56 protein-coding genes and 4 pseudogenes (1 of these 60 only partly in view) are annotated in these 56,934 nt (G+C 57.1%); 27 read left to right on the top strand and 33 right to left on the bottom strand.

What is annotated here, in order from left to right; all coding sequences use genetic code 11:
• The 6 genes from FHT86_RS34090 to FHT86_RS34065 all read left to right on the top strand — a co-directional run.
• A protein-coding gene (locus FHT86_RS34090; RefSeq protein WP_133704322.1) for a dihydroxyacetone kinase family protein crosses the window boundary here: on the top strand, positions 1-1,223 show its 3' portion. 493 nt of this gene lie to the left of the window's left edge; the window shows 1,223 of its 1,716 coding nt (coding positions 494-1,716); its start codon lies beyond the left edge, outside the window; it ends in the stop codon at positions 1,221-1,223.
• 195 nt (positions 1,224-1,418) lie between these two features.
• Positions 1,419-3,308: a TRAP transporter large permease subunit gene (locus FHT86_RS34085; protein WP_166656669.1), complete on the top strand. Its 1,890-nt coding sequence runs from the start codon at positions 1,419-1,421 to the stop codon at positions 3,306-3,308.
• Positions 3,309-3,338: 30 nt separating this feature from the next.
• Positions 3,339-4,373 (top strand): TRAP transporter substrate-binding protein, encoded by a 1,035-nt coding sequence (locus tag FHT86_RS34080; RefSeq protein ID WP_133704324.1) that lies wholly within the window; start codon positions 3,339-3,341, stop codon positions 4,371-4,373.
• 34 nt (positions 4,374-4,407) lie between these two features.
• On the top strand, positions 4,408-5,067 hold the full coding sequence (locus FHT86_RS34075) for an HDIG domain-containing metalloprotein (RefSeq protein WP_183869021.1): 660 nt from the start codon (positions 4,408-4,410) through the stop codon (positions 5,065-5,067).
• Between the two features lie 199 nt (positions 5,068-5,266).
• Positions 5,267-6,163: a fructose bisphosphate aldolase gene (locus tag FHT86_RS34070; protein ID WP_133704326.1), complete on the top strand. Its 897-nt coding sequence runs from the start codon at positions 5,267-5,269 to the stop codon at positions 6,161-6,163.
• 92 nt (positions 6,164-6,255) lie between these two features.
• The gene (locus FHT86_RS34065; protein WP_312862632.1) at positions 6,256-6,720 is read left to right on the top strand and encodes a transposase; all 465 of its coding nucleotides are present in this window, start codon (positions 6,256-6,258) and stop codon (positions 6,718-6,720) included.
• Positions 6,721-6,744: 24 nt separating this feature from the next.
• On the opposite strand, the gene FHT86_RS34060 is transcribed toward FHT86_RS34065, so the two are convergent.
• From FHT86_RS34060 to FHT86_RS34045, 4 genes are all read right to left on the bottom strand, one after another.
• The gene (locus tag FHT86_RS34060) at positions 6,745-8,103 is read right to left on the bottom strand and encodes a hypothetical protein (protein WP_133704328.1); all 1,359 of its coding nucleotides are present in this window, start codon (positions 8,101-8,103) and stop codon (positions 6,745-6,747) included.
• Complete coding sequence (locus tag FHT86_RS34055) at positions 8,072-9,091, bottom strand: nucleoid-associated protein (RefSeq protein ID WP_210298168.1); 1,020 nt, start codon at positions 9,089-9,091, stop codon at positions 8,072-8,074. Before FHT86_RS34055 ends, FHT86_RS34060 begins: the two co-directional genes overlap by 32 nt.
• Positions 9,092-9,530: 439 nt before the next feature.
• Positions 9,531-10,178: a hypothetical protein gene (locus FHT86_RS34050; RefSeq protein WP_133704329.1), complete on the bottom strand. Its 648-nt coding sequence runs from the start codon at positions 10,176-10,178 to the stop codon at positions 9,531-9,533.
• 453 nt (positions 10,179-10,631) lie between these two features.
• A complete protein-coding gene (locus tag FHT86_RS34045) occupies positions 10,632-14,210 on the bottom strand; it encodes an ATP-binding protein (protein ID WP_133704330.1) in 3,579 nt (1,192 codons plus the stop codon).
• Positions 14,211-14,649: 439 nt separating this feature from the next.
• On the opposite strand from FHT86_RS34045, the gene FHT86_RS34040 reads away from it, so the two are divergent.
• On the top strand, positions 14,650-15,021 hold the full coding sequence (locus tag FHT86_RS34040) for a hypothetical protein (RefSeq protein WP_133704331.1): 372 nt from the start codon (positions 14,650-14,652) through the stop codon (positions 15,019-15,021).
• Positions 15,022-15,199: 178 nt separating this feature from the next.
• Here the strand turns inward: FHT86_RS34040 and FHT86_RS34035 are convergent, their stop codons facing one another.
• Positions 15,200-16,429, bottom strand: a complete 1,230-nt coding sequence (locus tag FHT86_RS34035; RefSeq protein ID WP_133704332.1) for a hypothetical protein — start codon at positions 16,427-16,429, stop codon at positions 15,200-15,202.
• A 175-nt stretch (positions 16,430-16,604) separates the two neighbouring features.
• On the opposite strand from FHT86_RS34035, the gene FHT86_RS34030 reads away from it, so the two are divergent.
• Positions 16,605-16,907: a hypothetical protein gene (locus tag FHT86_RS34030; protein ID WP_183869019.1), complete on the top strand. Its 303-nt coding sequence runs from the start codon at positions 16,605-16,607 to the stop codon at positions 16,905-16,907.
• Between the two features lie 353 nt (positions 16,908-17,260).
• A pseudogene (locus FHT86_RS34025) lies at positions 17,261-17,443 on the top strand (ISNCY family transposase); the annotation flags it as partial.
• Between the two features lie 99 nt (positions 17,444-17,542).
• Here the strand turns inward: FHT86_RS34025 and FHT86_RS34020 are convergent.
• From FHT86_RS34020 to dnaE2, 5 genes and pseudogenes are all read right to left on the bottom strand, one after another.
• Positions 17,543-19,063, bottom strand: coding sequence for an FAD-dependent oxidoreductase (locus FHT86_RS34020; RefSeq protein WP_133704333.1), 1,521 nt, complete (start codon positions 19,061-19,063; stop codon positions 17,543-17,545).
• Between the two features lie 594 nt (positions 19,064-19,657).
• Complete coding sequence (locus FHT86_RS34015; protein ID WP_133704334.1) at positions 19,658-21,280, bottom strand: DUF1254 domain-containing protein; 1,623 nt, start codon at positions 21,278-21,280, stop codon at positions 19,658-19,660.
• Between the two features lie 1,034 nt (positions 21,281-22,314).
• Positions 22,315-22,581: a hypothetical protein gene (locus FHT86_RS34010; protein WP_246779796.1), complete on the bottom strand. Its 267-nt coding sequence runs from the start codon at positions 22,579-22,581 to the stop codon at positions 22,315-22,317.
• A gap of 597 nt (positions 22,582-23,178) precedes the next feature.
• On the bottom strand, positions 23,179-23,793 hold the full coding sequence (locus FHT86_RS34005; RefSeq protein WP_133704335.1) for a hypothetical protein: 615 nt from the start codon (positions 23,791-23,793) through the stop codon (positions 23,179-23,181).
• 191 nt (positions 23,794-23,984) lie between these two features.
• Positions 23,985-24,581: pseudogene (gene dnaE2, locus FHT86_RS38330) on the bottom strand (error-prone DNA polymerase); the annotation flags it as partial.
• Between the two features lie 129 nt (positions 24,582-24,710).
• Between dnaE2 and FHT86_RS34000 the strand changes: the two are divergent.
• Together FHT86_RS34000 and FHT86_RS33995 are read left to right on the top strand one after the other, a co-directional pair.
• A complete protein-coding gene (locus FHT86_RS34000) occupies positions 24,711-25,616 on the top strand; it encodes a PhnA-like protein (RefSeq protein ID WP_133704336.1) in 906 nt (301 codons plus the stop codon).
• A 58-nt stretch (positions 25,617-25,674) separates the two neighbouring features.
• Entirely contained in the window at positions 25,675-26,085 is a 411-nt protein-coding gene (locus FHT86_RS33995; RefSeq protein WP_312862631.1) for a low affinity iron permease family protein, read from the top strand.
• A gap of 5 nt (positions 26,086-26,090) precedes the next feature.
• Here the strand turns inward: FHT86_RS33995 and FHT86_RS33990 are convergent, their stop codons facing one another.
• Positions 26,091-26,480, bottom strand: coding sequence for a low affinity iron permease family protein (locus FHT86_RS33990; protein ID WP_133704337.1), 390 nt, complete (start codon positions 26,478-26,480; stop codon positions 26,091-26,093).
• 395 nt (positions 26,481-26,875) lie between these two features.
• On the opposite strand from FHT86_RS33990, the gene FHT86_RS33985 reads away from it, so the two are divergent.
• Positions 26,876-27,376: a ferritin-like domain-containing protein gene (locus FHT86_RS33985; RefSeq protein WP_133704338.1), complete on the top strand. Its 501-nt coding sequence runs from the start codon at positions 26,876-26,878 to the stop codon at positions 27,374-27,376.
• An 86-nt stretch (positions 27,377-27,462) separates the two neighbouring features.
• Positions 27,463-29,601 carry a catalase C gene (gene catE / locus FHT86_RS33980; RefSeq protein ID WP_133704339.1) on the top strand — a complete coding sequence of 713 codons (2,139 nt, stop codon included), beginning with the start codon at positions 27,463-27,465 and terminating at the stop codon, positions 29,599-29,601.
• 121 nt (positions 29,602-29,722) lie between these two features.
• On the opposite strand, the gene FHT86_RS33975 is transcribed toward catE, so the two are convergent.
• Entirely contained in the window at positions 29,723-29,959 is a 237-nt protein-coding gene (locus FHT86_RS33975; RefSeq protein ID WP_133704340.1) for a hypothetical protein, read from the bottom strand.
• A 352-nt stretch (positions 29,960-30,311) separates the two neighbouring features.
• A complete protein-coding gene (locus tag FHT86_RS33970; RefSeq protein WP_133704341.1) occupies positions 30,312-30,494 on the bottom strand; it encodes a hypothetical protein in 183 nt (60 codons plus the stop codon).
• Positions 30,495-30,670: 176 nt separating this feature from the next.
• Here FHT86_RS33970 and FHT86_RS33965 point away from each other — a divergent pair.
• Positions 30,671-30,879, top strand: a pseudogene (locus tag FHT86_RS33965) (cold-shock protein).
• Positions 30,880-31,037: 158 nt separating this feature from the next.
• Here FHT86_RS33965 and FHT86_RS33960 read toward each other — a convergent pair.
• Positions 31,038-31,241: a CsbD family protein gene (locus tag FHT86_RS33960; RefSeq protein WP_133704342.1), complete on the bottom strand. Its 204-nt coding sequence runs from the start codon at positions 31,239-31,241 to the stop codon at positions 31,038-31,040.
• 171 nt (positions 31,242-31,412) lie between these two features.
• Between FHT86_RS33960 and FHT86_RS33955 the strand changes: the two genes are divergently transcribed.
• Complete coding sequence (locus FHT86_RS33955) at positions 31,413-31,652, top strand: hypothetical protein (RefSeq protein ID WP_133704343.1); 240 nt, start codon at positions 31,413-31,415, stop codon at positions 31,650-31,652.
• A 235-nt stretch (positions 31,653-31,887) separates the two neighbouring features.
• Here the strand turns inward: FHT86_RS33955 and FHT86_RS33950 are convergent, their stop codons facing one another.
• Positions 31,888-32,136 carry a DUF6894 family protein gene (locus FHT86_RS33950; protein ID WP_133704344.1) on the bottom strand — a complete coding sequence of 83 codons (249 nt, stop codon included), beginning with the start codon at positions 32,134-32,136 and terminating at the stop codon, positions 31,888-31,890.
• Between the two features lie 178 nt (positions 32,137-32,314).
• Between FHT86_RS33950 and FHT86_RS33945 the strand changes: the two genes are divergently transcribed.
• Complete coding sequence (locus tag FHT86_RS33945) at positions 32,315-32,629, top strand: hypothetical protein (RefSeq protein ID WP_246779795.1); 315 nt, start codon at positions 32,315-32,317, stop codon at positions 32,627-32,629.
• 253 nt (positions 32,630-32,882) lie between these two features.
• Here FHT86_RS33945 and FHT86_RS33940 read toward each other — a convergent pair whose 3' ends face one another.
• On the bottom strand, positions 32,883-33,101 hold the full coding sequence (locus FHT86_RS33940; RefSeq protein ID WP_133704345.1) for a hypothetical protein: 219 nt from the start codon (positions 33,099-33,101) through the stop codon (positions 32,883-32,885).
• A 1,070-nt stretch (positions 33,102-34,171) separates the two neighbouring features.
• Here FHT86_RS33940 and FHT86_RS33935 point away from each other — a divergent pair.
• The gene (locus FHT86_RS33935; RefSeq protein ID WP_246779794.1) at positions 34,172-34,510 is read left to right on the top strand and encodes a response regulator; all 339 of its coding nucleotides are present in this window, start codon (positions 34,172-34,174) and stop codon (positions 34,508-34,510) included.
• 41 nt (positions 34,511-34,551) lie between these two features.
• Here FHT86_RS33935 and FHT86_RS33930 read toward each other — a convergent pair whose 3' ends face one another.
• The 5 genes from FHT86_RS33930 to FHT86_RS33910 all read right to left on the bottom strand — a co-directional run bounded on the left by FHT86_RS33930 (position 34,552) and on the right by FHT86_RS33910 (position 39,577).
• Complete coding sequence (locus FHT86_RS33930) at positions 34,552-35,046, bottom strand: sigma-70 family RNA polymerase sigma factor (RefSeq protein WP_166656673.1); 495 nt, start codon at positions 35,044-35,046, stop codon at positions 34,552-34,554.
• Positions 35,047-35,845: 799 nt separating this feature from the next.
• Entirely contained in the window at positions 35,846-36,007 is a 162-nt protein-coding gene (locus tag FHT86_RS33925) for a hypothetical protein (protein ID WP_166656670.1), read from the bottom strand.
• A 25-nt stretch (positions 36,008-36,032) separates the two neighbouring features.
• Complete coding sequence (locus FHT86_RS33920; protein ID WP_183869017.1) at positions 36,033-36,920, bottom strand: Crp/Fnr family transcriptional regulator; 888 nt, start codon at positions 36,918-36,920, stop codon at positions 36,033-36,035.
• A 168-nt stretch (positions 36,921-37,088) separates the two neighbouring features.
• Positions 37,089-39,041, bottom strand: a complete 1,953-nt coding sequence (locus FHT86_RS33915) for an ABC transporter ATP-binding protein/permease (protein ID WP_133704348.1) — start codon at positions 39,039-39,041, stop codon at positions 37,089-37,091.
• Between the two features lie 347 nt (positions 39,042-39,388).
• Positions 39,389-39,577, bottom strand: coding sequence for a hypothetical protein (locus FHT86_RS33910; protein ID WP_133704349.1), 189 nt, complete (start codon positions 39,575-39,577; stop codon positions 39,389-39,391).
• A gap of 118 nt (positions 39,578-39,695) precedes the next feature.
• Between FHT86_RS33910 and FHT86_RS38545 the strand changes: the two genes are divergently transcribed.
• The 3 genes from FHT86_RS38545 (at position 39,696) to FHT86_RS33900 (ending at position 41,435) form a co-directional block, all read left to right on the top strand.
• The gene (locus tag FHT86_RS38545) at positions 39,696-39,821 is read left to right on the top strand and encodes a hypothetical protein (protein WP_281413754.1); all 126 of its coding nucleotides are present in this window, start codon (positions 39,696-39,698) and stop codon (positions 39,819-39,821) included.
• 487 nt (positions 39,822-40,308) lie between these two features.
• Complete coding sequence (locus FHT86_RS33905; RefSeq protein ID WP_133704350.1) at positions 40,309-40,470, top strand: entericidin A/B family lipoprotein; 162 nt, start codon at positions 40,309-40,311, stop codon at positions 40,468-40,470.
• A 44-nt stretch (positions 40,471-40,514) separates the two neighbouring features.
• On the top strand, positions 40,515-41,435 hold the full coding sequence (locus FHT86_RS33900) for an adenylate/guanylate cyclase domain-containing protein (protein WP_133704351.1): 921 nt from the start codon (positions 40,515-40,517) through the stop codon (positions 41,433-41,435).
• 479 nt (positions 41,436-41,914) lie between these two features.
• Here FHT86_RS33900 and FHT86_RS33895 read toward each other — a convergent pair whose 3' ends face one another.
• The 5 genes and pseudogenes from FHT86_RS33895 to FHT86_RS38325 form a co-directional block, all read right to left on the bottom strand.
• Positions 41,915-42,184, bottom strand: a complete 270-nt coding sequence (locus FHT86_RS33895; protein ID WP_133704352.1) for a hypothetical protein — start codon at positions 42,182-42,184, stop codon at positions 41,915-41,917.
• Positions 42,185-42,314: 130 nt separating this feature from the next.
• Complete coding sequence (locus tag FHT86_RS33890; RefSeq protein ID WP_409527645.1) at positions 42,315-43,331, bottom strand: YihY/virulence factor BrkB family protein; 1,017 nt, start codon at positions 43,329-43,331, stop codon at positions 42,315-42,317.
• A 347-nt stretch (positions 43,332-43,678) separates the two neighbouring features.
• Positions 43,679-44,097, bottom strand: a pseudogene (locus FHT86_RS33885) (metal-dependent phosphohydrolase).
• 29 nt (positions 44,098-44,126) lie between these two features.
• The gene (locus FHT86_RS33880; protein WP_133704353.1) at positions 44,127-44,423 is read right to left on the bottom strand and encodes a DUF2934 domain-containing protein; all 297 of its coding nucleotides are present in this window, start codon (positions 44,421-44,423) and stop codon (positions 44,127-44,129) included.
• 42 nt (positions 44,424-44,465) lie between these two features.
• On the bottom strand, positions 44,466-44,666 hold the full coding sequence (locus FHT86_RS38325; protein WP_133704354.1) for a hypothetical protein: 201 nt from the start codon (positions 44,664-44,666) through the stop codon (positions 44,466-44,468).
• A gap of 202 nt (positions 44,667-44,868) precedes the next feature.
• Here FHT86_RS38325 and FHT86_RS33875 point away from each other — a divergent pair, with 202 nt between their 5' ends.
• The 7 genes from FHT86_RS33875 to FHT86_RS33845 all read left to right on the top strand — a co-directional run bounded on the left by FHT86_RS33875 (position 44,869) and on the right by FHT86_RS33845 (position 51,528).
• Positions 44,869-45,135 (top strand): hypothetical protein, encoded by a 267-nt coding sequence (locus tag FHT86_RS33875; protein ID WP_133704355.1) that lies wholly within the window; start codon positions 44,869-44,871, stop codon positions 45,133-45,135.
• A 949-nt stretch (positions 45,136-46,084) separates the two neighbouring features.
• On the top strand, positions 46,085-46,402 hold the full coding sequence (locus tag FHT86_RS33870) for a PepSY domain-containing protein (protein WP_133704357.1): 318 nt from the start codon (positions 46,085-46,087) through the stop codon (positions 46,400-46,402).
• Between the two features lie 39 nt (positions 46,403-46,441).
• A complete protein-coding gene (locus FHT86_RS33865) occupies positions 46,442-47,050 on the top strand; it encodes a general stress protein (RefSeq protein WP_133704358.1) in 609 nt (202 codons plus the stop codon).
• A gap of 56 nt (positions 47,051-47,106) precedes the next feature.
• Entirely contained in the window at positions 47,107-47,610 is a 504-nt protein-coding gene (locus FHT86_RS33860) for a ferritin-like domain-containing protein (protein ID WP_133704359.1), read from the top strand.
• Between the two features lie 642 nt (positions 47,611-48,252).
• Positions 48,253-49,068, top strand: a complete 816-nt coding sequence (locus FHT86_RS33855; RefSeq protein WP_133704360.1) for a sulfurtransferase/chromate resistance protein — start codon at positions 48,253-48,255, stop codon at positions 49,066-49,068.
• Position 49,069: 1 nt separating this feature from the next.
• Positions 49,070-50,479 (top strand): chromate efflux transporter, encoded by a 1,410-nt coding sequence (gene chrA / locus FHT86_RS33850; protein WP_133704361.1) that lies wholly within the window; start codon positions 49,070-49,072, stop codon positions 50,477-50,479.
• Positions 50,476-51,528: a Cj0069 family protein gene (locus FHT86_RS33845; RefSeq protein WP_133704362.1), complete on the top strand. Its 1,053-nt coding sequence runs from the start codon at positions 50,476-50,478 to the stop codon at positions 51,526-51,528. Before chrA ends, FHT86_RS33845 begins: the two co-directional genes overlap by 4 nt.
• A gap of 999 nt (positions 51,529-52,527) precedes the next feature.
• Here the strand turns inward: FHT86_RS33845 and FHT86_RS33840 are convergent.
• From FHT86_RS33840 to FHT86_RS33810, 7 genes are all read right to left on the bottom strand, one after another.
• Positions 52,528-52,722 (bottom strand): hypothetical protein, encoded by a 195-nt coding sequence (locus FHT86_RS33840; protein ID WP_133704364.1) that lies wholly within the window; start codon positions 52,720-52,722, stop codon positions 52,528-52,530.
• Positions 52,723-52,795: 73 nt separating this feature from the next.
• Complete coding sequence (locus FHT86_RS33835) at positions 52,796-53,053, bottom strand: DUF982 domain-containing protein (RefSeq protein ID WP_133704365.1); 258 nt, start codon at positions 53,051-53,053, stop codon at positions 52,796-52,798.
• A gap of 123 nt (positions 53,054-53,176) precedes the next feature.
• Positions 53,177-53,425 (bottom strand): hypothetical protein, encoded by a 249-nt coding sequence (locus tag FHT86_RS33830; protein WP_246779792.1) that lies wholly within the window; start codon positions 53,423-53,425, stop codon positions 53,177-53,179.
• Positions 53,426-53,624: 199 nt separating this feature from the next.
• A complete protein-coding gene (locus FHT86_RS33825) occupies positions 53,625-54,644 on the bottom strand; it encodes a DUF1254 domain-containing protein (protein WP_409527644.1) in 1,020 nt (339 codons plus the stop codon).
• Between the two features lie 221 nt (positions 54,645-54,865).
• The gene (locus FHT86_RS33820) at positions 54,866-55,150 is read right to left on the bottom strand and encodes a hypothetical protein (protein ID WP_133704366.1); all 285 of its coding nucleotides are present in this window, start codon (positions 55,148-55,150) and stop codon (positions 54,866-54,868) included.
• A gap of 168 nt (positions 55,151-55,318) precedes the next feature.
• Positions 55,319-55,810, bottom strand: coding sequence for an SRPBCC family protein (locus tag FHT86_RS33815; RefSeq protein WP_133704367.1), 492 nt, complete (start codon positions 55,808-55,810; stop codon positions 55,319-55,321).
• On the bottom strand, positions 55,791-56,153 hold the full coding sequence (locus tag FHT86_RS33810; protein WP_133704368.1) for an ArsR/SmtB family transcription factor: 363 nt from the start codon (positions 56,151-56,153) through the stop codon (positions 55,791-55,793). The genes FHT86_RS33815 and FHT86_RS33810 overlap by 20 nt, the downstream gene beginning before the upstream one ends.
• Positions 56,154-56,934 lie beyond the last annotated feature (781 nt).

Genomic DNA, 56,934 nt, shown 5'->3' with positions numbered 1-56,934 from the left:
CTGCAAATGCGCGTTTGCCGCTGGTAAAAATCGCGGCGATCGCGAGACAAGCGGCAAAAGATGTCCGAACGATGGGTGTCGGTCTCGGGACCTGCATCGTTCCAGCCGTCGGCCATGCCGGCTTCGATCTCGGCGAAAACGAAATCGAGTATGGGCTCGGCATCCATGGCGAGAAAGGCATTCAGCGCATGCCGATGAAACCGGTCAATCACATCGTCGACGATGTTCTCGAGGTCATTTTATCGGATTTTGGCACCTCTGCGCCGTCTGCGTGCGCGCTGCTTGTCAACGGGCTCGGCGCAACGCCGCAGATGGAGCTCGCGATCGCTTTGCGCCACTGCCTTGAGGGGCTGGGAAACCGGGGGATCAACGTCGAGCGAGCTTGGTGCGGAAATTTCATGACGGCTTTGGAAATGCCGGGGTTTTCGCTGTCGGTCCTGCCCCTGGACAGCGAGCGTCTTAATCTGCTCGATGCCAAGGCTGACGCCGCCGGCTGGGTCGGAAGAGGCGCGGTTCGGCATCCAGCTTTTGTCGTCGATGACGCAGCCCCGCAGTCCGGTTCAAGACGCGAGGCACAGGCGGGGCCGCTGTCGGCAAAGCTGAGGTCGGTCGCGCAGCTGATCGCTCAGGCTTTGGACGAAGCCGAGGTGGAGCTGAGCGACCTTGATGGAAAGGCCGGCGATGGTGATCTCGGTGCGAGCATGGTCCGTGGGGCGGACGCGTTGCGGTCGCTTGATGCCGCGAGCTTCGCAACGCCGTCGCAGTTTCTTACTGATCTCGGAACGGCCGTGCGTCGGGCCATTGCCGGCAGCTCCGGTCCTTTCTATGCAACGGGACTTGTTCGAGCGGGGACGTTTCTCAAAGGGAACGACAATCCAACGGAAATGGATTGGCTCAAAGCCTTTGCAGCCGCGATCCAGGCTATCTCGGACCTCGGAGGCGCCAAGCGCGGCGATCGAACAATGCTCGACGCCCTTTATCCAGCCCTTGATGCCTGGGCGAACGCGACATCCTCCGCGCATGCTCCCGCCGACGGCTTCGCCGCGGCGGCCCATGCGGCCGGTCGCGGCGCTGCGGAAACAGCAAATCTGACGGCGCGCGTCGGACGGGCGAGCTACCTTGGTGAGCGAGCATTGGGTTTTGTCGATGGCGGTGCGTGCGCCGTTGCGATCTGGATGAAGGCAATCGAAAGGACGTTGCATGTTTCCGATTGTTGCCACTGACAGCACCTGGATGTGCAACGATGTCACTCAGCGCATCGTCGATACGCCTATCGGCTTTTTCCCTCCTCCCGACGATCGTGGTCGATGCCCTGGAATGCTGATCGGCTCAACCGTTGCGATCGCAAGATGTCAGTCGGCCGTCAGCGTCAGGGCGGAGTGCCGAAAGGACGCAGCAAATGCACAAGGGGGGAGCGCATGATAGTTGAGGTGGCTCCGGTCAGCCAGGCCGAAATCCATGGCGCCGAAGGGGATTTTCAGCCGGCACCACAGTGGCTGCGGTGGATCGACAACATCGCGATTGCGGTTCTCAACGTCTCTTTGGTCGCGCAAGTTCTTCTTATCTTCGCAAGCACCATACTGCGCAGCTATACCAACTCTCCGCTGGTTGTTGGCGCGGCGGAGACCGCCCATCCTTTCCTCGTAACGATCTCTTTTCTGGGGGGTGCTGTCTCCTACAGCCGTGGCAATTTTGTCGCCATTACCTTTCTTTCTGACAGGATGCCGGCGAACGTCAGGCCATTCCTTGCTGCCTTGGTCGAGTGGACCGTCATTTTGGTCACTGGCTTGACCGCTTACTACTCGGTTCCGCTGCTGTTTTCGAACCTCGAAGAGACCACGATCGTCCTGGGAATAGGCTATGCGTGGCTCACCGTTCCGATCACGCTTGGATGCGTCCTCTTCGTCATGCACGCCTGCGTCCGGTTACACCGGCTCCCGCTCATCGCCGTCGCCTCGATGTTCTTCGTTCCGGCGCTTGCAGTTGTTGTGCTTTTGGCCAGCCAGGACGCCTTGAGTGCCAATCTCCCAGCGCTCTATGCCGTTCTCGGCGGCATGTTCGTGATCCAATTGATCCTCGGTATTCCGATCGGATTCGTCCTTGCCACGACCGGAATTGTCTGTGTTCTGGGATCGGAGTCCTCCGACATGGTGGCGGTCGTCACCAATGCGCAACGTGGCTCTGATGGCTTCATTCTGCTGGCGCTTCCGTTCTTCATATTTGCCGGCTTTATCATGGATCGCGCCGACATCGGCTCGCGGATCGTGAACCTCATTGTCGCATTGATTGGTCATGTTCGCGGTGGATTGCTGCAGGTTATGGTCGTGGGTTGCTACCTCGGCTCGTGCATTTCCGGATCGAAAGCTGCCGATATGGCGATGATCGGCATACCAATGTCCAAGCAGCTCGAAGAGGAAGGCTATCCTGCTCCGGAGCGGGCAGCGGTGCTGGCGGCGGCGGCCGCAATGTCAGAATCCGTGCCACCCAGCATCGCGCTTATCCTGATCGGGTCGGCAACGGGGATATCGACAGGCGCGCTATTCGTCGCCGGCGTGCTTCCGGCTGCAGTACTTGCCCTGTTTCAAATGCTGCTCATCCGCGTTCGCGCGTCGATGTTTGGCTGGAAGCCGCGGCCACGGGCGCCGTTGAGCCGCGTGGTCTCGACAGGCCGCAGTGCATTCTTTCCGTTGCTCCTGCCGGTCATCCTGATCGGCGGTATCATTGGCGGCTTTGGCACCCCGACCGAAGTTTCGACGTTTGCTGTGATCTACGGGATCTTTCTTGGCCTGCTCTATCGCAAATTTACGCCTGCCGCCTTCTGGGAAACGCTGACCAGGGCCTCGATGCTAAACGGGATGGTGTTCTTCACGGTGAGCATGGCAACGGTGTTCTCCTGGGCGCTCACGCTGGAGGGCGTGACGAGCTCGCTGGCCGATTTCGTCAGTCACTTCGGTCCGACGGGCTTTCTGTTGGCGGTGATCGTCATCTTCGTTCTGGTCGGTGCCGTCCTTGAAAGCTTCGTGACGATCATCATTCTGGCACCATTGCTGATGCCTGTTGCGATATCGCTGCACGTCGATCCGCTGCACTACGGCATTGTCATGGCGGAGGCGTTCGGGATCGGGGTCGTCCTGCCACCGGTTGGCATCGCACTTTATGTTGCCTGCAAAATTACCGGCGCGCGCGTGGAGCCAACCAGCCGAATATTGCTTTGGTACCTGAGCGTCCTTGTCATCGGGCTGCTCGTACTGGTGGCCGAACCTTCAATCACAACAATCCTGCCCAGGCTATTTAACGTCAAGGGTTAAGGGCAGCAAGAGAACGAGAGGAGCGTTATCATGTCACTATTCAAGCATTCCCGCGGCGCAGGCAGCGGGTTGATCTCACGCCGGCAGATCCTGAAACTTGGAGCCGCCCTTGGGGCGGCGGCCTCCATCCAACCGATCGGCGTAGCGCGAGCCGCGGCGGCAAAACGATTGCGATTGGCTCATCCGGCGCCTACCGAACACGGCTGGCATCTCTGGGCGCTTGAATTTAAATCGCAGATCGAAACACTGACGAGTGGCGGGATGACCGTCCAGATTTTCCCGAACGCGCAGCTGGGCGGCGAGCGCGATATTGCGCAAGCAGTCCGTCGGGGTTCGGTAGAGATGGGCGGCATCGGTGTGGGACTTTCGGGATGGGTCCCGGAAATGTCGATCACCGACGCGCCGTTTCTCTGGAAGACACGTCAGCAGGCCTACAAAGCCTTTGCAGGCGAGTTCGGCGACGACCTGCGCAAGCTTTCGCTGGACAAGGGCTTTAATCTCGTCGGTTGGACCGATCTTGGGTTTCGTTGCATGACCAACAATGTCAAACCGATCATCAAAGCCGACGACATGCAGGGTTTGAAGATGCGTGTCCCAAATTCACGCGCCTATATTGCTCTGATCCAGGCGCTGGGCGCGTCGACGGTCGCCGTCGATCTCAGCGAACTCTATCTCGCACTCCGGCAAGGCGTCGCCGATGGTCAGGATACACCGGCGCCCGTCGTGAAATCCACCAAGCTTTATGAAGTCCAGAAATTCGTTTCCAAGACTGATCACGTGCTGACGACGGCCTACATCGTGATCAATCCCGATGTCTACAACAAGTTGTCGGACAGCGAGAAAGAGGCATTCAACAAGGCCTCCCAGGCCGCCGACGATCATGTAAGGGCGATCACCGTGCAGCAGGAAAGCGAGTCTTACAGTTTCTTTGCGGCAAACGGTCTGCAGGTCGCCACGGATGTCGATCGGGAATCGTTCCGCGCAAAGACCGCTTCGGTGTTGAGCAGCAATCCCGATCTTTTCCCACCAAACTTGATCGCGTTGGCCAACGCAACTGCATCGTAATTCATCCCAGTCGACATAACAGCGAGATCTATTGATGGAACAGACGATATCACCGGCGGCAGCAAGTGCGGCCGCCAGGCAAAGACGCCCAATCACAGATGAGCTGCGCGAGCGCGTACGCCGGGATCTCCCAGAGATTGCCGAGATCAACAATGACGAGCTACGCAGCAAGGTCGTCGAAGCCTGGTCGTTTTCGCTAGCGGGAACAAGTTACGAGTCTCTCGTCGATATGCCGGCTTGCGGCGTGCCCGGCATATTCGAGGCAAAAAGCGGAAATCAGACGGACCATTTGCGCGCGGTCACCCGCCAGGCCATTCTTGTCGCCGACGACTACATCAAAAACTTCCCGCAGCTGGACATCGATCGCGATCTGGTCATCGCCGGTGCGCTATGCCACGATATCGGCAAGCCGTGGGAATTCGATCCGATAAACCGGCAACGGTGGAAATCGTCGCCCCACACAGGGCGGCCGGCAATCCGGCATCCAGCCTATGGCGTTCATATCTGCCTGAGTGTCGGCTTGCCGGAGGAGGTGGCGCATGTTGCCGCTGCCCACTCCTCCGAGGGTAACATGGTTGCTCGCAGCATCGAAAACGCCATCATTCACGCGGTCGATGAAGCCTATTGGCAGGTGATGACCGCCGGCAATCAGGTTGATCCCGACACGATACCAGCTGCGTTTCGCCGCCCCTAGAGCGTTGAACCTTGTGTTGATTGCCCCGTTCGGTTGGCAAGCCAATGGGAGGGCGCCTCTCGTGCGCCCTTACCCAATTGACGACCGACGAGGAATGCAATCGGCACAACGAAGTCGCGCAGGGACAGCCCGTGCAACTTTAAAATCTTTGGCCAGCCCAAAAGGTGCAAACGCGAGAATGTCACAAGGAGAGAGAGAGATGGTCGACGCTAAGCAGATGTCGCAAATGGCCGAGAAGAAGGGCTTTATCGCCGCCCTCGATCAGAGCGGTGGTTCCACTCCAGGCGCCTTGCGTCTCTACGGGATCGCGGGTTCGGATTATAGCGGCGACGAGGAGATGTTCAGACTGATGCACGAGATGCGCGTGCGCATCATGACGGCGCCCAGTTTTTCCGGCGACAAGGTCATCGCTGCCATCCTGTTCGAAAGGACCATGGATGGCGAGGCTGAGGGCAAGCCGGTCCCTTCCTATCTGTGGGAGGATCGTGGTGTGGTGCCTTTCCTCAAAGTCGATAAGGGGCTGGCCGCCGAGGAGAATGGTGTGCAGTTGATGAAGCCGATGCCCGATCTCGATGCCTTGCTCGCCCGCGCGGTGAGAAAGGGCATCTTCGGCACCAAGATGCGCTCGGTGATCGCCGATGCGGCCAGGACCGGCATCGCCGCCATCGTGAAGCAGCAGTTCGAAGTCGGTCGACAGATCCTCGGCCACGGGCTCATCCCGATCATCGAGCCGGAAGTCTCGATCAAGAGCCCGACCAAGCAAGAGGCGGAGGCCATCTTGCGCGACGCGATCGCCAAGGAACTCGACGCCTTGCCGTCGGGCACGCAGGTCATGCTGAAGCTCACCATCCCGACCGTGGCCGATTTTTACGCTCCCCTGATCGCCCACAAGGCGGTCACCCGCGTCGTGGCCCTGTCGGGCGGCTACAGCCGCGTCGACGCCTGCGAGAAGCTCAGCCATAACCACGGCATGACCGCCAGCTTCTCGCGCGCTCTGACGGAGAGCTTGAGGGTTACGATGAGCGACGCGGAATTTGACGCGGACCTCGGCAAAACCATCGAGCAAATCTACACCGCGAGCGTCATCAAAGTCTGACTTCGGAACTCGATCGGCGCGATGGAGGAAACTCTCCTCGCTGCCGGGCAGTCGGACGCATCCGAGCAGGCCGACTTGTTCGGAAGAGGATTATGAAAGAGCACCAGCTATATCGACGTCAACATAGCCGGTGTATAGCCATGGACATTATCAGAGACCGTCGAGTGAGCCGCCTGGAGATTGTGGACAGCACTCGCCGTCGCCGCTTCAGTGATGAAACCAAGCTTGCGATTGTTGAGGAGAGCTACTCCGGTCCCCGGCAGGTGACGGCTACAGCTCAGCGTCGCGGAAATACACGCTTTCAGTTGAATAGCTGGCGCAAAAGCGGCGCGGTAAGGAAGGCTCGGCAATGGTTTTCTACATCGTGTCGCCATCTTTGGTTCGCACTTACACAAAACGCAACAGCAGACAAACCGCCCAGATGTTCCATAATAAACCTTATGCACCTTTCGGCTGTAGGGGGGTACATTCTATTTCCAAGTTGTAAAACCGAACTCGAAAGGACCACAGCCGGAAAATATGTGACCAACCTGGAACGTAGTGTGTCCGCAGCATAAATCGTGCCAATCACCCGGCGGCGCTCAACTTGAATGCAACGCGCCTTCATTTGTCTTCTTGACGCTACTAGGCTGCGTATTTCCAACCAATAGCAGCACGACGGCGAGCACGACTACCGCTGCACCGCCAGCCCACGCCGCCGTCTTAAAGGCCGTCTCCGCCATCCCCGTCGGCCCACGCACGAGACGCTGGTATTCGTCCTTCGGGAGAAACTGGTAAAGTCGAGGTTGCCAGTGCTGTCGCGCGTTCCTTTGCAAACGCACGAACTGCCAGCCCGATGCAATCACCATCCCGACGTACACGACCGCCACGAACATCAGTCCGTCGATGAGCAAGACGTTTGCCGAGGATGTCAGTTTCGCCGCAATCAAACCCATGCCAACGGCGAGCGCTCCGGAGACAGCGGTCACCGTCTGGCGTGTCGCTTCTGTGACCTTTGAAGTTTCTTCCGTCACTGCTTTACGCAGTTCCGTCAGCGCCTTGAGAGTGTCGGCGCCTACAGCAGCCAGCGACATCTCGTAGGCAATGCGAGCGCCTTCCAATGCGACTTCGATATCCTGCTGGACGACCTCAGTCGCGGACTTGGACCCCACACCCGAACGCGCGATCTCGGCCGCCAGAAGAGCGTGCCGCGTCTCAGTGTCCCGCTCACTTTCAAACACCCACGAGGCAGCATGCTGAAGGTTATCAAATGCTCGCTGTCGAGCGAACGCTTTGACCTCTTCCTTGGAAGGCTTTGTCAAGGAGAGCCGCGGCGGTCCGCGGAATTTGAGTGCCTCCGTTTCGATCTCTATCTCATTAGGAAGGGTTCGTATGAGCGCCTCGGTCGCCATTTCAGACCATACCTCCCGGTATCCATCGGCAACGCCGCGATCGTCGTCCGGATTACGCAGAAGCCAGCGCCCAACGCGATCCGGCACCCTTCGTTGGGATCCGTATTCGCGAACTAGAAAGCGCGGATTCTTTGTCGACACCGGCTCGGGCGCTTCATCATCCCTGCCCCATGGTAGAAACAATGTGTCCCAGGTTCTAATTGGCGAGCCGAGCCCCGCAACCCACCACCGCTTTTGGCGATTGCTCGTATCTTCCACCAGTTCGCCGAAACCTTGCAGAGAGAGGACCAGCAACGTGTCGTTGATCGCGGGCTTTGCGATGACGAGCCTGAAAGGCGCCAGGGCTTGATCCAACTCCTCTGGTTCCCACACCGTCCCTTGTCCGTCCGCGAGTGAACAGCCCCATGCCAGAGCGGCGCATACATTGGCGATGTCGCGTGCCTGGAGTGCGCTCAGGTTCGATACGGTGATCGCCTGCGCACTTTCCCGGACAAAGCCACCCTGAGCGTGCGCAGCGTCAATGAGACGCCCTAGATCCCTCGCGGACAAGCCTGTCCTCCGTCACGTGCGCGGTTCTGATTGTAATCGTCTCGCTACCGTCTGCGGAACGATCCCGCTGAACGATCGCGCGATCCGCGTCATCGGGATAGAGGACGACGACGCCTTCCGTGGTCGCGACGCGGCGAAGAGGCGGTCTCCGCAGCACCGTGCGATCCGGCGGAAAACTGAGTCCGTCAAGTTTTGCCGAACTCAACTTGCGTCGAAGACGCCTCTGTATGTCCGCCATCACGACTTCATTCCCCTGAGCTTCGGCAGCGGCGACCACAACCTCGCCAATAACCTCCCCGCTAATAAACTCCCGGTCTCGCAGGCCATCCTGGGCGCGCCGAAAGGCTCGGGCGACATCCCGATCAGGCAGGTGCTGCCGAATTTCATCGAGCGTCGCGCGCAGCAGGTTCCGGACTGTTCTCGTAAGCTCCTCGTCGCTTCGGGTACGCTTGATCTGGAGGAAACGGGCGAAGTAATCGGCGATCTCGATGCCCGGCGCCATTCGGTCCTTTGCAGAGACCGCGGCACCCGCGACACCCCCCGTCACTCTCGCAATCGCTGACTTCTGAATCGCGCGCTTCTCTGCAACGAAAGCCTGCATAATCATCCGCAGCAGGTTGGCGCCACCCGCTCCAGACTGCTCGATAACCTGCTGATAGTCGTATTTTATAAGACTATATAGACGGGTATGCTCGTCGTCGCATCGAAGCTCGAACACGAAGAAGGCGCCTGCCCTGCTGGTCCCGTCGTGCAAAAGGGAGAAAAGTCGTGAGAGTTCCTGGGCTCCTGTCTCGAAGGACTCGGCTCCCGTCGCGATTTCTTCGAGGTGTCGTTTCGTCGTTGAGTCCTCGTTGAACTCGAACACCGCCGCAGCGTCCGTATCCTTGATGCGATCAAGGAAGAAATCCGCGTACTCGACTGGGCGAACCTGTTGCACCTCGAAATCCTCGTCACTGACGACATGGAGGATCATGGTTTCGATGCGCAATGACTGAAGCTCTTCGTCTGTAAAATATCCCATCTTTGACTTCCGCGCCGCAATATTCTCGAAATTCAATTTCGCTGTCACGCGAGAGATGGATCGCTTATACAACCATGAGTCGCAAGCGAATTGTAGAGCGAAGTGAAACCGACCTGACGTCGCTTTATGCGGCGCTGCCTAGACGACGACATTCAATGTGCCCTGATGGCAAGGCGAATCAGTTCCGGTTTGAGGGTTGATCAACTCTCGATCGACAATCAGCTGAATGCGCACAGGCTGGCTGGAGCGGTGGTAACACGCGCAGGAACTTCCCGCGATGGCTGTATCGAGATAGAAAGGAAAAGCATTATCTGCAAGCGTTTACTGCGATGGCAACCGAGCGTTCTCACGAGACGGAGGCGTCGCACTCCCCTCCTCCGTTCTGGTCGCCAGATGCAACGACGTGTCACCACGTCGTCGGATTGCACGACATCCGCAATTTGGGCTTCGGTCCCGGTCCAAAGAAACGGTTCGCCAACCATCGAGACATTATCGGCGTGACTTTGAGTGGGCGGTCGTCCAACGCATTGAATATCTCCACCTGTCGTTCTGCCAACGACATATCGACCTCGATGCCGTCAAATTGTACGTTACCGAACGTGCGCCTTACTTCGCTTGCAACCGCCGAACTATATACACAAGTTGGATAAACGAGGCTCGACGGCGCTATGGCGAACAGGATTCGCTCAGTCATCGCGATGATTTCCTGAGGGTTCGCCATGACCGACTGGCAGATCACCAACACCGGTTTCTCAATTACAGCAACCTCGATCATCTCTCCCGGAATGCTGAATGCCGGGCCATCCTGGCCGGGATAGGCCATCCTGTGGGTCCATAGGCATGCGACGCCTGAAAGGTATCCGTCGAGTTCCTTGGCGAGAGCAGCAGTATATTCTCGAAAATCTCCACCGTTGCCAGCGAGATACAGCGAACCCTCATAACTGCAGAGTGTTCTCAGTCGGGCCGGACGAAGAGCCGCGACGGCCATCTCGACGTCGCTGCGCTGGATAGGACCGTGCAACAAGGTATCGATCGCTTCGGTGCTATTCATCATTCGCTATATCATCCCCATCCTTGAACGCCTGAGACAAGGAAAAGGTGCCGAAGCACCCGTCTCCGGAGCACCTGTCCAGCATCGGTCTCCGGAAGGAGGTCGATGAGGGGCGAGCGCTCGACATGGCGATTAAAGAGGATGCGCCGTCGATCCAGCGCCCGCTTCTCGATCGCCGTGGCACGTGGGGCGACAGCTTGCTAGAGGATTGAGCGCTATTTCTCCCCTACCCGGTTAATCCTGTGGATATTCCCCGATGTTCATATTGCGTTCGTGCTGGGAGTTGGCAAATTGGCCAAGAGTTTAGTAAAAAGTTTCGCATACATCCTGACGGAGATGCGAATGGCGAAGCTGAAAGTTGAATATCGAGGCAATCTTATCCGCTTCTCAAGTCCGTCAGGCTTCCTATTCTTGATCCCCTGGGTGATGCAAGCCCGTTGTCGAATCTTCCCCAATCTACTGGTCTAATGAGGGCTCCTTTCTGAACGTGCTGATCCGGATACCATCACCGAACAAGGTTGGCGCGAATGACGAGATGATCTTCCGCTCCTTCAGCCATGAAACGAGTTGTTCGTTAACTGGATCTGCGTCGACCCTCGGAGACCTCCCATAGGAGGCTATGTCGCGGTATGGCGGGGGCAATCCTTGGAGCACATCGCGCACCTCCCCTCCGGTCAGTACGCTGTGCAACTTATTGAGCAAAGATATCTGGAGCGATTCCGGGCCGGAGTTCAGGATAACCGCGCGGACGAAATTCGATCCGTAGTTCTTCGCCACGATCGTTGACCGATCCAGGATGGGACCCATGGCAGAGGCGAGCGAGGGATTGCTGGAGACAAGATCTGGATCGATATCCGCGATGATTGTCATTTTTTGGGTGTCGGCGAGATCGGAATTCAGTAGCCTCTCGCGAATTTTATTGTCGATCGAGAATTCGTCTCGTTTGGCTACATACGCCTCGAAGTTCAATTTTACGAAGAGTGCCTTAAGGTTCTCATCCTCAATCTCCGTGAAATTTTCGGCGGAGAAATTCGTCTTCCGCTCCTCGATTAATATCTCTATTTTTTTCGGGCTAACCTTAGGAAGAGCCTTGAACGACCTCGGCAGTCTCCGGACATATGACCTGTAGATGTTGTCGGCCAGAGCGTCATTCTCAATTAGGAACTTTCGCAACGGAAGCGCGCTTTCCCCGTCCGGGATCGCTTCCCGGGACAGGACTTCACTCGCTCCATTACCCTGCAGGTAGGCAGTGAGAATTTCGGGGCTGAAAGCCTCACTGGAGAGAAAGGCCAAGCAGTTCTGCCACGTGCTCTCAATCTTCGATTCCTTCATCAGAGAGGAGTGAAACGCTGCCGGAACGCCCTCGAACGAGGGGAATATAGCTGTCTGCATGCTGAGGAAGCCCGAACGAAGCTCGATACCTACCTCATCGTGGCCTAGCACCTCGATGATTGCGGGCAGATCTTCGGCTGTATTGGTCTCATGTTTGAGCAGAAGGTCGCGGACATAGATCTCGAAGCTGGAGCCAATACGCTTCAGAAGTGGGCCATAGTTGGCTGCACGCAGAGAGGAGAAATGCTGGGTTTCTAGGTTGCCTAGATTTGGAAACCTGACAACGTGCTCCATAATATGTCGAATGTTGCCAATGGAGACCAAGTAGAGCCCTTCCGATGCGACATATGCCACCACATCATCGTGATCTGCGAGCGCTGAAATATCGCCAATGTGGACCTGCAGAGCTTTGAGGAGGTCCAAATCGAAGTCGACGTGTTCGCCAAGAATCCTGCTCATTTCCTGGGAAGCAAATCGCGCCAACGCGACGCCAACGGGGGTTCCGCTCGCAAGCGCACCCTTCGGAGCGTATGCGAGAATTCTAGCTGCGTGCGATATACCTTGCGCACTTCTCAAGGCGACTACCGGGAAAGAAGGCCACCTACTGACCAGCGTGGAAATCAATCGATCCACGTGTGTACCGCGGGCATAATAGATCGAAAAGAAGTCCTCGCATTCGTCGAAGTGGGAGCCGATGAACTCGACCGCGCTGGTAATATGGGCCGGATACTGATTAGCGTTCCCCCACAGGTAGTCGACGATGAAGCGATTGAGAACGTAGCTCCGACCGAAATCGTCCTCGCGCATCGAGGCGATGACCTCGGAAATATTGTCGAGCGGAAAGTCAGGCTTAGGGTTGTTGAAGCTGCGGATCTGGATCAGGAATTTGTTGTCATTGGGCGATAGCCGCCCACTGTGGAAGAGCGAAGTATACTGGTAGTAGGTATCGTCCAGATGCCCTTCCAAAATGAGAAATTTCAGAAGTTCTCGGCTTTCTCCGACCTCGGCAAAAACTTCTTCTATGAGCGCGGAACTCTCCCTCACGACCTCATTGAATTTTCTCGCCCGCAAGGAAGCGAGCTCAGTCTTGAGTTCCTGGGATTCCTTATCCATCTTCTCCTTGTGATCAGCAGACCTGTGCTCGATAAGCTCCTTGCGTTCGACAAAGGTCCTAGCGGGGTCAACCGCTGCCTCTACTCCATGGAGGTCCACGTTCGTACCGTAGCCGTTATCGCTCGTGGCCCTGATGGAGCTCTGCGACAGAATCTTCTCAAACTCGGCATGCTTCGAGAGCTGGCCAAGAGCGAGCCTCCCATACTCAGTAAGCAAGTACGTGTGTTGAGTCGGAACGCGCTCTATTATCGCCATGGCGTAGACACTGCACAGTTCCGAGAGATCCCGAACGTGCTGCTCTTCGCTGCTGACGAGGTCCGCTTGAATTGCGGCAAGCTTGGCACGAATCCTGTCCCCCGCTTTCTCTACGAATTCATCGTACCGGATCAGCACTGTGGCAAGCGCGCCTTCCTGTCGATGTAGCGCGGCAAAGTCCTTCGGGATGACATTCTTGTAGATCAAGACGGCAAGCAGTTTGTTCGGATCCAGTGCACCATCTCTGTCCGCCCGTAAACTTGACGCGTAGATCACGTATTCGTTGAATATATTGGCGATGAGTCTCAGATCACTTAGATACCGAGACACGTCACGAATGAAACGCCGATCCAGTCGAGCGTCGAGATCGATGCGCTGGGTATGCTCAAGAACCTTATCGATCGAATTGGAATGGTTTATCACCGGAATGACGGGAACAATGAATTCGAAAAACTTGGTCCTATCCGTGTTGATGAATATGTCGTCTCGGAGAGCGTAAAGGAATCGTATTCGCCGATGTATGTCGGCGTTCTCGTTCACCAACGCGTTTATCTCGCGCAGCGTGACAAAAATGTCGGGGTTGTCGAACCGATCCAAGTCTTCGATCACAACCAAATCGTATTTAGTAGACTGGAAGAAGTAGATGATCTCGTCGAGGTGCCTATTAAGGATAGATTCCTCGTCCGCTGCTTTCGGTGCGATCTGTATGTCCTTGAGAGAGATGCTCTTCAGCGATAGGCCTAAGCTTTTCAAGTATATGCTATGAACTAACCGCCATACGAATATCGACGCGATAGTAAACGACACAATGTTGAACCAATTGGTCAGGTCGAACGGCTTGAAAAATTTTCCGGAAATCACATCGGACTGATTGGTAAAAATATACCACAAACAGAACATCCCTACGGAGACGGCCAAAGAACTGGCTGCGGACCATCCCTTGGGGATCTGAATCCTTTTAAAGCGCGACAGCGGCAGTCTGTCCGCATCGGCGCCATACAGAATTTGCTGCAAGATACTTCTTTCGATTTCCTGCTTGCTGACCCGAACTCCCGGGACCTCGCCTTCCGGAAGGAAAGACGCCAACGACAGCTCCAACGCGGGTCTTGGGTATTTCAAAAGAAAGGACTTGATGACGCTGCTTTTTCCCGACCCGTAGGGACCGGTGAGCGCAATGTTGAGCACCTCGTCATTGTTCGTAGCGAACTCCAATGCCTCATAGTAAATCCCGGTGTGATCGGCGTTCCTTGTCGGAGCCAGATCGACAAATTTGCTGACGGGAAGTTTAGAGGGCTTCCGGAAGAGGAATTTCCAAATGCATAGGAAAGGATTCACCGAAGGATTTCCGTGGTTCGAATTGCGTCTGTACATCAGGCTTCAGCCGACACAGCAACCGCGAGGCGCGGCAGCGTTCATTGAAATCTCTATCGAAAGAGTCTGATCTGACAACGCCCCGGCAAGTAAAGAATTCAACTATCCCGTGATATCTGAGGCCCCTTCGATCGTAGGCCTAGCAACTCCCTTTGGGGTTGGCTGCGGCGACCGATCATCTAGCGCTCTAAGCTGACCACGGACGGATATGTTCTCCGCGAAAATCGGTTCACTTTACCGACTATCCGATCGCAGGGACGAGAGATCAAGCTGATAGTCCAAGTCAGATCTCGACTTAGACAGCAGCACTTCGCTGCATTCTGCTGATTATAGAAAGAAAACAGCACGTTTACCGTTATGGTCCCGTGACGTTGATTGACGCGGGTCTCATTACGGCCGCGCCGTGGGCCAGCTGCCAACGCTCGCCGCGAGCGCAGATAAACTCGAAGAACTCCTCCTGAGACAGGTCTCTGTGTCCTGGATCGGGCACGGCAAGCTACCATTCACGTTCGTCAATCTATCTTCGCATTCAAGTTTCGCGAACGCGACGCCCATCAACCTTGATCCGTTCTCGATTGCGCGGTTTAAAACCCGCATCCTAAGTGAACACAATCGAAAAGCGAGGTTCATCGGTTCGGCCTGCGACATCAGCCATGCGGCTACCGCTCGTCAGAAGATCCCCGAACCGAATGGCGGCAACCTCGCTGACCCAGACATTGATCATGAGAGCCGGATTCACGCCCGCCGGCGAATCGAACAGGGTGATCCAAACTGACAAGATTCACAGCTCGAAGCAATTTTTTCGCGCGCCGCGAAGGGAGGCATTGAGGTCATAGAATCGGGACATTCGCCGACGCACGTCAGCTTCAGTTTGGCGAACGAGACCTAACCTTGTAGCCAGTGCGAACGAAAAAATTATTGGGACATTGGTGCAGAGACTAAGTTGTTAATCTCTAAGTGCCGGGTTCGCTGCCCATTTCCAACAATGCCGATCGGACACGAGGCCGCAGCGCGTTCACAAAAGCATTCGTTCGCTCCCGTAACCATGAGATCGCTCGTTCTCGATCCGCCGGGTTTTCGAGGTTTTTCAATGCCAAGCGCTCGACAATCATCGGGCGCTCCGGAGAGAAGTCCACCGTCGCGCCGGGTAGGTCCGACGAGATTTCCGCAGCTTGGGACGCAAGCATTTTCGATGCGCGCTCGCCGGCGGAATTGATGTTGGACGAGAGTGCCAGACCGGCGACATTCTTACTCGTGTCGCGATAGACCGTGATCCAGCTCGAACCGCCTGGCGCCCCTAATTTGAATACGACATGCCCTCCAAGCGAGGGACGCGGCACCGGCTGCTGAGGATCGTCAAGCCGAAGCCCGGCCAGAAAGTCACTCCAAAACGCGAAGCGGAGTTCCCTTCCACGTATCTGGGCCTGTTCGCGCTCAGGGTCGACGGATGTTTCTTCGAAGGTATCATCGATCACTGTCATGTCGTCCGGAACATTGATCACCGTTCGGGCCACGGTAAGTGTCCGGGCAAGGACCCGCGGAACGACCAGGCGGCTCCCGTCCGGCGCTTGATATATTGGCATCTCGACAAGCCCCAGCGTAAAATGAAGTCCCGCGTGGACCTGCAGATACTCCGCGATTGCCTCTACTCCCTCCCTGATGCCGTCTCCAACGATCAGGAGCAGGAAACGCCCGCGACGGAGGTTGGCCGTCAGCGAGTCATTGAACGCGATCTCGTCAATCTCGTGCCCCGCTTCCCGGACGATATCGAGCAGAACGTTCCCTTTCCTTCCAAGCCGTCTGCTGGCTTCGCGCTGCAGGTCCGATGCCGACCACTTAGTAAGTTCCTTGGAGTAGTCGAGGATCTGCCCGATCACTTCCCGACGGCCTTCCGGGTTCTTCCAGAGTTTGCACTCGACGAGAACCGGAAGTCCGCTTGGCGTTACCAGCAGATTGTCTATCGGGCCTGCCGGTGTCGTCAGTTCCCTGCAAACGGCGATGGGGCCTGCAAAGAGAGGGTCAATTTCCGCGATCGGGAGGCAAGCGGGATGCCGATGGACGATGCCCTGTATGTCCGCCTCGCTCAGTCCATGTCCGCCGACACCCAGTGCAAGCGGGGTCATCGGCGTGATGTATTTGCCATCGGACGAAATGACGAGAGGTGTCGCGTGCTGTCTGGTCATAGTTCCTGCCAATCTTGTTCGATCGGGAGGCTGGAACTGACTCAGCGGCGGCGCAATCCCTCACCCACAAACTTACCAAGATTTGCACAGAAACATTTACGCATTAGTTGTCCGAGCGCTTGCAGAATGTTATCCGAAGGTTGCAGCAAACCTCTGTGGTTTCGGGTAGTCACCCATGAAAAAAGTTTCCTCGGGTTTTCAACTTACCGCATCCGACCTGGTCGGTCATTTGAACTGTGGGAGGCTTACCGCGCTCGACATCAAGGTTGCTTCCGGAGAGCTCGCGAAGCCTCACGTGTGGGACCCGATGCTCGAAATTCTGCGGGAACGAGGCTTCCGTCACGAGCAGGGGTTCGTGGACCACCTGAAGGGTACGCGGATGCCAAGCATCGTAGATCGCGGACAGGAAAAGGTCTTCATAAAAGCGGTCTCGGCTCAAGCGACACCTCAATACGTTAGCTGCGAGAATATGCTATAACTGCGGGAACGATCGAGGTAGTAGCACGATTTCCATCCGGTTAGAGAGGCGATGATAGTCGAGAAGACGGGTTGTTGAGCCGGCGCGAGTGTAGCTCGCTAGCGCAGGGAGTGAGCCCCTTTTTGGTCAACGGGCAAAGTCTTACCGCTATCTGGCAATGCCCGATGCGACCCCGTAGCCAATTCGCCAACAAAATCAGCGTTTCTCGGCAAGGCGTTGGTGCGTCTAACACTCGATGCGCTGGTCAACGCCAACGTTGGGAGCAAGGATGACGACCTTCAGCCTGGTTGAGAAGATGAGCGGTTGGAGTCGTCATGTCCTGTTTGATCACCATGTCACGGAAGGATTGCATCGTTTTGCACGCGACGAAGGCGTATTTGCAGCAATGGGGCAAGCCTCTGGGATTTTCAGCGAACAAGCACGGTGCCTTTCGTTCGACCCATGCGTCGCAAAAAGATCGGACGAGCGGCCTGACGCAGTTCGGACGCGCGCTCTATGAACTCAATATCGATATCATCTGTGCCAACACCCCGCAGGTGTTCTCAACAGGGTGAAAGGAAGGTCGAGGTGCTGGAACTCGTCGTCGAGCTTGGACCGGATCAATCTCAGGTGAAGGAGACCACCGATAGCCAATGTTAGGCCCTCTCCCTCTCCATTCTCGCCTCGGCTTCGAGGCTCTCGAGGTCCCTATAGATGGAAGCCGCTGCCAGCGGCCGCCCCGCGCTCATATATTGTAGCATGCAGTCCTTCGCCTGGATGTCGCCATCAACGACGATCTCATCCCATCGTTCTGCGTGGCCGACGTAGTTGATGGGCACGTCATAATGCTGGCTCCAGAAGAAGGGCACAACCTCGAATTTCTCCTGGTGCCCAATCATGTTGCGCGCTGCCACCTGCCCCAGGCGCAGCGCGACGGCCCAATGCTCGACGCGGATGTTCTGTCCCGTATGGGGATCTGGCCAGCGCGCAATGTCGCCCGCTGCATAAATTCCCGGTACGCTCGTTTCCAGATAGGCATTGACGACGACGCCATTGTCTATGGCCAGGCCTGCCTGTTCGGCCAGGGCAAGGCGCGGCCTGACGCCTATGCCAGCCACAACAACGTCGGCTTCGAGGACGCCTCCCCCCTTGAGCCTGACCTTCGTGCCTTCAATCGCGGTTACAGTCTCCTCAAGGTGGAAGACCACGCCATACTCCTCGTGGAGCCGCCGGATGAAGTCGCCCATTGCCGGCCCTAACACCCGTTGCATCGGGCACTTGTCCGGAGCAACGACATGAACGTCGATATTGCGCGTACGCAAAGAAGCGGCCACCTCAAGCCCGATAAAGCTCGCGCCGAGCACGACAGCGCGCCCGCCCTGCTCAACTGCGGCTATGATGGCACGGCTGTCATCGAGTGAGCGCAGCGTATGAACATTGGGCTGGTCTGCGCCCGGAATGGTTAGACGCACCGGTTCGGCACCCGTCGCAAGGAGCAAACGATCGTAAGTGAACCTGCCGCCACTTGCCGTCGTCACCTCGCGCGCTGTCGCATCGATCGACATGACTTCCGTGTCAAGCCGAAGGTCGATATTCGCTTTTTCATAATATTTTGCCGACCGCAGCGGCAGCCATGCCTCGGGGGCACTTCCCGCGAGGTAGTCTTTTGAAAGGTTCGGCCGATCGACCGGTGCGGCAGTGTCGGCGCTCAGCATGACCAGGCTGCCTTGATAGCCCCGTCGGCGAAGCATTTCCGCCGCTGCGAATCCCGCGGCCCCTCCTCCGATGATGACGATCCTGTCCGGCCCGCCCGAGGGAAGCGGCCGGGTGTCCTGCGCGTCCGTGCGCTTGTCCTGGACGAATAGAAGGCCATCGCGTTCGTCGACGCGCCATACAGATAGAGAACTCAAGGCGGGGGCGCGGATCGCCTCACCGCTTCGCAGGTCAAAACAGGCATGATGCCAAGGGCAGCGCACAGTTGTCCCTACAACCAACCCCTCGCTGAGCGGACCGTGATAGTGGCTGCACAGGGCATCAATCGCGAAGAGGTCGCCTCCCGCCCGCAACATCAGGACGTCCTTGTCACCGACATGGCCGAGCAGCTTGCCACCGTCAAGAGCGCTGGTGGGAACGCCCTTCGTCAGATCAGGGCCGCTTGGAGCCTGTTCTTCAGCCATAGGTTATCCTCCGCAAGTATGGAGCACCGCAGAGTGAACGCGGAGCAAAGACCAGATAGCGTCGTCGTTGTGGCACAATAGTACCATCCACCACGCGGGGCTAGGATCAACAGTGCCATTTGTCTGTCGAAGGACCGATTTAACCCGAGGTAGCGCGACACAAACTCGCCTCCGCTCCTCCCTTACAATCCGGACCAGCCGGTCGGATCGGGATTGCCGTTTGCGCCGCTGGAGATGCTGAGTGTCGCATTTCTAACTGGCTGGCGACGTCGCATCCCAGACGAACCCTGTTGCAAACGAGGGAACTGCGCCGCACGCCCAACAGGACCGGCCTGCGAGAAGGGGGTTCGTCCCTCGTAAACGGAACGCTCTTGCGACCGGCCCTGCGCTTCTTGCAGGCATCAGCCGCAAGAGGTGGCGCTGTTGCTCGCCGATTGCGGCAATAGATTGGCCATTGAAAATGGATATCGATGATGCGCTTTAACCAGGTGAGCCAGTATGATCATTAACCTGACGCGACCGGATGCACGCAGGTATCAAAGCGTAGTCATCCGCGCTGACGCGTGCCGCGATGCTAACGTCCTTGTCGGCGGACTAATTCACGAGTTCGACCTCGCTCGGTCGCCATTGCTTGGCGAAGAACGGTTCAAGCGGGCTGTAGAGCCGCAGGCACGGGATAAAACCTTTATCGGGCACGGTCTGAATCCAGTTACCCCGTTTGACATTCGCTGGTTGCGTCGGGCCGAAGTAGATCGTCGTCGTGCCGTCGGCGTCCGCTTCCGCTGCGGGTGATGGAAAGCTCTGGCTGCCTGCACGAGGGTAGCGCTGCGGCGTGTCGAGCATCGAGCGCGTCATGTTGTCGTAAAGCGTGAACGACCAGAAGTTCGCCTGTGGGATGTCCTTCGGCAGCGTCACCTTGTAGGTCTTGGCACCGTCAAAGGGCTCCTTATCTGCATCGACCATCGTCCACAGGTACGTTGAACCGATGCCTGGCAGACGCATGGCCATCGCGGGCGTGATCCCGGTGACGCCATAGAAGAAGTCCGTTCGCGCGTCGAGCGTGCGATAGCCGGTGGGCGGATAGGGCTTTACGCCTTCGGTTGTAATCAGCGGAATCGGCGTCTCGAACTCGTAACCGACCTCGAACAGCATGTTCTGCCAACCCGAGCCGGGGTAGTAGTACAAAGTGGAATCGCGAGGAGCCATAAACAGGGTGCGCGAAGTGGCATTGGCGAGTGCAAGCGCTTCGGTGAGGATCTTCTTCATCCGCTCATCCGGCGCGAAGGGTTTGCCCTTGATGATGCCAATGGCGGCGATCGGTCCCATCAACTCGGGATCGAGCGACCCTGCAGGCTCCTGCTGCACGACCTCGTTGAGCATCTCGTAATAGCTGAAGTCGTTCGGCGGGATGGTGTTCATCACCTTGCCGGTACCTTCGTGGAACACGGTCGGCGGCGGTGGCGTGACTTTTCCAAGTCTAGCCTTGCCACTCAAAAAGTCGGCAATGGGGGTGCCGACGCCGCCAACCTCGTATGGATAGACCTTGGTGAACTGTCTGATCGATTCGGCCACCGGTTTCGGATCGTTGTTCTCCAGGAAAGAGCGAGCGAACCATATGACGAGGCTTGTGCGGGCGTGGGCGATATTGAAGCCACTCGGCAGCGGACCATCATAGCCGGGCGGCAGAATTAGGTATTTCCCGCCCTCGCCGCGATCAGGACCAGGCAGGCCGATGTCGATGACCCAGCGGAACCAGTAGTCATCAATGGCACCAAGCGCCTTTGGTGGCACCTCCAGCACCATGGGACCCTTGGTCAAGTCGAGCATGCCCATGGAATAGACGGTGTCCGCATTGGCCGTCAGGAAGAGCGACTTGGCGTCCATCAGTTCGGAGAAGACAAGGACTTCGTTATCCTTGACACCGGCGCTCAGTAGGCCCTTGTGGAGGGCGTGTATGCTGACCCCTTGCAGGGTGTTTACGAACGCCTCGAAAGCGTGCGTGAAGTCCAGATTGTCATAGACCTTAGCGATGGTCTCCTTGCTCGGCATGCCATCCTTAAAGTCGAGGGTGCCAATGCGCGTCACGACTGTGTCCGGCGTGCTGATCGCCGATGGAATTTCAGCAGCAGTCTGGGCGGAGGCTACGCTCCCGCCGTTGAAACTGGTTGTCGCGAGGAGAAAAGCCAGAAAGGAAAGCCTGCGTGCTGTCGATGCCATGTTATTTCCCTTCACTATATTTTTTTAGGGTTGGAACGAACTGCTCGCGCGCGTTTCACGCCCCACAACACGAGTGGAACCTATACTTTTCGAACAGTACTGGCGGCCGAAGCTCTCAATCAGCATACCCGCAAATCTTACGGGACAATCTTTGCACGGTATTGAGAAGTGGCAAGTACGTTACAGTAACATACGCTGCTACAGAGCTTCGCGGGGAATTTGCCTACTACGCACCGGTCCGCTTAGGGCCGCGGCGTTTGCTGGGATCAGCGGAACTTCTGCTTTGGCTCGAGACGCGACCTTCGCGAATTTATTGGCAAAGGTCCGGATGTGGCGCATCCGGCCCCCCTTCGCTTTGTGCCGGGATACCGGAAGATGTGGGAATTGCCAGGTTTAAGTGGGAAGAGCCGAAAGATATCCATAAGACAAGGCTCTTCGGCATGCTCTACGCGATTTGATACCTTGATAGTTTGACAATGGCCGGGAAAAGAAGACGGCAAGGCTTTCACTGCAGCCAAACAGCGTTGATCGACGGCCACGAGCGGAGATTGGCACCCGCCGAGGCGCGTGCCGCCTTTCTGGCCGCCGCTGAGGAAGCACGGATATTCTTCTTCAAGCAGTAGGTTCGGGCCAACAATACCGTAGCCGGCAAATCGAAACCCGCCGCTGCGGTTCGGACGCAAGCGGCGGGCTGCGGCATCGCTTCTTGGTCCGGTGCGATACCGGGTGACAACCCTGTCACCCGCTTAGAAAACCCGCCTACAGTGGGAAAAGTTCCGGCGCATTCTTGGAACGACTCGACCAGACAATTGCACGTCCCGCAAAAAGCCTCACCGCTACGGAGACAACGGTGAGGCCGGGAGACCCTCGGGCACGCTTTTGCAGTATCTGCAGGGGCGCAACGTGGAGCCAGGGTACGGGAGATCGAAAAAGTTTCGGTCTAACCCAATGGACATTATTCTATTATTAGTAATAACTAACAGACAAATATTTCCCCAAGCTATCCATGCTTTTGTTCCCTCAATGCGCGAATTTTACTTCCGCTGCGGGTGGGGACTGGCGAGGGTGACGAGCTTATTTTCGTCATGTATCCCCTGCTTGTATAGCGTAATAATGGTTGCTGCCGTTTGTTCGGCGTCTTCAGTATCACGCGCGATCTTCCATTTTTGCAAGATGGCATCAAAGGCGCGTTGACAGATGGCCAAGTCTGTTGAATCCAGAATAACGCCAAGCTTACCGAGATATTTGCTTATCATTTTCGAATAATGGTCTTGTTTGCCATCGCCACAATTGGCGGTCAACGTATCGTCTACTTAAAATGACTTCATGACAATACCGTCTCCGGCAGCGGATATTGCAAAAAGAACCCCGCTTGAACGATGGGGAGATAGAAGTGAGAGGGTGGGAATTTTAGCGAAGCTAGATAAGGTCTAGTTCAAGGCGCCGCATGCGGCATCGCGTAAATCTGATCGAAGGAAGCCGGTAACACACCCTTTTCCTTTGGGCGAGGACACAAGCCGCTCGTTCGTAGAGCGGCGCGATCAGAGGGCAGCATTCGAGAAGGTGATCAAGCTCTACGATCCGGGGTTCGAGGCGGCCTCTGCGCCCTCGAAGACCCGCCGTTCGTCACAGGACACGGCGGGCAATCGCGTAACCGAATTCTGAAGGGCAGAAACAACCGCCATCCTGCGCCGCTCGGAGCGCCCGACAACAACGGCAGCGATTGCTGACAAGTTCGCAAGCGAGGCCAACATCGGAAGCGAAGCGGGACGGTTGGAGTTAGCCCTCACGAGTAGGTTTTCCGCTACGCTGAACGTTTTGGTCAAGCGGGGTCTCGTACGGCAAGCTGGCACCGCCGACTGCCGGCGTCACCTCTGGGAGATCAGCCGCTAGGGCTGCTACCTCTCTGCTAACCAGGCTGGATAACTTTTCAAGGATGGATGTCCGAAATCAGGCGGCTGTCTTGCTGACATCGATGCCGCCACGGCCCTTAGCTGTTCGCAGACTTCGTCGAGTTTACCAAAGGCTTCGAAGCCAAATGTCCAAGCAACCTTGCCATCGTCAGTTTTGATCGTTGTCAGTTCCACGTTGCAACCACGGACTGGTAAGTCTTCGCGAACCGGCTTGCACTTCGCGTTCAGCTCGATTTCCCGCGGCGCTCCCTCGCCAGTATCAAATTTTCGTAACCACCTAGCTTTTGAAGTGACTATCGTTGCGGCGGGCAATGTCAGTATTCGTGACGTCCATTTGGTCCAGATTTCAATTTCACCATGAAAGGCGCCTTCTGAAAGTGGCCCGGCGCGGCCGACCAAACCCTTTACCTCCAACCCTGGCTTTTCTCCTCGGGCTTTTACTCCCAACTCGACCTGTTTGGGATCATGTAGGTAGACGTCCTCTCGCAGTTCTTCCCCTCCAGGCGGAAACAGGTGCATGGACGAGTTGACGAACCAGTCATTGAGCTCGGGAGGCACGTCAGTCTCCCAAAACCAGCGAACTTCTGCGGAAACTTCCATTTGCGACGGCCCCCTCTCAGCTTGCCAGCCAGAGCAGTTCTCATCGAACGTTTACACGATACCCGTACGGCTGTTTTCCACATCGCATCGGTTGTGGATGTGCCCCAGTCGGTCCCCCTAGCAAGATTTCCACCATAGCACGTGTCTGCCAATTCGTGAAACTTTGGAAGTGCTCGCAGGGAAGGGAAAGTTCATCGAGTTACCTCAAGTAAACATTTAAGATAGATTGACATCTGTTGGAAATTACTAGACTTTACCTTAAGCGTTTCGATATGCAGATCCCGCATGAAGATGTCGCTCGGCTTCACCGCGTCCGTCAGTTCGCGCCGATCCGCCCCACGTCCCCGTCCCGACTGCAGCTTGAACTCGTGCCCGGTCGGCTAGGCAGAGATCGCCCGACACATCGAAGAGCTGCTCGGCGACGAGGTGGACGACGTCGCCCTCGCGCTGGATGCGCCCATTGATGGCCATCATGCTAGCGCCCAGTCCTACACGCCGCCGCTTTTCGAATAAGCTTGTCCACACGACCACGTTCGCTGACTCGGTCTCGTCCTCGATGGTAATGAAAACCAGACCCCGCGCAGCTCACGATGTTGCGCCTCTGCCGATCGTTGCGGAGAAACGCTACCGGGTGCTCGCGGAGCGGTCAGACCAACGTGACCGTAGTCAGCCACCACATTGTGGCCTTCTGTCATCTTCCGAAGCTCGACCTCCGGCTCGACCTGCTCTGCAATCGACCGTTCCTTTCCGCCGCGAATAGGCTTGAAGCAACCTATCGTTTCAACGCGAGCCCAGCCTAGTCACTCGGGCTTTCTCACTCGCGTCTTTTTCAATGTAGTGCAAACATTTGGAACAACTGGCGCATGTGGAAGTTTGATTGCCACTTCACGAACCCGTGAAAGCGAAAGGACAGTCCTATGACCCAGCCCGTCTCCACCGTCGCGCACGTTCATACCCGTGACGACAATCCGTATCTCAACGCGGCCCTCAACAAGGTATCCTGGGGCGCGGTGTTCGCCGGCGTCGCAGTCGCCCTGGTCGTCCAGCTCCTGCTCAATCTACTGGGTGCGGGCATTGGCGCAGCCGTCATCGATCCCGCCGCGAATGACAATCCGAGTGCGGCCACGCTTTCCGTAACAACGGCAGTGTGGTTCGTCGTCAGCGGACTCATTGCATCCTTCATCGGCGGCTACATTGCCAGTCGCTTGTCCGGACGCCCGCGTCGTTCGACGGGAGCCCTGCATGGCGTCACGTCATGGGCCGTTACTACTCTCGTCGTCGTCTACCTTCTGACGACATCGGTCGGCGCTCTCGTCGGTGGTGTCTTCGCAGGTCTGGGCGGAATTGTCGCTACCGCCGGATCCACGGTTGCAACGGCCGCAACGACTGCCGCTCCGGCACTAGCGGCCGCGACGGATCCGATGGCTGGTATCGAACAGAACGTCCGTGATGCCAGCGGCGGTAACGACCCCGCAGCATTGCGCGACGCGGCGGTCGCGTCCGTTCGGGCCACATTGACAGGCGACGAGGCAAAAGCGGAGGAAGCACGAAACCGCGCGGCCGAAGCCGTCGCCAAAGCCCAGAACATTCCCGTCGATCAGGCCAAGCAGCAGGTCGCCAAGTACGAGCAGCAGTACAAGGACGCCGTGGCACAGGCAAAGCAGAGGGCGACCGAGGCAGCGCAGACTGCAGCGACCGCATTCTCGGCAGGAGCGATCCTGGCATTTATCGCTCTGGCAATTGGCGCAATCGCGGCTTTGACCGGAGGGGCAGTCGGCACCACGCACGTTGTGCGCGACGAGGAAGTCTATATCGCGCACTGAGCGTTTAGATCCCTTTGAAAGGCCGCCTCACCAGGGCGGTCTTCTCTTTGACGGCGGATTGGTCGACGAAGCCTGTACCGCCGGAACCCGCTCGCTCCTGGCGCATTCTCTCACCATGGCTAAGCGATCTCATTTTCTCCGCATGTCGGAAACCGCGGTAATGTTGGCAGGACATCACCTCATGCTGGCCGCGGTCGTCCTTGCCGTTGCCTCGTGGTGTGTCTTCGGGCTCGCGATGGGATTGCCTGACCAATGGTTCCTGCTCTCAAACGTTCTCGGAACCATGACGACGCTATTTCTGCTGCTCCTGATGCAGCACTCGCAGAATCGGGACATGCATGCACTGCAGGCTAAGGTCGACGAACTGATCCACTCAAGCGATGCCGCGAGGGACCACTGGATCGGTGTTGAGCAGCATGAAATACACGAGCTCGAACAGATGATTGAGGATCGCCAGGCGGATGCCTGATACGATCAAGATGCAACCTCGGCCTTCCCGTTCGCAACATCTTCGACGCACTCGGCCTTCTCCGCAAGTGTCTTACTCATCTCACGCAGCTGCTGTTCGTCCAGCTTCTCAATTCCGACGAACTTGTTTTGCGCCTGTGACGTGAGGATCAGCTCGTCCAGCTTGGCCTGCAGAGCTTTACCGTCGCGGTTCTGGGAGTTCTGGAGCACGAAGACCATGAGAAATGTTATGATCGTCGTCGACGTATTGATAACGAGCTGCCATGTCTCGGAGTAGCCGAAGAATGGTCCGGATCCCGCCCAGACGAGGACGAGCGCAACCGCTCCGACGAAGGTGGCCGGCTTGCCCGACAGGTCGGCGATGACCGTTGCAAATTTGGAAAAGAATTTCGACATCGCGTTTTCTCCGCGCCACAGTGGCGTTCGATAACGCCGAGATCATGCCGCTGTTCCGCGCCATACGACAAAATCCAGCCTGGTGCCTTGTGCCGCCCTGCCCCATCCGCCTTCGGTAGCGACAAATCCAACCTGAATTCTTGTTGGGCTGAAAATCGTCGAAAAGGTCAAGGTCGATGGAACAACGGTGATGGGTGGAAGTTGAGTCTGCCACCGGTCAATGCTGTGCTCTCCGCATAGAACTTCCTGGCAGTAACGCCGACCGGCTCTCTCTCTCTCTCTCTTCCTTTGCGGATTGAGACGACGTCCCGGGGACGGGACGTCGTTCATTTCTTGCGGGAACTTCCACCATCACGCGGAGTTCGGTGACCGCGCTACTGCCACAGGAGGACGCCATGGCTACCGAAAAGACCATCAACGACCTTTTCCTTGATACGCCCAAGGACATCTATTTCGCCGAAAAACAGACCCTGAAGGCCCTTCCCAAGATGGCTCGGGCAGCCCAGTCCGAAGAAGGCAGAGCTGGATTCCTCAAGCATCGCGACGAAACACAGGGACAGATCGAGCGCCTGGAGCAGGTGTTCGAGCTGATCGGCAAGCCGGCTCGTGGCAAGACCTGCGAAGCGATCCAGGGCATCCTCGCCGAAGGCGAAGAGATCATGGAGGAATACAAGGGCTCGGTCGCGCTCGATGCGGGCTTGATTTCGGCTGCTCAGGCGGTCGAGCACTATGAGAGTGCGCGTTATGGCACCCTGATCGCCTGGGCCAACCAGCTCGGCCTCAAGGTTGCGGTGCCGCTTCTTCAGGCAACCCTTACGGAAGAGGATGCCACTGACAAGAAGCTGACGCGACTCGCAGAGGTGTCAGACAATCCCAAGGGTAAAAGGGCCGCCTGAATAGAGGTAGCCACCCAAGAAGGCCGTCCCTTGGGCGGCTTTTTCCCATTTCGACCGAGTACGACATCCTAAGGGGAAGCAAGACAATGGCCAGGAAATCTAAAATAACACAGTCCGACACCGTCACCATCCACGCTCAAAAACTCCACCGCGGCGAAGGCGGCGAGCTCCATCAGTTCGCGGAAGACGGGCAGCCAATCCTGACAACCGCCCAAGGCGGCCCAGTTGCCGATGACCAGAACTCCCTTCGGATTGGTGCGCGCGGTCCCCTCGTTGTCGACGACTTCCATTTCCGTGAGAAGATCTTCCACTTCGACCATGAAAGGATTCCTGAGCGTGTCGTCCATGCACGGGGGTACGGCGCCCACGGGTTCTTCGAAACCTATGAATCGCTCGCTGCCTACACCAAGGCGGATCTCTTCCAGCGCCCGGGTGAGAAAACCCCCGCCTTTGTCCGTTTTTCAACTGTGGCCGGTAACAAAGGATCTGCGGATCTCGCCCGAGATGTCAGAGGCTTTGCAGTGAAGCTCTACACCCAGGAGGGCAACTGGGATCTCGTGGGAAACAATATTCCGGTGTTCTTCATTCAGGACGCCATTAAATTCCCAGACTTAATCCATGCCGCCAAGCAGGAACCCGATAGAGCGTTTCCACAGGCACAGACGGCGCACGACAATTTCTGGGACTTCATCAGCCTGACGCCGGAAAGTATGAACATGGTCATGTGGATCATGTCAGATCGAACCATCCCACGATCCTTCCGTTTCATGGAGGGTTTCGGCGTGCACACCTTCCGGTTCGTTAATGCCAAGGACGACTCCACCTTCGTGAAGTTTCACTGGAAGCCCAAGCTGGGTCTCCAGTCGGTCGCCTGGAACGAGGCGGTCAAGATCAACGGCGCCGATCCGGACTTCCATCGCCGGGATCTCTGGCAGTCGATTGAGTCCGGCAACTTCCCGGAATGGGAGTTGCAGGTCCAGCTCTTCGACCAGGACTTTGCTGACAACTTCGACTTTGATGTCCTCGACCCGACAAAAATCATTCCTGAAGAAATACTACCGCCACAGCCGATTGGACGCTTGGTGCTCGATCGCATGCCCGACAATTTTTTCGCGGAAACCGAGCAGGTCGCGTTCATGACCCAGAACGTCCCACCAGGGATCGACTTCAGTAACGATCCGCTGCTGCAGGGCCGCAACTTCTCCTACCTCGATACGCAGTTGAAGCGGCTTGGCGGGCCGAACTTCACGCACCTGCCGATAAACGCGCCGAAGTGCCCCTTCGCGCATTTCCAGCAGGATGGTCACATGGCGATGCGCAATCCGGCTGGCCGTGTCAACTATCAGCCGAATTCCTTCGGCGAAGGTCCTCGGGAGTCGCCGGTCAAAGGTTATCGCCACTTCCCTGCTGAAGAGCAGGGTGCGAAGGCGCGGCTGCGCCCGGAAAGCTTTGCTGATCACTATAGTCAGGCCCGGCAGTTCTACATCAGCCAAACTCCGCCGGAGCAGCGCCATATCGCAGCTGCGTTGACGTTCGAACTCTCCAAGGTTCAGACGCCGGCCGTGCGCGAACGGATGGTCGCTCATCTTATGAATATTGACGAGACGCTTGCGTCCACCGTCGCCCAGAAGCTCGGCTTCCAAACCATGCCGGAGCCGGCCGATGCAGCGATGCCGACCCGCCAGGATCTTGGAGCATCGCCGGCCCTCAGCATCGTCGAGCGTGGGCCGAAACGCTTCGAAGGACGGAAACTCGGCATTCTCGTGACCGATGGCGTCGACGCGAAGCTGCTGAATGGCCTGACGGCAGCGATAACAAGGGAAAAAGCCATCTATGAGCTGATCGCGCCGAAGGTGGCTGGTGTTACGGCCTCCGACGGGACATGGATAGAGGCCCACCACATGATCGATGGCGGACCGTCTGTCCTCTTTGATGCTGTGGCTCTGCTCACGTCGTCCGCCGCTATGGACGACGTGGTGAGCGAGGCAGCGGCGCGCGACTTCGTCGCCGACGCTTTCCAACACTGCAAGTTCATCGGCTACGATCAGTCGGCGCTCCCGCTGCTTGAAAAGGCAGGGATCGCCGACGCTCTAGACGAGGGGGTTCGGGCGCTGCCTGGAGACGAGGGGCTTGCCGCCTTCGTGGCCGAGCTTGGCAAGCTGCGCGTCTGGGGACGAGAGCCATCCGTGAAGCTTGGCAAGGCCTCGACGCCGGTCGAAGAATAACTGGCAAGGCGCGGCGCCCTTGCCGCGCCAGCTAGACAAGCGGTTCCTGGCCCACGCGAACCCCGGCAGTCCCGGGCCAAGTTCGTCCCGGATGCCGGTCCGGCTCGGCAGAAACAAAGCGCTAGTGTACCGACTCCGAGGTCGCGGCGTTCACCTTGGTCGACCAGATACCGACATAGGTTCCGATGAGCATCGTCGCGATGTCGTCAGCCGTTCGGTACCCATGCTCGTAAAGATCGACCGCCGCGGCGCGGAGAACGTGCGAAGCCCGATCGTCAGGTGACACCTCGTAGAAGCGATACCATGTCTGGACTGCTTCCGACGTCAATCTGTATTCAGAATCCTGCTGCTTATTCATAGATGCCTCCGTCCCGGAGAAATCTAGGGCGATCAAAATTAGTTCCAAACATTTCGCAGTATGGCAGCCGAACGGTGCGCGGATACGGCATTAGGGAAGCTCGCATGACACGGGTCCGACAGGATAGTCGCCATCGAACGCGATGAGGCTCACGAGCCGGCCATCACGCCCCCCCTTCCAGGAGTTTAGGACAACGGAGCTGGCATCGCTTGGAATGTTGTCTGCTGCCCTGGACCGCCATGTAGTGAGCGATGACGACATCGTCCTCGTCGCCAGGGGCTTTCCGTTATTGTATTCCGCGGATCCGACTTTTGCAGGTTCTATCGAATTGGGCGGAGCCGCGGCGGCGGCTTTAAAAAGCGCCGCCCGTCACCGGATTGACGATCGGGCGCTCGCTTTCATCCTTCGCTCCCGGCTTTTGGACGGTAGGAGGAGCGAGCGATTCCTTGTCGGCGGGCTCGGGCTTTTCCGGTATCGTGCCAACGTCTTTCGGGCGGCGTTGCTCGGGGGTGGCATTTGTGTCGTTGGTTCCCATGTCGTGCTCCTCTCAAATAAAACACCGAAGGAAACCGTTCGTTCCGCTTCGAGCTCCCAGCCGTTGAGCCATTGGTGCGATGCCAGGCCCCTCATCGTTCCATTGATCCGGCAGCGGTCTTGTCAGGTTTCGCACCCAATTTCGCGATCCGCGGGGGAATCAAGCGAGGACTTCAAGTGCCAACTGGCACTGTTAAGTGGTTCAACTCTGAAAAGGGTTATGGGTTCATTCAGCCGGACGATGGTTCGCCGGATGTTTTCGTGCATATTTCTGCAGTCGAGCGGTCAGGCCTGCAAGGCCTGAAGGACGGGCAAAGGTCAGTTACGAGCCGACGAAGGACCGGCGGTCTGGCAAGTCGGCCGCAGAAGACATTCAGACTCTATAGCAGTAGTCCTTCAGCGGCCATCACATCGACAGCTTTCTCGCAGTCTGCGGCGACACTCCGTTTCTTTTCGTGGGACGTGGTGGCCCTACCACTGCGGCCGCGCGGTAGCCGGCACGAAAAAGGCGGCATCTCTGCCGCCTTCCTTCGTATCCTAAAGATTACCACCTCTGACTGCCGAACCAGTCGTCGATATCCTTCTTGGCACGATCTTTTTGGTAGCCGTAGCGCTCCTGGATCTTACCTTCCAGCTGCTCGCGCTTTCCATTGATAACGTCAAGGTCGTCGTCAGTGAGCTGGCCCCACTGCTCCCTCACCTTTCCCTTCATCTGCTTCCAGTTGCCTTCTACACGATTCCAATCCATGAAATTTCTCCTGTCTTTTCATTGGATTAGCTAAACGCGTGGCGACCGAAAACGTTCCGTTATTAGTCTCGCGCGGCTTTCACAAACACCGCCATTTCGCGACTAACGCTATTAGTCGGAACCTTCCCTCCTTGCCGATAGTTTCCCCTTCTCTCAGCAAGGATAAATCACATGGCCAAAGACGAGTTAGACGTCGACACCGGCGTCGCCACGAGACTACAAACAGACGTTCAAAAGGCAGCGAAATCCGCCACCGACGCGGTGACACGCGAGGCAAACGCGGTAGTCGTGGGCGCATCGGATCATCCGTATACCGCTACCGGAATGGCGCTCACGGTGGGCGCACTTGGCTTCTGCATCGGCTTCTTATTAGGCCGGTCGTCCGCCGAAAGCCCTCGATATTGGCGCTAACCACAGAGCATCGCGCAAGGCGCAGCTCTTTAAGCAGCAGTCGTCCTGTGCCGCCGTCCACTCCAGCAGACAAAGCTTATGGAGTCGAGTCGGAACAACATTTCGCTTGCTTGGTTAAATTATTGGTGGCTGGTTGGTCGGTCACCGTGGCGTTCGCCTTCCAGTGAGGCTACGTCATGCCCGCCGCCTGCACTCATCGCCGGGCGGCGGGCGCCAACAGGTGAGGCTTCACTGATCAATCAAGCACAAATCTAAAAGGTAGTATCAGGACAATATTGCCGTTTTCGTCAGTAACCTCAAACCGCATCCCATCCAGAGGGTCGCCCTCGATCACCATATCCGCAATCATTTCCCGGGCCGCCGCAATTGCTTCCCTTTTGGCCGCCTCAATGTTGGGAAAATCGACCCCTTGATCGTCCGGGCTGTAGGTATCGTCACTGCGGACATGAAAAAAATACTTTGCCATTGCGCTGAAACTGATCAACCGCTGGTTTGTTCCCGCACGCAAGACTGTTCGCGACGACGGGTGTTGCCGCGCCAACATCAAGCATGCGATCGACGGCCGCCTTCCGCCGATCTCTGGGAATGGATTATAATATTCGGAGACTTGCGCTCCAACCGACTCTGGTTCTGCTGCCGCTCTTCGCAGTCGGACTGGTCACTTGGCCAATCGCGCGATCTTCCGGAGATCGATCACGGCTGCCGCGCCGGAACATTCAGCCTCAGACGACGGTTTATCCGCATCAGAAAAGGAGGCTGCGGCGATGGAAGACACACGCTCTCTGAAAATGGCAAAAAAATATCTTAGCCTGGGCGGCACCCGGAGATCCAAGATCGACGACAACATCATTGATACCCGAAAATGGGAGAGCGAGCCACAAGAGGCGGCAAAGTTCTGGAAAGAGACCATCGAGCCTTTGAATGACGACAAGAGGAAGCAGGTCGAGAGCTTCCTGCCGTCAATCAGCGATGAATGATCATACGCGACCAGTGGAATGACACATTCGAGGCAGCGTTTTATGAGAACGCATCCCGTAGTGAACAGGTGCCGCTACATAGGCTCGGAGAAGCCGATAACGGAATTCTCATAAGTTTTGTCACCCACCCAGGCCTTCCGGACGCGAACTCATCAGGCCCACTTCCCACCGTCAATCGCACGATAGGCTTTGCGCTACGGCTATCTGGGCCTGCCCAAGAAGAAGCGCTGAAGAACCCCAACGCGTTGACCAATTATTGTTGGCGCGCGCGACTGCCAGGTTTACGCGCCTTTTGCATGGTCGCTGCACTTTCAGCTTCCTGCGCTAAGCGGGCGCGCCGTAGCCGATCGCTTTTCGCTTCTCGTTGCGCTTTTTCTTTTGCAATGATTTCCCTGGCGGCCCTATCCGAATTCGCCATCTTTTCACCCGCCGAAAATCGCTTAGTCCCGTCTTTAACTGCATCCGATGTCATATTGGCTCCTAAATGGCGGGAACAAAAAAGGCCGGGGCGAAACCGCACCGACCTTCCTCACGTCATTTCCGATGCCAGTGCCAGTACATCCGTGGTCAAAAGCCGAAAGTGACTGCAGCGACTGCGAACAACACAAGACTTCGAGCGCTCAGCAACCAAACTGATACCTGTTATGTGGGCAACCAAAGAACATTAACAAGTGGACGTCGGTTTCCAGGCCCGCATCAAAGTGGGATTTTCATTGCTTGGCGTCGACGCGTGCAAATTCAATCCTATTGATTTCCCTGCTTATTTTGCCTTCTCATGGGGCATATGTAAAGTTGCCGAATTGCGCAAGATTATCTCTTGAGCAAATTTGCTTCTGGGCCGCGAGCCTAAGTAAAACCCTTTCGGGCGCGCCTAGTATGGATGCGATCACAGTTTCACGGATGAACGCACCAACGCAGATCGCTGTTCATTGTCCGATGAAAGTTGGGGCCTTGTTCTCTCCGGCCAAAGAAATACTTCGGCGAGAATAGTCTGCGTAACCGTGGCCCATTTGGGAGACCCGACATTCGCCGATGCTCTGCGCGGTTCGACCCCTTCGAGACCAACGCCTAAAGCCAACGTCTAAGAGCGTGGCGGCCCAGACAGGAGCGATTCTTATCATCAATCGTCTTTTCGGGCGGCAGATGATCGGGGGCCGATCGTCTCCGTGGGCTTGATGCGACGACGCGACGGCAAATGTTCCCGGACCGCGAAGTTCACTTTCCGAGCCTCGACAGCCCTCGGAGAATCGAGGAATCGTCATCCTTCCCGACGATCGCCATGCTCACGCGGATATTGCGGGAACAGCTATTTGCCTCTGATGTGTGCGTGGGGCCCGCGATGCGAAGCTTGCAACCCGCCCGAAAATCGGCTTGCTCGGTTTCCGTGGAAAATTGCGGCCGAATGGCGCTGATTCAGATCCGTCTTGTAGATTCACTTTTAGTTCGAACGAGGGCCATCTATAAGTGGTCAACGCAATTCTGGAGCGGTAGATGAGCGATTCAACGATCACATACAGCCCGATGTTTTCGGACAAGCGGGTTTTGATCGTTGAAGACGAGGATTTCCTCGCGGACGAGACGCGCCGAAAATTTCGGGAACTTGGCGCTATTCTTATCGGCCCCATTAGTGATATTAGGAATGCTCTTGAGTTGATCGAGGCCGAAAACGTCGATGCGGCGATTCTCGACCTGCATCTCGGCGCGGAAAGTGTGCTTCCAGTTGTGGAAACGCTTGAGAAGCTGAAGCTTCCTTATTTGTTCGCGATAGGCCGTCTGTCCGTCGTTCCGGTCGGATTTACCGGTTTTACTTTCTGTGAAAAAGCGATCGAAATCGAGTATATCGCCAGGGCGCTCTTCGGGAGGCCAAACGGGGATGCCTGAGGGCGTTTCGCGTCATGTGGATTTTGTGTGGAGCGGCGATGTTAGCCGATGTCCTCGTCGAGTTGCGCGGCAAGCCGCTGGCGGGCTCGGTTGATGCGGCTCTTGACCGTGCCGATCGCACAGCCAAATCTATCCGCCGCATCGTCGTAAGAGCGGCCCTCGATCACCACATATTCCAGTGCCGCCCGATAGTGCTCGGGCAGCAGGTTGCAGGCCCGTTCCAGCTCCTTGGCGCGGATTGCCCATTCCTGCGACGGCGGTTCCACGCCAGACCCGGATACGCATCTCTCGCTGCCGGGTGCCTCGCGCTTGGCAATACGGAACTTCGTGCAGAACGTATTGCGCATGATGGTAAACAGCCAGGATTTCATCCGTGTGCTTGGGTCGAACTGCCCAAGGTTGGCGAGCGCCTTTGTCAGGGTTTCCTGAACCAAATCATCGGCATCGACAGAATTCCTGTGGAAGGTCCTGGCGAAAGCGCGAAGAGCCGGAATGAGATTTACAATGTCAGCCTGCAAGTCGGCTGACCGGGACATGTCGATCAAAACGCTCTCCTCCACCCGCGCGTCATTGGAACAATGCTGTTCTGCAATGCTTTCGTCGCCCGCTTTGCAAACGCCGCAAAAATCTGGTTCGGCACCCTTGCGGATGCCAGTTGATTTATTCCAGCTATTATTGAGCGAGTCGCCGCGATTGCGCCTGACGTCTTTTTGGGCTTTGTCGAGCGCTCTTCGCATCCACTAAGGAACGGCGCCATGTTCAGCTTGTTCCGTGAAGGTCCATAAATATCTTTAGCATTGCCTCATATACAAACCGGCGAGGCAGGTTTTATGAATGGCCGACCTGACTTAGTCGTCGCTAGGAATTGATCTTGTCGCTGGAAACGTGGCTAGGTCGATTATTTTAGCAAATAGCCTTCGTTCGGCTGGCAGCGATCATTACTCGCCGCTGCCGTGGGCTGCTCCGCTTTGCTCGATTTCGTCCGCCTCATCCGAGGCTGGCGCCGGCGGGTGGCAGCGCGGGTCCTTGGCGAGAAGGGAGAGACTCCGCGCGATCGAACCATCGAGGGCGAAATCGTGGGAGGCGTGGTGCACACGCCGCCGATCCGATGCACTATGGATTCATTTATAGACGTCGAAATATGGGGCGTGATGATTTTTCCAAAACTCTTTACTTCCGTTCCTTGGGCGCGATCAAAGACGAGTAACCGGATTTCGGCGCGCACCGTTGGATGGGTTAGCTTTAGGTCCCGAGCGACCATCTTGACGTGTCGCTAACACTAAACTGCTGCGATGCAGAAAGAGCCCGTCAACGGGCCCTTTCATTTTTCATTGCTTACTTAGAGTTCTTGTGGCTCTGTTCGCCAGCTTTGACATGCTGCTCGTGGGAACCACCCTGCTTGCCGGTCGAGCTCGAGCTTTCCTTGCCCGAGGCGCTTTTGCTTCCTTCAGACTTGGAGCCGCTTTTGCTGCCCTGCGTTCCGCTGGTAGATGGCATAATAAAACTCCTTCGTTGCTCGAGATCATGATTGATCTCTGCAGACGCCAACCACGATCGCGAGGAAGTGTTCCCATGACGGCACCAAATTTGTGAAACGGATTGAGAGGCGCCAGCGCAATCCTCTCGCTACCGGCGGCGGAGCATGGAGTGGAGGCCCCTCTTCTGGGAGCGTATCGATCAAACATCCAAGGAGGTTCCCTGTAGAGCTCGCCACACCGCGAAAGGCCGTTTTTGTTGACGCGCGTAGCGATTGCATATTCACTGGCGGTTGCCACAGTTGGCCGGACCGTGTTGCAGGTTCAGGGCCAACCGAGGCCTGGTGTTTGCGGCCACTACTTTTCATCGCTACCCGCGGTGCCTTGCAGCAAAGCCACGTACTCGTTCTCTGGCTGACCGTAAGAACCATCGGCATATTGTCCGTGTCCAGACGATCGTGACACATCAAAACCCATCTTGCCAGCCGCTGATCTATTTTGAACGCTGCGTTTGCGAGGGCTGTGTAGGTCACTTGCGCTGCAAAGACGTAAACGTAGCGAGACAGCAAATTGCTGAATGCCCTGCTTGTGGCAACGATCTCTTGAAAGGCAACGACAGAAAGGCGGTACGCATATCCTTCAACCTGGATCACGATATCGTAAGGATTCGTGTTTGCGCCGACCGACGAGGCTGTTGGGGCAAAACCCTCTCGCCCAAACATGCCGGCTTCGGCTTTCAGGCCAGTCTCTGAGACGGCCAGGACAGAACCGATTCCCGAAGACAGAAAGTAGACTGACTCCAATGGCTTTCCCGCTTGGGCAATCTGCAAGCCTCGAGGCAAATAGACCCTTTCCAAGCGTTCCATAAACGATCGCCGCTCGGTCTTCGGAAGTAAGGTGATCAAGCCGTTGTCTGACCAGAGCCTGTCATCCATCGCACTGCCTCCCGCTTTGCGATGCGCGACGAGATACGCCTTGATAATCGGCCTGTCACGCAGCGCCAATATTTCCGACCCATCAATGGCTCGCCCAAGTACGGGACCAGGCGGTCTTCAATTTCTATTCTGAGACAGCGCCGCTTTACTCGAGGTGGTGCTCCCTTTCTATAGGGAGCGCCGGTTCTCCAATAGGCGCAAAACCAAGTTCCGCTTTCTCTTGCGCTGGACAAGATCAATATCACTGACAAGCTTTGCGCCGCCCTCGCGCCGCTCCAATGTAATTTTGCGGCTATGGAAGGCTTCCAGCTCAGCTCGATGCGCTACGCTTATGATAGTGACCTTCGGCAATTCATGGATCACCATCTCCATCATCTTGTCCTGACTCTTCTCATCGAGTGCTGACGTTGCTTCATCCAGCACGATAATATCGGGATTGTGTAGGAGGAGACGCGCAAACGCGAGCCGCTGCTTTTCGCCACCGGACAACGTCTGGTCCCACGGCGCATCGTCCTCGATCTTGTCGTTCAGATAATCGAGTCCCACCTTGTCGAGGGCTGCTTTGATCGCATCCAGCGTCCAGCTATCGGCGGCACGGGGATAGGCGGCAGCACGAAGAAGCGTCCCGGAAGGGATATAAGGCCGTTGCGGTAACATGAACAGTCGTCTGTCGGCGTGGAAATTGACACTACCGTCACCCCACGGCCAAAGACCTGCGATGGCCCGCACCAGCGTGCTCTTGCCCGAACCGGATTCTCCGGCTACGAGCACGCGCTCGCCTGGTTCGATCACGACCTGTGTTTCCTTGACCACGGCGGTGCCGTCGTCAAGGGACACCGAGAGATCGTTTAGGCTCAGCATCGCTTCGCCTTCAGTTTCACCGCGCTGGATGCGCCCCAAGGCGTTGCTCTGTTCCGCGCGCTCGAGCCCGTCGAGCGACATCATCAGCGAAGCAATGCGCCGTGCACAAGCGTTCCAGTCGGCGAGACGGGGGTAGTTGTCGACCAGCCATCCGAACGCGCTCTGAACGATGGCGAATGCAGAGGCAGCCTGCATTACCTGTCCAAGAGTCATGCTGCCTTCGAGAAACTTTGGAGCGCAAAGCAAAATCGGCACCACTGGCGCAAACAGGCTCGACCCCTGGGACACAAGCGTTGTGCGCATGTGCTGGCCTGCAAGGAGTGCCCATTGCCTGAGCACATTGGCAAAGGTCTTGTCGAGGTCGGTACGCTCCTCCTCTTCACCGCCGAGCAATGCGATACTCTCGCCATTTTCCTGCACGTGCGTCAGCGTGTAGCGAAATTCCGCTTCCGACTGATTTTTGACCTCAGAGACGTGGACGAAATGGCGGCCGATGACCGCCATCGAGCTGGACGTGATCGCGGCGTAGAGTACCGCAGTGATGACGAGGAAGCCGGGAACAGTGACGGTCGAGCCTGCTATTGTCAGAGTTAGAGCCCCACCGATTGTCCAGAGCACCACGATGAAGGTCGAAGCGGACAGAAATGCGGATATGACACCAGCGATGAAATCGACGGGTGACTCGGTGGCAATCCGCAAATCCTCCGAGATACGCGCTTCGGGGTTTTTGTGGTCGCCGCCGATGAGGTTCAACTGATAATAACGGCCGTTTGCGAGCCAGCGCCCTATCACTGCGGTCGTGAGCCAGGAACGCCACCGGCGCTGGATCATCATACGAACGGAGACTTGAACAGTGACAAGGGCGACGCTTCCGAGCACGAGTGGCAGGAACACAGCGCTCAGAAAGTAGACGGTGCTGGCATCGTGTCGCTCTATGGCGTCAAAAATCCCGCGATTCCAGACATTGATTCCATACTGGAAGCCGACATTGACGCCGATCAGGGTCAATAGCCCGATTGAGCACGGCCAAGCGAGCCCGTCGCCGCCGCGGCCCCAGTAACCGCGCGCGCTGATCCAGAAGCGCGTTAGCAGGTACTTTTTGCGCGCCTGCTCGGCCTCCTCAGGCGTCAACTCTCGATCGGGTTCGACGGCATTTGGCGGCGGAGCGACCTCAATCGATGCTTTCTCTTGGTGCGACTTCTCGGCGCCATACGGTTCGGTACCGTCAACAGATTTCAGATCGAATTTAGCGTTGGTCATAGGCACGCAACGGCTTAAAAATCAAAAGGTTTCATGATGCCCGTGTCGAACATGGCATCAGAGGGTTTGTCGAGAAAATGAGGCAGTCGTCGGTCGAACTCGAAAGCCATAGAGGGCCTGTTCACCCCAAGAGCATCAAGCTGGTCACATCTCGGTCCAGCTCTTCGAGAATCATCCCAGGAACTCAGCGAGCCTACCCGTATTCGTGTCCAGAATGGGCCAGAGGTTCTAGCTCCCTCCTCCGGCCGCAGAATGCAGCGATGGAAAGCTCATCTTCGTCTCCTCGAGGGTTCGCTTTCATGATCTCAGCGTCCTTTGGCAGCAAGGCTCTTGCAAGGCGAGAAACCTCAATCCTCCGCTTCCGGATTTTTCTTGCTCTCCTCCAAGTTCAGCAGATCGGCCATGTCCTGAGCCAGTTCCTCACCAAGACCGATGAGCAACGCGCCAAGCATCTCGGCAACGTCCTTTGTGACGGCATCGAATACCGACCAAGTGCCGTGACCGTCTTCTTTCACCGAATACCTGATGGGGGTCATAATTGCTCACCCGAGGGCTGTATGTGCCTAACGCCCCAACCTTCGAAATGTTTTGATAGAAATGACTACTGATCCGGAACATTCAGTGCAGCTTGAAGGCCTTTCTGTGGAGAAATTCTTGAAGATTCATGAGGTAAACCATATAGTTAGCCTCTTCGTCGGTAAGGCAGTCGACGACGAGTCCGGCACTCGGAAAGACGATCTCGACGTTGGACGGCGCCTGTGCGCCGAGGACGAATTCTGATCACTTTCCATACTCGGATTGAGATCACTTTCTCCCAGGAGCTCAGCCAAATGAAGCCGCGCGAAGGTGACTAGGAAAGGTGTCGGGGAAGTCGCCATGTAACTCCAAGCATGAAGAAGGCAACGAGCCCATGCAGACATAAAAAGTTACCCATAGGGGTCGGCCACGCCTTCTGGCTCCCGGATTATGTCTTTGACCTTGCATTCGCATATTCTAAACTAGAAAACTGCTCTATTTCCTCCCCCCGCCGAAAACCCGCGTAGGCGGGGCTCTTTATGCACCCATCACAGGTGGAACGTGCTATCGGTGAGCTATCTAACCTAACTCACTTCCGCACTATGCTTAGCCCCATTCGAAGAGGGACATTTTGTTGGCAATCTTGCCTGCTTGCGGAGCAGGAGCTTTTTTCCTCGGAATACAAGGCCCGCAACGCGTAGGAACAAAGCGCGAGGGCTCACGTTGAAGTCTTACAAAAAAGGATGCAACGATGACCCTGTCTCTGACCTCGAACATTCTCGCCGCCACCCTCTTGCTACTAGCGCTCTCCTCTTGCGGCAACACTATTCGTGGCATGGGACGCGATACCGCCAACGCTGTCAATGCGACGCAGGATGCCGGCCGCTCTGTCGATCGCGCTGCGAAGAACTAGTCCGTCTATCAAAATCGCCCGATACAGATTGAGCGAACGTGGCAATGAAGGCCCCGCATCTTGAAAGAAAACTCGCCGCTATCCTTGCCGCCGATGTGGAGGGATACTCTCGCCTCATGCACAGTGACGAGGAGCGCACCCTTGCGACGCTGACCGCACATCGCGCTATTGTGGACACACTTATCGCGGCCGCCAACGGCCTGATTTTCAGCACCGCCGGAGATAGCGTGCTCGCCGAATTTTCGAGCGTCGTCGACGCGTTTAACTGTGCGGTCGCGATTCAACAGGCGTTGTGGCATGCCAATCAAAAGCTTCCAGAAGACCAGCGTATGAACCTGCGGATCGGTATCAATGTTGGCGACGTCCTGATAAAAAATGGTGACGTTTTCGGGGACGGCGTGAACATTGCCGCACGCCTTGAATCGTTGGCAGACGTTGGAGGCATATGCGTCACACGTGCTGTGCGCGACCATTTGCGGGACCGAGTGAATACAGCATTCGAAGATTTCGGCGAACATACCGTCAAGAACATTTCCAGGCCGGTTCACGTGTTCAAAGCACTTATTGATGTCGGAGCAAACGCTGAGTCGGCGCTGGTGAAGCTACCTGTGGCTCCTCCTATTTCGGAGCCTGCCGGCTCGCCAGCACACCTTGCGACCGCCGGTCCTGAGTCCAACCGAGTAGAGCTCGCGTTCTGGCAGTCATTGCAAACAAAAGATGACCTCGGCGAATACCGGATATACCTTGAACGGTACCCGGATGGTCAGTTTGTCGATCTCGCCAAGGCTCGCCTGCGATCCCGCGAGACTGTTCCCGAGCCGCAAGTCGAAGTGAGCTTTTGGGAAAGTGTACGCGATAGCAATAGCGAAGAAATGGTGCAGGCCTACATTGACCGATACCCGAACGGGGAATTTGTGAGCCTTGCCAATCTAATTTTGACTGATCTTAGATCGCGATCAGGTTGATTTGGTGTGGCATGGCGTCGATTCATGGTTCCCCTTGTGGCATCTAACGCGCGTGTTCGGCACCGTTTGCGCCAGAAACTGTAAAACGCATCGCCCGCCCGCGATCAGGTTTCGCTCGAGACGGGGCGCGGGACAATCGGGCCTGAGAGCCGAGTGATTGAGAATTGGCGAAGCAGCGGGCGGCCTGCATGGAACTTGTTGGCCTCCCCCATGTTCTTATCGCGAACGCTGTGAAAGCCTCCTCGTGCGCGAGAGCTGGGCCGAGCCAGTCACTGGCAGCGGCGTTCGTGTTTCGCTTCGCCGATCGTCACGTGGTGCGTAGTATCCATCTTGGCGATGTTTCTCGCGGTATCACTATGTTCCTACGGTCAAAACTTGCTCAGGTTGTCGTGCTCGCGATCGTGATGGCGGTTCTCGTCGCCATCAATCCCTTCGGGCGAAATCTCGCGGAACCCATGACATCCGGAGGATTTGTACCTTTAACGCCGCACAATGCGTACTGAGTCCACAGGTCGGATTCGATTGCATACCCTGGGCCCGACGATCGCCATGGCAATCTGGCTAGCGCGCTCGATCGCATCGATACTGGGCGCGTCGCCCTCGAGAATAAATATGCCCGCCTCTTCGAATAGAAGGATCCGAGCGTCCTCCATTCCGACTGCATAGGCAATGGCGCAGCCGATAGTTTGGGCTGTTGTGGAAAGCTTTGTATTTGCTTTCTTGTCGACCGAAACGATTGTGTCAAACATGGCATCTCTCCTGAGGACCCAACGTTTCAGGCGCAATTTCGTTCATCCAATGTTCAGGTACGGACGGAGCTCTGATCGGTGAAGCCTGTCAATCGTCTCGATAGCTGCTGCGCGTATGCGGGCGTCGTAATCAAGGGCGCTCGGACTCGACGGTCGCTCCCAAAGTGTCGGCAACGTATGCGCCGCGAGCCCCCATCGGCAACGGCGCGCCCGTTGTCGTATCCATGGCGGTCTGGTGTTCTAGTTCGGCATTCAGCTCACCGCCGACGATCAGAATGGCGATGGACAACCACGTCCAGACAAGAAAGCCCATTAGAGCGCCGAGCGTGCCATAGGTGGCGTTATAGTTGGCGAAGTTATCCAGATAGAACGAAAAACCTAGCGACATGGCGAACCATGCCACAGCCGTGAGAACCGCTCCCCATGTCATCCATCTGAACTGGGCAGGCTCCCGACTTGGGCCGAAGCGATAGACGCAGGTCACTGCGACGACGACCACGGTTAAAAGTAGCGGCCACCTGAGTAGGCGGGCCAGTTGCTCAGTCCATTGATCAAGCCATAGATAAGAAAGAATGATGGGCATGACTGCAACAAGGCTGACCATGGCGACGGCTGCGCCCATCGCACAGAAAGTGAAACACAAGCCAACCAGATTTAGCCGCACCAGGCCGCGCTTCTCCTTCTCTCCGTATGCCACGTTCATGGCGTCGAAGATCGCGAGCGTTCCACTATGCGTGCTCCACAGAGCGATCCCGAGCCCGGCGAGGAAGGTAATACCGAGCGTGCTGTCGCGCCGTGCGAGCAGTGCCCCGATCTGCTCGGCGAAGAGATCGAAGGCACCGGGAGGCAGGACCCCCGCGAGTTCTCGCAGGTGATCGGCAATGGTGGAAGGGTCGGCGACCAGGCCATATAACGACACAAGCGCAGCCAAGGCGGGAAACAGCGCGAGCAGAAGGTAGAATGTCACGCCCGCAGCGATCAGCGTCACCCTGTCTTCGAGAACTTCGTTGAAAACGCGCCACACGACGTCGCGAAGCCCCTTGACGGGAATAGCTTCTGGCACCTCGGCAAGGCGACCGTGTTGGTCGTCGGGATTGGTCGATGGCGTTGGGCGCGAGCGTTTGACCTTCGCGATGGTCTGAATCAGCGCCGCTACAACGGCGCCGGTGGCGATCAACCATGTTACAGTGGATAGCTTCGGCCTGCGGTACGTTTTGTTTCGCAACGTCGTTCTCCAGGTTGTCCTTGGAATAAGGCTGCGATCCGCCGAAGGATGCATGCCGGTTCGTCGGAGGTGCTCCCACCTACCGGTGGTCGCCGCGAACAGCACATCCCTCGCGCTGTACAAGCGGCAGCGGCGCCGATCTCCGCGCTCCCAGTCCTGCTGGATCCTCGTCGCTGCCAACAGGATGCGGTCTTAAGCCAATCGGAGCCGGGGCATCTCATAAAATGAAATCATTCGGTCAAGATCGCGCTCCGGGAATGTGGCGAACTTTATTTTCCGGTTTTGATGTCGCCAAGGAGAGCCAAGCCGCGCCGGTATTTTTCCGCATTCGTGTCGGCTTACTCCCCTGCCAGAGGTTATCCTCGAGGTCAGCTTGTTTGACGGGCAAAGCAAGCGGGTTTGATGCCGCCCGTCTTACGAACTGATCGTCTGCTTCCTCCGGCCGTCGTGTCGGTGCATCGACCGCCGCGATAATTCCTGGTGCAAAACCTTCTTCCTTCAGCCGATCGAGCGTCCATCCCCGCCCCTTGTCGACGACGTCATGAAGGTAAGCCACCGTTCGTGCCTCGTCACCGGAAACGAGAAGTGCAACACGCTGGCAGTGCTCGAAAAACGGCCGGCCGATCTTATCAGTCTGCCTCTCGTGCGCCTCGATAGCGATCTGGATGGCATGATCAAGGTGCTGCATAACGATCAGGGTCCCCCGGTTATCTTCTGTCATTGGGGCTTTTCGCCCGTAGTAATCTCGATTTCCGGCGCGGGCGCATGGGCACTCCGGACACCTCTGGTTCGAGACGAATCAAGATCGCCGCTCTCGCCGGCACCTTGGAGTAGAGCGGCATCATCGCGGTCGTCTTCGTCCAGAAGGTCTTGTAACGTCTCATGCTCGTCCTCGCCATCCAGCTCATCTGCCGCTTGTAGCCAATGGCGCAGATGCGAGCCCTCTGGGCGGCCCTCGTCCTCCCAGATTTCATATGCGCGGCGACGAATTTGCTCGTGCTTGTCGTTGGCCATAACTTCCTCCAGTTTCTTGCCGTGCCGAAATCCCCACAGGCCCTAGTCCGCTTTTTGTCTCAGTGCGTCCGAAACTTTCTTTTTCGCGGGATCGCTATTGCTCTCTCCGACCGCATCCCGAGCCGTATCGGGATTGTCCTTCGCCGGCATGTAGCCGGGAGGTATGTTCTCTTGCGGTCCCTCCCAACGTGGAGATTGTTCGGTGGTACCTGGAGTGCCGTCCTTTGGTGAGTTCGTTCCCATGATAGTCCTCCTTCGCTGAGGAGCTAACACAAAACCGCAACCACGGTTCCAGCTTTGCCAGGTACAGAACCGATTGAGGACAAAACGAACTCGGCCCGGCATCCGCAATGAGGCGGGATTTTCATCGATGCTCGTCATCCAAGCCTGGAACAACCGGACAAAGATCACGTTTGGGTATTCCCATATGTCCAGGAGTAGTCTCATGCGTCACGTTGTTGGCTTTACAAAAACGATCACAGAACAGCCGTTCCATATCATCGAGGATCAATCACTTCAGTTCAGCGTCGGACAATTCGTTAAAATCGCACCGTCCGATGATTGGCTTCAGATCTACCAGATCGGGACACAGGTTTGTGTGGACAGGCTTTATATGACTGTCATCGTCGGTGATCCGCTCCCTGGCGGATCTCTAGGCAATGGCGAGAGTTGGTCGGGTGCTGTGGACTGGACCAAGTCATATCCGCAATGACTTCGCTTTCGAAACTGATTCTCAACAAAGCAGATTGAACACGAGAGCTTTATGCCGCGCTACCTGTCCGCACGCTGGGCATCGGGCGCCTTGCGGGGTATCTTGCCGAACGAATCTGGGCCGGCGACCGCTGGTCTTGAGCCGGCTGGCGAAGCTTCAGTCCGGGGGGCGATTGAAATAAACATTCCCGACGAAGGTCGTTAAAACCGTGTGCAAGGCTCGTCACGCCGAGGACGATGCTTGCCGCCAATCGTGGGGCTGATGGGGCAAAGGTAAGCCTCCAACCCTTGCTGTACATTTTCGTGTGCAATGCAACCAAATCGGCGCGAAGACGTTAGCATCTGTCACTTCCATTCCGGCTTAATCAGTCGGAACAACCTCGCTCGTTAGTCGTCGATGACACCAATCGGCAACGAACTCCCCTCTTCGAGAAGGAGCCCCGTGATCGTCAAGCTTTGATCGATCATTCGGAAATTGTTTTTCGAGTACTTTTGCTACGACCTCGGCGGAGTAGGGCTTTGATATAAAGCTCGCACGTGCTGGCAGTTCGCCAGACTTAGGCATCCCAGCGCCCGATACCACGATGATCATGATGTGCGGCCACCGATTAGCGACTTGCTTGGTCAGATCGAAGCCATCCGTGCACCCCGGTGTCTGAACATCTGTGAATAGAAGTTCCAGGGCTGCGTCGGCGGAGGAACTCGAACGCCTGATCGGCAGTTGCGGCCTCCATGACATGGTAGCCGGCTTCGCTGATGAACGGAAAAATCCCATTCGATGCCGGGGAAGCCTCCTCTCTAGCCGTGCGGCGATGAACGTGGCCAGCCAAAGCAACTCCCGATTCTCATTCGAAGAGAAACTCTGCTCCTGCGCGGGAACATAAAGTCACACGGCGAGTTCGGAGCCCACGAACCTGTGAACTCCCATTCAGAAAAACGAGGAAACCCCAATGAAAACGATGATTTTGGCCACGGCGTTTGTTGCAGCGTCGGCATTGACCGCTATCGCCCAGACGACGCCAGTACCTTCGACGGATGGAAACACTCCTGCAGTGGCGACGCCAGACACGAAGAACCCGACCGCTCCCGTTGCGGGTGCCAACAGCTTCACCGAAGCGCAGGCCAAGGATCGCATCGCGAAGGCCGGCTACACCGACGTGACGGGCCTGAAGCTCGACGAAAAGGGCGTCTGGCAAGCATCCGCGACCAAGGACGGGAAGGCTGTCAAGGTCAGCCTCGACTATCAGGGCAATATCGTCGCCATGTGATTGCCTACAGCGATCGAAACCAAATTCAGGAGAAATCTTATGAAAACTGTTACCGGACTATTCGACGACTATGCGGACGCAAGCTCTGCAGTGAGCGCTCTGGAATCTGCAGGCGTACCATCCAACGACATCAGCATCGTCTCAAACAACGCGGACGACCGCTATTCCACCAACCAGTCCGGTGCCAGGACGGGTGCTGAATCGGGCGCTGGACTGGGAGCGGTCGTTGGCGGCGCCGGCGGCCTGCTCGCCGGACTTGGCATCATGGCCATTCCCGGCGTCGGCCCCGTCGTCGCTGCCGGCTGGCTTGCCGCAACAGCGGCCGGCGCGGTTGCAGGCGCAGTCGCGGGCGGTGCGGCAGGCGGGATCATCGGCGCCTTGACGGATTCCGGAGTGTCCGAGGAGGACGCCAATCTCTATGCGGAAGGCGTCCGTCGAGGCGGGTCGCTCGTGACCGCGAAGGTTGACGACGCCCTGGCCCCGGAAGCCGAGGCGATCCTGAGGCGCTCAAACTGGGTCGACCCCGTGCAACGCAGGGCCGCCTACAAAGAGGAGGGATGGACGAGATTCGACGACTCGCTCGATCCGTACGCACCGGACCAGATCGAAGAAGAACGCAACCGATACCACCGTCCGCCGACGGTATGATCGACGGGACGATATCGCCGTTCGACAGCGAATTCATCTAACTCAAGGAGCCCATCATGGCCAAGGAAACAAAGACTCTCGACGTGCTTTTCCACGATACTTTGAAGGACGTGTACTTCGCCGAAAACAAGATCGTGACCACATTGCCGAAGATGTATGACGCCGCCAAAAGCAAGCAGCTCAAGGACGCCTTCACCAAGCATCTCAGCGAGACGAAGGTCCATGTGCAACGCCTGGAAGAGGTCTTCAAGATCATCGGAAAGAAGCCGGAGCAGAAGACCTGCGACGCGATGATGGGCATCGTCAAGGAAGGTTCCGGGATCATGGAAGAGTATAAAGGCACACCTGCTCTCGACGCCGGTCTCCTCGCGGCAGCCCAGGCCGTCGAACACTACGAGATGTCGCGCTACGGCACGCTGAGAACTTGGGCGCTTGAACTTGGCATGAAGGACGCCGCAAAACTCCTGCAGACTACATTGGACGAAGAACAGGCGACGGACATCGCCCTCACTTCGATTGCGACAAAGGTCGTGAACCAGAACGCTGAAAAGGCGGCCTAATCTGCCAAAGAGGTCCAGCCTGCGCGACGGTTGGACCTCTTTGATTGGGGAAATGCAGGCCGCGCCGCCACATAAAAGCTTAGCGAGAACCAGTCATCCACAATTGGAGTTCGAATTTCGCAAATATTTGGTTGTATTGTCAATTTGTAGTTCTTCTCAAGGTAGCAAATCTCTGCATTGCGCAGCGGAGCGTAGATCAAGCTCATCGAGGTGCCACCACGATACGCGAAAGCGAGAATTGGCGCCTATCGGAAGCCGCAATAGAAGGAAGTGCGACCTAATAGCCTCTGCAGGCTAGACACCAACCAAGCAATCTGCGCATGGCCACGCAGCAGCAGCGGAAACATATCGCCAAGAACACAATTCAGCTCTTCGCATTGAACGGCATCGGGACCTGACATGCGTTCAGCAGCAAGCGCCCAGCCACGCTCGACGCGCCCACCCACATGAATAATTTCGGCTAGTTAGATCGTTGTCGGTCTCTTGACGGCATCCACTATTCCAGCGCGAGGTAACGGCAACCTTGGCGGTTGACAGAACCGAGGCCCATTTGCATAACCGATGAATGGGGTTGCGATCGCCCCACGAGGCTACGGCCGGAGAATCGCGTCCTTTGAACCCGAGCAACCGGAGGGACGCGTTATGCCGTCATTTCTTGAGATTTCCCCCGATAAGCTGAATCGAATTCTTGGAACCCCGAGTGCGCCTGTCATCGTTGACGTGCGCACCGACGAAGATTTTAACCGTGATCCTCGGCTCGTTCCCGGCTCGATTCGTCGTAGCCATGCCGACGTCACTGCCTGGAGCGGCGACCTCACCGGACCGGCAATCGTTGTCTGTCAGCAAGGTCGCAAGCTCAGCCACGGGGTTGCAGCCTATCTCCGGCATGAAGGCATTGACGCGGAAGTGCTGGAGGGTGGATTTGAAGCCTGGATTCGCGCGCGAGGCGTCGCCGTGCCTGTCGACAAGCTGCCTTCACGAGACGAGCAAGGCCGCACGGTCTGGGTAACTCGATCTCGGCCGAAGATCGACCGCATCGCCTGTCCCTGGCTGATCCGCCGTTTCGTCGATCCTGCAGCGGTGTTTCTGTTCGTACCGGCATCGGACGTCTCAATGGTTGCGGACAGGTTCGGCGCAACGCCTTTCGACATCGAAGAGGTATTCTGGAGTCATCGCGGCAAACTCTGCACCTTCGATGTCATGGTAGAGGAGTTTGGTCTTGCAACGGAGCCGATAATGCGGTTGGCGACGATCGTTCGCGGTGCGGATACGGATCGGCCAAACCTTGCGCCTGAAGTCGCCGGCCTCCTCGCCGCCTCGCTCGGTCTGTCCCGCATGTTCAACGACGACCTCGAACAGTTGGAAGCGGGCATGCTTCTTTATGACGCCTTCTATCGGTGGTGTCGCGACGCAACTGGCGAAACGCACAACTGGCCCAACGCCAAGGCGGGCCAATGATATGGCAACCATCGTGGATGAAAATGCCGGGTCCCCCGGAGCGGACAATCACGCGTTGCCATTCTCCGAAGCGGTCAAGGTGTGGGCCAGAGTAGCAGCACTGAGCTTCGGCGGACCCGCCGGCCAGATCGCGGTCATGCACAGGATCGTCGTCGAGGAGAAGCGTTGGATCGGCGAGGAACGTTTCCTGCACGCTCTGAACTATTGTACGCTGCTTCCCGGTCCCGAAGCCCAGCAGCTCGCAATCTATATCGGCTGGTTGCTGCACAAGACCAAGGGTGGGCTTGTCGCAGGAACGCTGTTCGTGCTGCCGGGCGCTGTCGCGATCATGGTGCTGAGCTGGATCTACGCGATCTTCGGCAATGTCGGGGCGGTCCAGGCATTGTTCTTTGGCCTGAAGTCAGCGGTTCTCGCCATCGTGCTTGGCGCGGTTCTCCGGATCGGCAGCCGATCGCTGAAAAATAACGTCATGATCGCGCTGGCGGCGGCCGCCTTTATCGCCCTGGCGTTCTTCCAGGCCCCGTTCCCATTGGTCGTCGTCGTCGCCGGCCTGATCGGCTTTATCGGCGGCAAAGCGGGATGGGCGGCGTTCTCGACGGCGGGCGGCCATGGAAAGATCGGAGATAGGCAGGTCGCCGACGCCGACAGCCTTCTCGGCGAAGGCGTGCCCGCCCACGCGCGTCCGAACGCGGCCTGGCTGCTAAAGGTCGGGGTCGTCGGCGCGATCGCCTGGTTCGGCCCGATCATTCTGCTGTTCGCGTTCCTCGGGCAGCACAACGTCTTCTCGGACATCGCTGTATTCTTCTCGAAGATGGCGATGGTGACCTTCGGTGGTGCGTATGCGGTGCTGTCGTATGTCGCCCAAGAAGCGGTCAACCACTATCGATGGTTGAAGCCCGGCGAGATGTTAGACGGCTTGGGCCTCGCGGAAACGACGCCCGGCCCTCTGATCATGGTGACGCAGTTCGTCGGATTCATGGGTGCCTACCGCGCACCCGGCGGACTGCCTCCACTGCTTGCCGGTACCCTGGGCGGACTGTTGACGACCTGGGTCACCTTCGTCCCCTGCTTCCTGTGGATCCTGCTTGGCGCACCATTCATGGAGACACTGCGCCGCAACAAGGCACTTTCGGCGGCGCTCGCGGCGATCACTGCCGCAGTAGTGGGCATCATCCTCAATCTCGCCGTATGGTTCGCCCTGCACGTCCTGTTCTCCGAGGTCCGGAAAGTGAGCGGCTTCGGCATGTCGCTCGACGTGCCGGTGTTGTCGTCGGTCAACATCCCGTCCCTCGTTTTGACGGTCTGCGCGGTCGTTGCTGTCTTCCGTTTCAAAATTGGCCTTTTGACTGTGCTGGCAGCAAGCGCGCTTGTCGGGATGGCGTATGGTCTGACTTTTGGAGTTTATCAATGATCAGCTCATCTCCACGGATAGCGATCGTCTGGCGCGGCGACCGCGAGGCTCGGCGTGCCGCGACGCCGCGAAACAACCGCTTTCACCGAATCTTCGAAGAACTTGCGGTGGCGGGGCTTAATCCGGAGCCTGCCGTATTCGACGAGGAGTTCGCAGACGAAGTTCTCGATCAGCTCCTTGACGTCGACGCCGTGCTTGTCTGGGTGAACCCGTTGGATAACGGAAAGACGCGGGCGGTTCTCGATCCCCTTCTGCGAAAAGTGGCGAAAGCAGGCCGTTTTGTGAGCGCGCATCCGGACGTGATCCTCAAGATGGGTGTCAAGGAGGTGCTCTACGAGACCAGGCATATCGGCTGGGGCGTCGACACCCATCTCTATCGCACTGCTGCAGAGTTCCGCGAGGCGTTCCTACCGAGGCTTCGAGCCGAAGGGCCGCGCGTGTTGAAGCGGAACCGGGGCAACGCTGGCCAAGGTATATGGAAGGTCGAACTCCTGGAGGCACTGCCAGGTGGTCCAACTTTCGTCCAGGTGCTGGAAGCACGCCGAGGCAGCGTCCCTGAAATGTTAGACCTGGCTGACTTCATCGCCCGTTGCGAGAGCTATTTCGCGGAAAATGGTTGTATCGTGGATCAGCCATACCAATTCCGTCTACTTGATGGAATGATCCGCTGCTACATGTCCGGAGAAAGAGTGGTGGGCTTTGGCCACCAGTTGATTAGGGCGCTGGTAACGCCGTCGGCAGGTTGCACAGAATTGTCGGAGCCCGGTCCGAGGATCATGCATCCCGCATCCGCGGAACCGTTCCAAACCTTGAGAACAAGAATGGAAGAGGAGTGGACGCCGGAAATGATGTCGACACTTGGCATTGATGCGATGTCGTTGCCGATCATCTGGGATGCCGACTTCCTTTACGGACCACCTGACGCTTCCGGCAACGATACCTATGTGCTCTGCGAGATCAACATCAGTTCGGTTTTTGCTATCCCCGACGAGGCCCCTGCGGAGATTGCACGCGCCATGGCATCGCGGTTACGCCTACCCGCAATCTGAAGATGGAGCCCCCGGTAGGCCGGCTAGACCGGTTGGGGAGCGAACAAGTCTTACGCTCCCAGCGCGCGGTACAAGTCTGCATGAGATTTTGATGCCGCGGACCTATTCCGCGGCATCACCAACGTGGATTGGTTACAATTTGTCCAGGAACGACATCAGCTTGTTATCCGCTCTGAAGCGCCCGCTAGCTAGGTCTTTGAGGGGCGTGATCTTGGCCAGCGCCGCCTCCTTGATCGCCAAATGAGCGTGCAGATAAGGCTGGGTCGAGCGGGTGGATTCGTGGCCAAGTTAAAGCGAAATCACCGTGCTATCGACACCGGGATCGAGCAGTTCCATTGCGGCGCTATGTCGCAGCTCATGCGGTGAGATTCGTTTTGCCCGAAGTGAGGAGCGTTGGTGGTGTCCTGGAGCTGAAGAGACACAGGACAGAGGCGAGAGCCTCCCTGAATAGGCTGTAGCCTCAGGTGCCCCTCAGGACACCCCTACGTTCCTCGTCTCGGTGCTTCAGAAGATCAGCCGTATCGTCGGCCTCGTCCTTGTCTTCAAGCCATGCAACCTCAATATCGTGGAGCACGACCACATCTCCGGTGAACACGTCGATCACCGACCAAAACCCAAAGCCTGTCTTCCTGGGGCGAAACCTCCGGGTCTTCATAAGGTGACCTTAATGTGCTCCCCAAGTGTTTGCGATCGTCTTTTTTGTCGCGGGAGAGGTTCAGTGCAGAGTAAGGTCTCCCCTACGGATCAGCTCGTGGCGGTTCAGGAGATCAACCATGTAGTCTGCCTCGTCGGCAGTGAGGCAGCCGACAAGTACTCCATGGATAACGACGGGTTCTCCGGTGAGTACGTCTACCACCGTCCAGTAACTGTTGTGCTGGTTCTTCTTGACGTCGTACCTGAGCGTCGCCATAGGGCGATTTTACCGCTACTCCAGAATGTTTGATAGAAATTTGTGCGTCCCACCGGGTTTGGAATAGATACCACTCCTACTCGGAATGCTCAGTCCCGTTCGAGGCCCTTCCGATGCAGCACGTCTTGCAGGTTCATCAGGTCGACCAGATAGTCCGCCTCCTCGTTGGTGAGGCAGTCGACAAGAAGTCCATCGACAACGACGGCCTGCCCGGTAAACACGTCGATCACCGACCAGTAACTGTTCAAGTCGTTCTGCCTGAGGCCGTACCTTATGGTCTCCATGAGGAACCTTAGAGGGATCACGGAATGTATTAAAGAGATTTCTTATGTATAATCGATGCGAGACACAGCATTATTACGACGGCTTGAAGAAAAATATCCCCGCTTCCTGTGCGGCTGCCAGGAAGGCGCTGCGGGCGTCATCAACCGAGACATTCCCTTCGCGGGCATCAAGCAGCGCTTGTTTGGCGGCCTCAAAAATCTCCCCGGTCTCTTCTCCCACCCACTCCTGCAGCATGTAGTGGAATGCTCTCTCTGTACTGTTGATTGTGACGTATCTGCCGACCTGACGACATTCAATTGTGATTGGTTGGTTCCACCATTGGCGTGCCATTATCGTAACCTCCCGATGGGAAAACAAAAGCACAGCGAACTGGTTCCGTGTGGTGCACTCGGAGCACTGCGGTCGATTTCGACCATCGAAGGAAGGGGCCGCACGGGCCTCCCATCTCAGGGATTACTGAAGGGTAACCTTTGCGTTTCTCAGGCAGTCTTCAAGGTTCAACAGGTCGCACAGCTCATCTGCGTCTTCTCGGTCGAGGGCGCTGAGTTCCTGACCATCTAGTACAACGGTCACGCCGGTGAAGATGTCGTAAACCGACCAGCCATTGCCCCATTGGTCTTTATCTACGTCAAACCGAGGGTGGGCCATGGGTGATTTTAACGCAACCCAGGAATGTTTGGAATAAAATTCTTTGCGACCCATCGGATATGCCGCTCGCGCGGCGACCCCTCTCAGAACGGCGTTTCGTGGGACAAGCGCCGAGGACGAGACAGTAGCTGGGGAAGCATGGTCAGCGCTTGGGAGATTCGATACGCACGCAGAAGAAAGTGCGCAACAGGCGTCAGTGGAAGATCGCTCCAACATCCGGAATACGCCAAAGGGAGCCACCGCCTGACACGCATCAATCAGCCGCAACCGGCTCCGGAAACGTCCATTTCCCGTCCAGTATATTGGGGTGGGGACGATAGAGCCTGACGGTGTAGTTCCAGCCGGGCATGATGGGCAGGCAGTTGATCGTCTTGGCGTCGCAGCCACCGAACTGGATATCGGTCGAACCGTCCGCACCCTTCTTCGCTGTAATGTTGTTGAGCGAGTAGGCGTTTAAGTCGTTCTTTTGGAAATAGCCGTCCGCATTGTAAAGGCTGATGGACCAGAAGCCATCGACGGGAACATCGCCGACATGGAGCTTGTAGACGGTTTTGCCGTCGTTCTTGGGCAGCGTGAAGTTGAGGTAAATTGCATCCTTGGGCGGATTGCCGCCCCATGTGGTGGCGGCCGATATTAGATGTTGAATGGGATCGACCTGCTTTCTGGTTCCGAACGAACGGCTTGTATCGGTCAGCGTCGTTCCAAGATCAATGAGAGCCTTGCGAATCTTGCTTTGGCTCGCCTGGTCCCATTTGGGAACCTCGAACGCACCGACAGACCTCTGCTCGACTATCAGCTCGTCCTGAAGGGCGTGGGCCGCCTCCATGTCAGCGGGATTGGACGGGTCGACCAGCGTCCGCACACCAACCAGCATGTACCGCGTGCCAATCTTGTTCCTTGTGAATGTGTGCGGGCCTGGCTTGTAGGTCGCTGGTGGTGAGTACATGTCCTGGCTGATCGCCTGCATAGACATGAAGCGTTTGCCCGAATCCGGAAGCGTGATTGTGACCGGTCCCGCATCGAGATCGAACACTGCCGCCGAATAGAGTGTGTCACGGTTCTGGCGGATGACCGTCTGTGCGTCGACAGGCGAGAGATCCCGATGATGTTCGAACTTTCCAAAGCCACCTTCCTTCAAGGCGACCGCGCTGAGATAGAGGTCACTCTCGGCGCGAACGAAGTTCTCCACGGTGACAGGTACGGTGTCATCGGCCAAGGTCGGACGAACGAGGCTCACCACGAGCGCGAGGCCAACCGTACCGATATTGAGTATTCGACGCACGTGACCACTCCTGTCTGGATGATCGCTTTGCAGCAAGTCTCGTCAGGATTTGCTCGAAATGGGAAGAACCTGGCCCTATGGCTGTATCAATCCCCGAGTGGAGCGGAAGTACGTTACAGTAAACGCGAGCGTAAATTCGATCAGTGGCCACTATGGGCCAACTGCGGAAGACGGTGGTCTTCCGCTTAGCGCCATCAGGTCGTCCCGCAAAATCACACGCTCTCGAAATAGGTACGTTGGATCAGAACCCATTCGTCAGGGTATGGCTCGTGATCTTGGCGGTGTTCCGTCTGGTACTCACCCCAGCCCTGAAGACTCCAGTATTTCGTCATGACATCGAAATGGCTATGCCCAGTTATCTCGCCAGCCTTCACAGCGTCCTCGGCAAGTAGCGACCTAAACTCGGCTCCCATGGGACCAGCAAGACAAAGGCCAGGGAGCATCTGACCATCAGGCTCCGGGTCGAGCCAGATTTCATGGACCAGTTCGTTTTTCATTGCGATGTTTTACTTCAAGAAGCCCTCTCTCGGAAGAAGCGCAATCGCCGCTCTGGGCCGGAAGCGGAAACCAAACTGGCCTCGAATAGCAAACTTCAGGAAGCAGTCACGCTGCGCCAATTCCCTGTTTCGTCCCTGTTTGAGGCATGGCCGATTGAGTTGAAGCAGTCACATGCTCACGGCGAGGGTGATGAGAAGTTCATCCAACTGCTCGAACTGTTCGGGCATCGCGTCTTCCATGCCGACGAAAGCCTCGTCGAGCGCTTCCTTGGAGGGATAGAGTTCTTGCAGGACAAGCAACGTCCTGCCGTCCTCTTCCTCGAAGGTCACCGTGGTGACGGCGGCGTCATCGCTTTCGTCATTGGTCCAGACGAGGCGCGAAGGCGGCGACACTTCGAGATACTTGCCGAAGAAGGCCATGGAGTCCGAAGCGTCGTGTCCGAACGCGATGCGATAGCTGCCGCCAGTGCGAACATCCATCTCGCAGGAAAGCAGGGGGACGCCGCTCGACTTCGGCGCCCACCACAGCTTGAACAAGTCGGGTTTGGTCCACGCGTCAAACAGGAGGCGAACCGGGCCGTTGAAGGTGCGCGTCACGACGAGTTCGCGCTCGGACCTCCGTTCGACCGCCGTGCGGCCGTTACTCGCTCTGTCTCCCATCGACTTTCTCCTTCCGTTTGAGGGCCTCGACGACTTCATCCAGCGCGTCGAAGCGGGCGTTCCAGATCTGGCGGCGCGCTTCGATCCAGGCCGCCTCTTCCTCGAGCCCGCGCAGCCCGAGCCTGCAGGTCCGCACGCGCCCGACCTTCTCCGTCGTAACCAGCCCCGCCTGCTCCAAGACGCCGACGTGCTTCTTCATGCCCGTGAGGGTCATGTGGAACTTCTCTGCAAGCTCCGTGATCGAAGCATCCGCACTCCCGAGCTGCTCCAGAACGCCGCGTCGAGTGGCGTCCGAGAGCGCGGCAAAGGAGGCATCAAGGCGAGCTGTCGAAAACTGAACCATCTAGTTCAGTGTCTAGCATACGGATCGGCGTCATTCAAGGGGCCGAGATCGGCCACCAGGCGATCGGCGAGCAGCAGACCTTCCAAACGTTCACCATGGGCCGCGTGGCGGCGATTGCGTTATCGTTTACCCGTCCATTTGGGACGTTGCGGCGTCTAACCTGAGTTGGCGAAGTCGGTACAGATTTAACGATTGCTCCAAAAGCTTAGAGGGACGCGCCCATCGAGCCCACATTCAAAAGACATCAAACCGTGGAAGATCATCCGTGGCCGATCGATAAGGAGGGCGTTCAGAATCGAACCCTGATGGGGGATATCAGCGGGTGGCGATGTCCGAAAAGCCTAAACTTGGCGGAGTCTCGGCTTCAGGTCGCCGTCCTGGAAAATCCGAGCCCAAGGGGCGGCGCGTTGACCACGCCGTGAACATCTCCTAATTGAAAAAGGGCGTCACTTCTTTTCCCACTTGGGCTCTTTTCCGCCAAGCCTGCAAGCGCTGCTATTCAGATTCAAAATGCCAATACCCTCAGATCCAGCCTCATTGCGAAACAGATGCCGCTATTTCAGCGTCGACGATCTCATGACAGACGCCTCCTTCGCCGCTGCTCTCCGCGAAGCCGCACTGGAGTTGCTGGCAATCCACCGCAGAGCACCTAGAGTCGTGCGTTATGTCGCCGATCTGCAGAAATAGTTGCTCAGCCAGGCGACATTGGCAATGCATTTCGAGCGGAAACTCAACCCAGCCTGCCCGCCGGTAACAGCTTCCAATCTCGCAAAATTCTTGG

It is taken from the genome of Rhizobium sp. BK313 (genome assembly GCF_014193655.1).
In the GTDB taxonomy this organism is placed as follows: Bacteria; Pseudomonadota; Alphaproteobacteria; order Rhizobiales; family Rhizobiaceae; genus Rhizobium.
The sequence above is the reverse complement of the archived record's forward strand: the minus strand, read 5'-3'. Positions and strand labels throughout refer to the sequence as shown.

Bases quoted from the DNA above. Each gene is read 5' to 3' on its own strand.
- FHT86_RS33840 (WP_133704364.1), bottom strand. From the start codon at position 52,722: ATGGAGACCATAAGGTACGGCCTCAGGCAGAACGACTTGAACAGTTAC.
- FHT86_RS33925 (WP_166656670.1), bottom strand. From the start codon at position 36,007: ATGCCATCTACCAGCGGAACGCAGGGCAGCAAAAGCGGCTCCAAGTCT.
- FHT86_RS33820 (WP_133704366.1), bottom strand. From the start codon at position 55,150: ATGAAAAACGAACTGGTCCATGAAATCTGGCTCGACCCGGAGCCTGAT.
- FHT86_RS33990 (WP_133704337.1), bottom strand. From the start codon at position 26,480: ATGTCGAAATTCTTTTCCAAATTTGCAACGGTCATCGCCGACCTGTCG.
- FHT86_RS33920 (WP_183869017.1), bottom strand. From the start codon at position 36,920: ATGGATGACAGGCTCTGGTCAGACAACGGCTTGATCACCTTACTTCCG.
- FHT86_RS33815 (WP_133704367.1), bottom strand. From the start codon at position 55,810: ATGGGAGACAGAGCGAGTAACGGCCGCACGGCGGTCGAACGGAGGTCC.
- FHT86_RS34005 (WP_133704335.1), bottom strand. From the start codon at position 23,793: ATGGAAGTTTCCGCAGAAGTTCGCTGGTTTTGGGAGACTGACGTGCCT.
- FHT86_RS34075 (WP_183869021.1), top strand. From the start codon at position 4,408: ATGGAACAGACGATATCACCGGCGGCAGCAAGTGCGGCCGCCAGGCAA.
- FHT86_RS33910 (WP_133704349.1), bottom strand. From the start codon at position 39,577: ATGACCCCCATCAGGTATTCGGTGAAAGAAGACGGTCACGGCACTTGG.
- FHT86_RS33865 (WP_133704358.1), top strand. From the start codon at position 46,442: ATGAAAACTGTTACCGGACTATTCGACGACTATGCGGACGCAAGCTCT.
- FHT86_RS33895 (WP_133704352.1), bottom strand. From the start codon at position 42,184: ATGTTTGACACAATCGTTTCGGTCGACAAGAAAGCAAATACAAAGCTT.
- FHT86_RS33900 (WP_133704351.1), top strand. From the start codon at position 40,515: ATGAAGGCCCCGCATCTTGAAAGAAAACTCGCCGCTATCCTTGCCGCC.
- FHT86_RS34070 (WP_133704326.1), top strand. From the start codon at position 5,267: ATGGTCGACGCTAAGCAGATGTCGCAAATGGCCGAGAAGAAGGGCTTT.
- FHT86_RS33940 (WP_133704345.1), bottom strand. From the start codon at position 33,101: ATGACATCGGATGCAGTTAAAGACGGGACTAAGCGATTTTCGGCGGGT.
- chrA (WP_133704361.1), top strand. From the start codon at position 49,070: ATGGCAACCATCGTGGATGAAAATGCCGGGTCCCCCGGAGCGGACAAT.
- FHT86_RS33835 (WP_133704365.1), bottom strand. From the start codon at position 53,053: ATGGCACGCCAATGGTGGAACCAACCAATCACAATTGAATGTCGTCAG.
- FHT86_RS33880 (WP_133704353.1), bottom strand. From the start codon at position 44,423: ATGGCCAACGACAAGCACGAGCAAATTCGTCGCCGCGCATATGAAATC.
- FHT86_RS34035 (WP_133704332.1), bottom strand. From the start codon at position 16,429: ATGACCAGACAGCACGCGACACCTCTCGTCATTTCGTCCGATGGCAAA.
- FHT86_RS33915 (WP_133704348.1), bottom strand. From the start codon at position 39,041: ATGACCAACGCTAAATTCGATCTGAAATCTGTTGACGGTACCGAACCG.
- FHT86_RS33985 (WP_133704338.1), top strand. From the start codon at position 26,876: ATGGCTACCGAAAAGACCATCAACGACCTTTTCCTTGATACGCCCAAG.
- FHT86_RS33810 (WP_133704368.1), bottom strand. From the start codon at position 56,153: ATGGTTCAGTTTTCGACAGCTCGCCTTGATGCCTCCTTTGCCGCGCTC.
- FHT86_RS33955 (WP_133704343.1), top strand. From the start codon at position 31,413: ATGGCCAAAGACGAGTTAGACGTCGACACCGGCGTCGCCACGAGACTA.
- FHT86_RS33855 (WP_133704360.1), top strand. From the start codon at position 48,253: ATGCCGTCATTTCTTGAGATTTCCCCCGATAAGCTGAATCGAATTCTT.
- FHT86_RS34085 (WP_166656669.1), top strand. From the start codon at position 1,419: ATGATAGTTGAGGTGGCTCCGGTCAGCCAGGCCGAAATCCATGGCGCC.
- FHT86_RS33875 (WP_133704355.1), top strand. From the start codon at position 44,869: ATGCGTCACGTTGTTGGCTTTACAAAAACGATCACAGAACAGCCGTTC.
- catE (WP_133704339.1), top strand. From the start codon at position 27,463: ATGGCCAGGAAATCTAAAATAACACAGTCCGACACCGTCACCATCCAC.
- FHT86_RS38325 (WP_133704354.1), bottom strand. From the start codon at position 44,666: ATGGGAACGAACTCACCAAAGGACGGCACTCCAGGTACCACCGAACAA.
- FHT86_RS33845 (WP_133704362.1), top strand. From the start codon at position 50,476: ATGATCAGCTCATCTCCACGGATAGCGATCGTCTGGCGCGGCGACCGC.
- FHT86_RS34015 (WP_133704334.1), bottom strand. From the start codon at position 21,280: ATGGCATCGACAGCACGCAGGCTTTCCTTTCTGGCTTTTCTCCTCGCG.
- FHT86_RS33930 (WP_166656673.1), bottom strand. From the start codon at position 35,046: ATGTCCCGGTCAGCCGACTTGCAGGCTGACATTGTAAATCTCATTCCG.
- FHT86_RS34020 (WP_133704333.1), bottom strand. From the start codon at position 19,063: ATGGCTGAAGAACAGGCTCCAAGCGGCCCTGATCTGACGAAGGGCGTT.
- FHT86_RS33960 (WP_133704342.1), bottom strand. From the start codon at position 31,241: ATGGATTGGAATCGTGTAGAAGGCAACTGGAAGCAGATGAAGGGAAAG.
- FHT86_RS33830 (WP_246779792.1), bottom strand. From the start codon at position 53,425: ATGGGTCGCAAAGAATTTTATTCCAAACATTCCTGGGTTGCGTTAAAA.
- FHT86_RS34050 (WP_133704329.1), bottom strand. From the start codon at position 10,178: ATGATGAATAGCACCGAAGCGATCGATACCTTGTTGCACGGTCCTATC.
- FHT86_RS33905 (WP_133704350.1), top strand. From the start codon at position 40,309: ATGACCCTGTCTCTGACCTCGAACATTCTCGCCGCCACCCTCTTGCTA.
- FHT86_RS33975 (WP_133704340.1), bottom strand. From the start codon at position 29,959: ATGAATAAGCAGCAGGATTCTGAATACAGATTGACGTCGGAAGCAGTC.
- FHT86_RS34000 (WP_133704336.1), top strand. From the start codon at position 24,711: ATGACCCAGCCCGTCTCCACCGTCGCGCACGTTCATACCCGTGACGAC.
- FHT86_RS34030 (WP_183869019.1), top strand. From the start codon at position 16,605: ATGAAAAAAGTTTCCTCGGGTTTTCAACTTACCGCATCCGACCTGGTC.
- FHT86_RS34065 (WP_312862632.1), top strand. From the start codon at position 6,256: ATGAAAGAGCACCAGCTATATCGACGTCAACATAGCCGGTGTATAGCC.
- FHT86_RS33860 (WP_133704359.1), top strand. From the start codon at position 47,107: ATGGCCAAGGAAACAAAGACTCTCGACGTGCTTTTCCACGATACTTTG.
- FHT86_RS34080 (WP_133704324.1), top strand. From the start codon at position 3,339: ATGTCACTATTCAAGCATTCCCGCGGCGCAGGCAGCGGGTTGATCTCA.
- FHT86_RS33970 (WP_133704341.1), bottom strand. From the start codon at position 30,494: ATGGGAACCAACGACACAAATGCCACCCCCGAGCAACGCCGCCCGAAA.
- FHT86_RS33870 (WP_133704357.1), top strand. From the start codon at position 46,085: ATGAAAACGATGATTTTGGCCACGGCGTTTGTTGCAGCGTCGGCATTG.